Source organism: Liquorilactobacillus capillatus DSM 19910, assembly GCF_001434915.1.
Classification (GTDB): Bacteria; Bacillota; Bacilli; order Lactobacillales; family Lactobacillaceae; genus Liquorilactobacillus; species Liquorilactobacillus capillatus.
Genome location: NZ_AZEF01000061.1, coordinates 1 through 57,671, shown reverse-complemented (window position 1 = coordinate 57,671; position 57,671 = coordinate 1). Strand labels below are relative to the sequence as shown.

The window sequence follows — 57,671 nt, the reverse complement described above, 5'->3', positions numbered from 1 at the left end:
GTAAATATAGATAGCCTGCGAATAAGCGATTGATTTGATAATTCCTGGGATGAAGAAGAGTAATGACCATAGAAAAATCCAGAAGGTTTGTAAAAGCGAGATGACAATCATTGCGGCAACGTATTCACGACGGTGGAATAGTTTGAGGCAATCAACGTAAGGGTTATCCAGTGCTTGCTTATGCCGCTGAATATCAATACATGCGAACATTATGCTAATAATTAAGACTGAAAAAATGAGTGAAAAAATAATATCAGTAAGCGACCAAACATTCCAGATAATTGAATAATTCATCTGTTCTGAGGAGAGATACTGTTCTAAGTTGAAGGCATTACGGCTAGCAACAGAGTTAATGAAGTAAACGACAAAAGTCAGTAAAAATAGTTTAAAAAAATAAATGTAATTTTGGTTCAAGGTCCGTTTAGCGTTATTTTTTAATGATATTCGATTAATAATGGGAGGGCACATCCTTTCGATATATAAAAGCGTAACAAGTATTATTTTGAATGTAAAGTAGTGTTAGGAAAAATTGATCAGTTTTTACAGAGTTAATTTAAAACCGTCAGCTTATTCCGCTGTTTTACGGAAGTCTGACGGCTAACATTAAATGATTTAGCTTGAGCTTGATAAGTTAGAATAGAAGTGATGGAAGGGAGACAGTCAAGGGGGAAACGAGTTATCTATCTTGAGGTTGACTAATCTTTTTTTGTTCATGCAAAAGTTGAATTATCTTGTCATTTTGTGCGATTAAGATCCAGTTTTGTTCTACGAGTGCACGAAGATAAGAAATCTTAGAATCATCACTGCGATCTTTAATTAAGAGTCGTTTATCATTGCGTAAAAGGTTTTTCTTGTCAAGTTCGCCTAAGATCGCTTCAACTTGTTCTGATGTTGCGTTTGTTACGTCATCGAGACCACGATCGACCAAAATTCCCTTAATCTTGTCATTATTAAAGATTCCCATTGGAACTTCCCTCCTTCAGTGAATGTTCTTAATTAAACTATAACATTGGTGATGTAAATATACCTCATTAAAGCTTAAAACGTAGACTAACAAAGGAAACATTAATGAGGCAAACAGTAGTTGAGCAACGGGGCTTCTTGCTATTTAGAATGTTCTTAAGTACAATTAAGTTAGTACATAGTAGGGGAGGAAGACATATGCTAGTCGAGTTCTTAAATGATTATTATCAGGCAAATTTAAAGAGTATTCATGATGTAGCTGGTAATCAACATTTAATTGGCTACAGTAAGGTTTTCAAAAGCCCATTGTTTGTCAAGATTTTTAAAGAGCGGGATATGTTTTACGCGGAACAGCACGTTAATCAAGTTTATTACCCAGAGATTTATCTGGACAGCGTTATTTTTGAAAATCGTTATGTTGTAACACTCAAAGACCGTGAAATGAAAGATATTTCAGCTCAGAAGCTTGGCCGGAAACGAGTCTACGCTTTTGGCCGGCTATTGGGTGATTTTCATCAGAAATTAACGGGTAAGGTAACTGTGCACCAGAGTGATAAACGGCTCTCGGAACAAATTCAGTATCAGGTTGCTCAGCTACAGGATACAAAGTATCAAATGCTAGTCAACGATGTTCACCAAACCTTAGGAATAGACTTCGAACAAGCCGATATGGAGTATGCTCAGCTTCCTAAAGTTGTTTTGCATGGTGATTTCAGCATTCGTAATATTATGCATTATAAGGGACGCGACATTCTAATTGATTTTGAACGTTCACATATAGGAACACCTTATCAAGACTTTATTAAGTTCTTCTATAACGAAGTTAAGGAACCAGCACTACGTAATAGTTTCTTGCAGGGATATGAGACGATGCATCCTTTTGAGATTCCTAGTAAGAAAGTGCAACGCTGTTTGTTATTTCTGTGTGCATTAGACATCTGTGAATATAATGTTACACATCCCGAACGTAAGTATGGTAAGATGCCAAACGAGATGCTGGTAACGATTAAGGCAGACGATGCCGTCTTGGCACTTTGACAAAATAATATTAGCAGATAATACATTAGTTAAAGTAGTCTAATAGACATAAGTTACGGGTAAGCAGTTATCTTCAAGTCTTATCTGAAACAAGTAAACAGAGGATCAGTCCAAAAATAATTTAGGACTGATCCTCTATTAGGTTCGCTAACTTATTAGTTTAACTATAAAAAAGTAAGATTAGCATTTTGAATCGAGATAATCAAGCAGGGCACCTTCACGCAGACCATTATTCGAAAATAGAATATCTGTAATATGGAGTGTTCGTAAAATCAATGAAATTGGAATTAAACCGCCGACAATAACATCAGCACGTGCTTTGGCGAGACCAGGGATCTTTTCTCGTTTAGCTTGGTTTAAATCGACTAAGTTGGCAAAAATATCAAAAGCTGCATCACTAGTGAGTTTGTAACCATGAATACTGGTCAATTTATTTTGGTGCTGCTCACGACGTGCAATCTTAGCTAAAGTCCGGTTACTGCCACCGAGTACGACTAATTGTGCTTTATGAGCATTAAAGAGCCAGTTGATATCGGTGATTTTTTTCTCAACAAAAGTCATGGCTTTGAAGAGCTTGGATGCAGTGATATCATCATCTAAAGCAAATTCCTGTGAGAGTGTAACTGAGCCGAAAGGGAGACTGATAAGATCACTAATCTTGTTCTTTTCAACTAGGACCAGTTCTGTGCTGGCACCACCAGTATCCATGATAATACATTTATCTTTAATTGGAAGTGTCCGCGTAACAGCTAAAAAATCAAGGTAAGCTTCACGTTTACCTGAGATAACATTAAAATCGATGCCGATTTGTTTCTTTACTAACTTAAGAAAAGCTGTTTGATTTGCGGCTTGCCTTACAGCGGCTGTTGCTAAAGCCGTTATATGCACATTCTTAAGTTTGGTGTAAGTCTCTTTAAAAATAGCTAGGGCTTTAAGTGTCCGTTCAATCGGTTCTTTTTGCAGTATCTTTTCTGGGCCCATATTTTCTGATAAACGCACCATTTCTTTCAGTTGATGGGTAACACTAACATCATTATTATCGTCTATTTCAGAGATCGTCATCCGAAGTGAGTTTGAACCAAGGTCAATTACAACGAAGTTTTCCATGTTTATTCTCCCTCCCCATCATTAGATAAGTGAACCATACTTTCATGGCGCGTCATTGGTTGAAAAGTAGTATTTTCTTTTTTGATAGCACGTTTTTGTTTCAGTAGCAGTTTATTTTTTTTCTGTGCTTCTTGAACAAAGTGTTCTTGGATATTTAAAGGAGCCAGACCACGGCGATCGATTTTGGTAAAGCTTTCACCATGTAAGACCCGGGTTTTGATGTTGTCTTGCCACATAGTCGCAAAGATTGCAATAACTTTTTGGCGTAAGTCATCCTGTAAAACGGGGAATAAAAGTTCAACTCGGCGATTAAGATTGCGGGTCATCATATCTGCACTTGAAAGATAAACGTCTTCATTACCACTATTATAAAAGTAATAGATGCGACTGTGTTCTAAAAAGCGACCGATAATTGAATGAACTTGGATATTTTCACTAACGCCGGGAATCATAGTTTTTAAACAACAGATCCCCCGGATAATCAAATTAATTTTAACTCCAGCAGCTGAAGCCTCGTAGAGTTTCTCAATAATTTTCTGGTCTGAAAGAGAGTTCATCTTCATCTTGATTGCTGCGGGTTGACCGTTTTGAGCAGCAGTGATCTCAGCGTCAATTTTCTTATTAATAAATGAACGAATTTTTTTAGGCGAAAGATGTAATTTATGGAAATAAGGCGGCTTAGCATAGCCTGATAACATATTGAAGATATTAGAAGCATCGATCCCCATGTCAGGATTAGCAGTCAAAATACCCATATCAGTATAAAAATTAGCAGTAACATCGTTATAATTACCAGTTCCTAAATGCATATACCGTCTAATCCCATCTTCGTCACGGCGGATAACAAGGGTGAGCTTGCAGTGGGTCTTCAAACCAACTAACCCGTAAATAACGTGGCAGCCCATTTTTTCAAGCTGTTTAGCCCACCGGACGTTATTCTCCTCATCAAAGCGAGCCTTAACTTCGACAAGAGCAGTTACTTGCTTTCCGTGCTGGGCAGCCAGTCCGAGATACTTAATAATTGGTGAGTTACCCGAAACACGGTACAAGGTCATTTTGATCGCCAACGTGTTGGGATCCAACGCTGCTTGAGCGATAAACTGAACGACCGAACTGAAGGAATCATATGGATGCTGCATGAGATAATCTTGTTGTCGGATAGCGGAAAAAATATTCTTGCCCGGAGCTAATTGAGGCGCAACATAAGCAGTATACGTTGGATAGCGTAACTCTGGGTGTCCAGTGACTAAGCCGGGTAGTTTTTTCAAAAAGGAGAGGTCGATCGGACCATTGATCCGATAAACGGCTTTTTTATCAACTTCAAGTGTTTTTATCAAACGCTCACTGAGATGATGTCCCATCTTATTTTCAATTTCAAGCCGCATAATTCCGCCGTGTTCTCTTTTCTTAAGTTGCTTTTGAACTTCACGCAGTAAGTCAGAGGTGTCTTCTTCAGCAACATCGAGATCCATATCGCGAATAACTCGATAAGCAGCTGCTTCACTGATCTTATAACCTGAAAATAGATTTTCAATGAATTCCTTAATAATATCTTCAATTAAGATAAAAGTGTTTTCGCTATTAGGCATCTTGATGAGCCGCCCAAAGACTTCAGGGATACGAACTGTTGCGAACCGTTTATTAGTATGATTAGCTGTTTCACGAATCCGGATCGCTAGATTTAGTGAATTATTGCTAATGAAGGGGAACGGTCGGGATGAATCATCCGCTAAGGGTGTAAGAACAGGATACAGTTCGTCATTAAAGTAACGTTTAATAAACTTATATTGGTCTGCAGTTGTTTCTTGGGGAGTGATAATTTTAATAGCATTTTTAGCAAGTTGCGGTAAAAGTGAGCGGTTATAAGTTGTGTAGCGCTTAGCAACCATTTTCTGTTCTTGTTCATTAATTGCATCAATTTGCTGTTTAGGTGTCATTCCGGATGCATCTGTTGACTGGATATTAACCGAGTACATTTTATTTAACGATGCGACCCGAACCATGAAGAATTCGTCCACGTTACTTTGGGTAATGCCGAGAAAATTAATGCGTTCTAAAAGTGGATTGTCAATATCGCGTGCTTCTTCTAAGACTCGACCGTTAAAATCAAGCCAGCTTAATTCGCGGTTTTTAAAATATTTATGTTTACTAAAGCCTGTCTTTGTCATTTTTGCTGTCTCCTTTGCTTTAAAATAGGATTGATTCCGAAAACTTCTTTAAATAGAGAAGATTTATTGTTAAACGACCATGTTTCCAAAGCTATGTTTTGGTTAGAATAAGCATAGATAAACATTGTCGAATTCTGAAGGGAGACAGAAATTTTCTGAATCTTTTGTTCACGTGCATCATCTAAAGCGTCTGCCAAACGTAAAATAGCGGCTAACTTGGCGACTTTCATCTGAACAGTGGGTTCAAGTTTTTGAAAGTGTGGTTGATTGGTTTCTGGAGATTCACTACTATGGTAGCGGGAAACTTCAGCAATGATTTGGTTTTCGTCATTTGAAAGCCCAATTATTCTAGTTGCTTCAAGAATATAGGCTGAGTGGCGGTAATGTTTTTGCTGGTTAATATAATTACCTATATCAGCAACGGTACAGGCGATTTTAAGCAGCAGACGTTCACGTTTGCCTAGATGATGAATCCGCTTGAGCTGATCAAAAAGATGTAGAGCTAATTTGGAAACATTCTTCCTGTGGGCCCGGCTAGTTAAGTAGCGAGTCGCCAAGTTTTCAGCAGAAGTCAGAATTATCCCGTCTAAATCAGGTTTTAGCAGCCCAAGTTTAGCTGCTTGCTCAATAGCAAGACCGTCGGCAACTGCAATATTAGTAATAATAATCTTCTTAGCATTCAACATTGTAATAATCTTATCAATAAGGATAAAGTAAGGAATAATACTGCTAACATCGTTTTCATCAAGGTCAAAATAATTCATTAAGTATTGATCAGAAGATTTGATAACTGTTGCATATAATTCCTGAAAAGCAGTAATATTCATCGTATAGGAAGTTTGATCAGCGGGGATAAATTTACGTGCCAAAACAGAAGCATCCTGCAAGACAAGATTGGAACTGCGTTTGTTATCAGTAAAAATATGGTTTAGATGTTCCAGCTTGCTGCCGATATAATCCTCTACTACTTCAACTGAGTCACTGGCGCTTAGTTTCATAGCCTCTGTGATCTCACCTATATGGGCAGAGCCGAGATCAATATTCCAGGTTGAAATAAACTTCTGCTTGTCAAATTGGGACAAAGATGCACGTTCAATTCCTAGACTCAGTAAATAAGTTGAAGTTAAACTGAGTTTTTCAAAATTATCAAGGTGAACTGTAACCGCAGTTGCTTTGTAGTAGGTCAGTTGACTCGTACTAAGCCATTTTATACGTAAGCCGGTACGGATATAGATCTGTTCGCCCAGATAACGTGCTCGAATAGTATCAAGATGCTGTTGATTGCCCCAGAGCTTGACATTTTTAACACCGTAATCTTTTGCTAGTTGCAGATAACCGTTAATTGCCTGAGCTATCTCGCCAATATTTTGTTCATACTGGTAATTTTTATTTGAGAAATCATTTGAAAAGACATCCTCAACTTTTATTAACTTTTTTAAATCAATAATTGAAAGTTGAATTCGCCTTGGTGTCATGTAGATGATACCGCAAAGCTTCATTGGCACAATAATCACCCCACTCTTTCTTCTTTACTTAATTTTAACAACCATTTTAGAGTTTATAAAGAGAAGATTATCTAAAAGAGCATTCTTTTTTTAGGGGTCAAATAGCAGGTAATTAATGTTTTCTAACTGACAAGATTTAACTGACGTGTTATGATTCTAAATGGTATTAAAGAAATAAAAACAGTTATACTGTACATTAAGTTAAAAGTTATCGTATAATATGAAAAACCGTATAATAAGATTATGGAATAGGAATGAGATATATTTATGGATAAAAAGAAATTGCACGTTGCACTGTTTTTTGGAGGAAATTCATCGGAGCATGATGTTTCAAAACGTTCAGCACATAATATCTATGATGCAATGGACAAAGACAAGTATGATGTTTCAGTTTTTATGTTTACTAAAGGTGGATATCTGTTAGGAAACAAGGATTCAATGCGTATCTTTAATGGTGAAGATGAGGATAAAGTCGTTGCAGAAATTGTACCTAAAGTTGATTTTTCTAATCCGTTAGCCAATATTCAAAATATTTCTGAAGTAAAAAATATCGATGTCTTTTATCCTGTAATCCATGGAAATATGGGTGAAGACGGAACTATTCAGGGGCTGTTTCGTTTACTGGATAAACCGTGGATCGGTAGTGGGATAGCATCATCGGCTGTTTCGTTTGATAAAGACCTAACTAAACAGTTGTTGACTCTTAACGGTGTCCGCAACACCAAATATTTAGTGGTAACGCCTGAGAACCAAGAAGAATATTCATATGAAAAGTGTAGTGCCGAATTAGGTAAGACACTCTTTGTTAAACCAGCACGCCAAGGCTCATCTGTTGGTATTTTTAAGGTTTCTAATAAGGCTGAGTTTGATCGTGCAGTTCGGGATGGTTTCCATTATGATTTCAAACTTTTGATCGAAGAGTCAATTGAACACCCACGTGAAGTCGAATGTTCTGTTTTAGGTAACCGTGAGAGTAAGGCATCAAAATTAGGTGCAATCAGAATTCCTGAAACAGATACGTTTTATGATTATAACAATAAGTTTGTTGATGCTTCGGGTGTTGCTTTTGAGTTACCAGTCGATCTGCCTGAAAAGTTAGCTGCTGAAATTACACAAATGTCATTAGATGCTTTTCGTGTTCTAGGTAATCGTGGATTAGCGCGGATGGATTTCTTGGTTGATCAAAATGATGTACCGTACTTTGGGGAAGCCAATACTTTACCTGGCTTCACAAACATTTCATTATATCCGCAATTATGGCAGGTTTCAGGGATCAATTACAGTGATTTGATTGATCAATTGATTCAGTTGGCGATTGCTGAATTTAATGATAATGCCAAGTTGCATTATGATTTTGTTGAGCTCGGTGAAGAAAAACTGTCAAAATAATTTAAAAGAGTAACCATCCAGCTTATTGTCAGCTTTTAGAGTGTTGGCTAAAAAGTGATGGTAAATAAAGTAAAGGCCAGGTCAAGAAATACTTGACCTGGCCTTTTTTGTGACTTAGCTGTAAGAAGAGTAATTTGCGTATTAAGAAATAGTTGTGAATGCAAATTATGCTAAAAGGGAGTGTTGAAATGGTACAGAGATGTGCTTGGGCGAATACAGGTGGACAACTGCTGCGTGATTATCATGATCATGAATGGGGGAAAAAGGTTAAGGATGAACGATTAATTTTCGAACTATTAAGTCTTGAAATTATGCAAGCTGGCTTAAACTGGGAATTAGTTCTTAAAAAACGTGAGGCTTTCAAGGTAGCTTTTGATAATTTTGAAATTACAAAAGTAGCTGCATATGACGCAGCTAAGGTCGAAGAGTTATGTCAAAATCCGGCTATTATTCGAAATAAACGTAAAATAAGAGCTATCATTACTAATGCGCAAGCTATAACTACTTTACATTTGGCAGGAACGACCTTAAACAAACTACTCTGGCAGTTAGCTGATAATAGAACTGTCATCAATAATTGGGAACATGCTGAACAAGTTCCAGCAAAAACACTTTTTTCTAAAAGAGTCGCGTTGGAACTTCAACAAAAGGGGTTTAAATTTGTGGGGCCAACAATCGTCTATTCTTTTTTACAAGCGGTAGGGATCATTAATGATCACCTTTCTTACTGTTCATTTAAGTATTAGGCAAAGTGGTCACAAACAATCAACTGGAAATTGTTGATAAGAAATAAACAAAAGGGCTGAGTCGAAAATCATTTTTCGCTTAGCCCTCTTGTAATTAATTTATTTAATTTATAATAATTACTTATTTTTGCGTTCTTTGTCTTTTCTAAGAACAGGTTTGTTTTCCAAGTCAGTTCTAACAACCAAAACATCACACGTAGCTGTTCGTGTTACATATTCGGTTACGGAACCAATCAGCAAGCGTTCAACAGCATTTAATCCAGTAGCACCGATCATAATCAGATCGACATCTTCTTCTTCTGGAATCTCTTTAGCAATGATTACTTTGGGTGCTCCGTACTCAATTGAGTAGTCAGTATTTTCTAGACCGGCTTCTTTAGCCTCTTTAACATAGCCCTCAATTGTTTGGCGTGCAGTATCGGTAATTTGTTCAACCATCGCAGTATCAAAACTGGAAATATTTTGAAAAGCACGCGTATCAACTACGTGAACTAAATGCAGTTTTGTTTGCGGTCCATTTCTTTTTGCAACTTGAACAGCTTTTTTAAAAGCTAATTCAGCTTCCTTTGATCCATCGACAGGTACAAGAATGTTTTTGTATTGTTGTAACATTGAAATCACCCTTTCTATTTACCACACCTTTATTTTACGTTATTTTTGCTTAAAAAAAAAGTGAAAACAATTACATAATGTTACTTATTGAAGAAAGATCAGCATCATAACTGGAAGAGTAGCAATTACGATAACATCGAAGATCAAGGCGACTGCTAAGGCCCAAGTTGCGAGGAAAAGGGCAGCTACAAGCGTAATAAGTGCTAAAAGGATAAGGATCAAACCATATATTTTTACGATCCCGGCTAAAATATGGTTGTTTTCGGGATGGAACATTAAAAAAGGCTTATGCTGGTGTGTGTAGAGATAATAACCTAGGAAAAAAATGATTGCTGCTAAAAATAGTGTTAAGACTTTAATAATTGCCATATGTAAAACCCCTTATTATGAAATTAATCTGTTGCGGCAGTATTTAACGATAAATAGGGCACCCAGTCAGTGGTGGGACTGCTATCTTTACTGATGCACTAGAAAACTAAAAGACTGCAACAAAACAAATGTTTTGCCGCAGCCTCCTCACAAAGTAAAACTACTTTGAAAATCCGCCTGATGCCGTTAATCATCTCTGTAGTTGAACCCGCTCTCAAGCAGGTGGTCCTCGGTCAACCAGTTTTTAACTTCCACTTGGTACCGTGGCATGTTAGCTGCTGGCCATTCCAAAAACCGTAATTATAGGTGTTCGGTCAACCTTACATTATGAGATAACGCGTACACCTCAGATTCAACTTTATTCTAGCATAGAGGTTAGTGATTATCAATTTTTAGAATTATGATGATTACTTTTTGGCCTGTTGAGCTTTTTTAAGACGCTCATATTGATCTTTTAGGGCCTGCTCGTAACGCCCGTTTGTTTTGGGCTGATAGTAGCGTGCTTGAGCTAATTTAGTTGGTAAATATTGCTGTGGAGTCCAATCATGCGGGTAATCATGCGGATATTTATAGTCGAGTCCTCTACCTAGTTTTTTTGCACCGGCATAGTGTGCGTCTTTAAGATGAGGTGGGACTTCACCATAGCTACCCTTACGAATATCATTAAGTGCTGCATCAATAGCCGTGATAGCTGAATTTGACTTAGGCGATAAGCAAAGGTCGATAACCGCAACAGCCAGTGGAATGCGCGCTTCAGGTAAACCAACTTTTTCAGCAGCTGTAACAGCTTGAACTGTTTGAGCTGCAGCTCGCGGGTTGGCCAGACCAATGTCTTCATATGCAATTGTTAGTAGGCGGCGATTAATACTTATTAGGTCTCCAGCTTCAATGAGTCGTCCCATGTAGTGAAGCGCGGCATCAGTGTCTGAACCGCGGATCGATTTTTGGAAGGCGGAGATAACATCGTAATGAGCATCGCCGTCTTTATCCTGTACCAATGCTTTTCGCCGAAGACATTCTTCAATTACCTGTAGGTCAATAATGATAGTTCCCTTTTTATTAGGGACAGTTGATTTTGCAGCAAGTTCAAGGCCGTTTAAAGCACTACGTAGATCACCATTTGTTGCACGGCAAAGATGCTGTAGAGCTTCAGCGGTTAGTCGGATGGATATTTTGCCCAGACCATGCTTTTTATCGGCTAGTGCACGCTTAACGGCATAAGCAATATCTGCTTCAGCTAGTGGTTTAACCTCAAAGATCTGGGTACGACTTCTAATCGCTGGGTTAATTGCAATATATGGATTCTCAGTTGTTGCACCAATCAAAATAATGCGGCCACTTTCTAAATGCGGCAGTAAGAAGTCCTGTTTAGGTTTAGTTAAACGATGGATCTCATCTAACAGTAAAATGACAGTTCCACTCATTTTAGCTTCTTCCGCGACGATCTCAAGCTCTTTTTTGGAGTCTGTGGCGGCATTAAGTGTTCGGAACGCGTACTTTGTAGAACCGGCAATCGCACTTGCAATACTGGTTTTTCCAGTTCCGGGCGGGCCATAGAGAATCATGGACGATAACAGACGCGCGTCTACCATCCTACGAATAATTTTTCCTGGACCGACGAGATGCTGTTGACCAACAACATCATTTATATTTTGGGGGCGCATACGAAAGGCTAACGGTTGTATCATAGTTTCTACTCCTTTACTATTACTTTGATTATAACATCGTCTTAATTAAATTTTGTTGAATAGGTGCTGACTCAACTGAATGTTTGGGAAAGATTTGCTATAATAAGCGCTAAGAGTTAATAATGGAAAAGGTGAAGAACAATGGTTGAACTTGATGAAATTGGAAAACAAATAGCTAAGGATAATTTATTTACAGCGGTTGCGGCAATCAGATGGCAGGTTCAGCGGACCTGGAAGATACAGTCCGTAAATCCAACAATAAAAACTAACGTGCAAAGTGTGGCCGCAATTAAGCCGAGTACATATTTTAGATATAATGCTGAGCAGCAAAGTGTTAGTTTGTTGGCAGATCACTGGAGCAGTAAAAAAGATCAACAGCAAATGATGGTTCTGAATCAGCAACTGCTGCAGGAAAATCTCGGTGATAAGAGTGTCTTATGGCCTTTGAGTGTTGTCAGTGAAGATAAGAAGTCAGTTGTTGGGGGTGTTACGGTTAGGTTACAGTTGCCTGAGGAACTCTTTTTAGAGCTATATAAAAATAGATTTAAACAATTGCAGATTGATTATATTACTTTTCGTAACCAGATTTACATGAAGGTTTTACAGCAGTTTGTGAATTACCGCTGGTTATTAACATATCTTACTGGTGCGACGCCTTTTGTTGCGGGCTCAAATATCAGGCCGGTACGCTCACAAAGTGAGTGTTGCTTAGCCGCATCCGTCGATGCAGTTAAACGGGTAGATTATCGTTCTTTGCAAAGCTATTTACGTAGCAGCCAGCATCAACAAGCAGGGCTAACAGATGGGATCAAAGTAGGTTCTTCTTTTGAAAATGAACACGAAATGCTCCAAAAGGGAATTCATTATCTTGAAATTACGCATCTGGATTTGAATCCCTTTGCTGCAATGGGAGTTAGCTTTGAAATGCTAGACTTGATAGAAGCCTTGGTGGCTTTTTTTCTGGTAACTCCAGGTATTAAAAATGATGATTTACAAGCTGCTTTGCAAGAAAAACGCCAGTTGAACCAGCATGTTGCACATGAAAATCCATTTTCCGCTACGACATGTCAACTTCAGGCACGTAAGATAATTAATCAATTAAGTCGGTTTACAAAAGAAATAGGGCGGTCAGACTTAGGCCAGTCTTTAAGCCAAGTAGCAGGCGTACTTAAGCAACCAACCGAAACTCCCAGTACGAAATTACTCAGAAAACAGGATAGTCAGAAACTGACAGAAAGTACGTTAAAACTAGTGGCGGATTATGCTGTTAAGGGTCGTTTGACCCAAGCCAAAACAACGTTGGATGATAACAGCCGCTTAGTACTAAGTGCTGCTTTTAAATTGGGTGTCCCATATGCGGTTATTTCTGCGCCTGATCATTTGATCAGAGTCGGAAAGTCACTCCTTGAAAGGGGGATCCAAACGGAAAAGACAAGTGCGGTTATGCAAAAAATATGGAAAAATCGTCAACTGAGTCAAAAAATCGTTGCGGCTGCCGGATATGCTGTTCCTACCGGATGGACTATTACTCAGACAAGTGAGATCTTGAATGTCTATCGTGAAACTAAGGGTTTGGCACTTGTGATTAAAAATAATTATCGTACAGGAGCACAAGTTTTTAGGATACCACCAACCCAAGACATCTTTGTGCAAACAGTTAAACAGTATCTTAGCTCGGAACAACCCTGTTTGATTGAGCAAGTAGTACTAGGTTCCTCGTATACTGCTTTACTTGTCGGAGGGAAAGTTGTTAGCTTGATTGAACGTCTTCCACAAAATATTGTTGGTGATGGACGATCTACGATTAAACAGTTGATCCAACGTAAACAGGTTAAGCAGCAAAATAGGCAAACACAATTCGCGTTTGGCGAAGTTCAAGCACGAAGCTTGGCAGAACAAGGCCGGGTACTTGAAGATATTTTGCCTCGGGGAGTACAGTTGTATCTGCGCTATGATGCAAGTACAAATACTGGAGCTGACTACCTTGAAGTTTCTTCAGAAATAGATAGCTCATATTTGAAAAAGATAGCGGAACTCGCACGAACATTACAAATGAGTGATGGAAGTCTTGATATTATGATTACAAATATTTATCAGCCATTAACTGCTGCGAATGAAAAAAGTCAGTTGGTTTTCTTGAATGCTCATGCATTCCCAGCACTTAGAAAGCATTATTTTACACTGCTTAGACAAACACAGGCTGTGGCCGAGAGTATTGTAAAAAATGCTACTAGGGAGAAATAAAGTTATAGGTCTGACTAAAAAGCATTATTTATTAAACTACAGGCGCTTTTTGATAACTGTTATCGACAATGCCTTTTCATTATCGTCATTGTTGATAAGAGTTTTTTTGTCTTTTAAAAAAATAAAAAAAGCCAGCTCCCGCAGGAACTGACTCTTAAATAGCAACTGTTTATTACAGTTTGTTGTAGTATTCAACGATTAGAGCTTCATCAACTTCACCTTCAAGTTCTTCACGTTCTGGTAAACGAACTAATGAACCTTCTAATTTGTCTTCATCAAAGGAAACAAATTGTGGGCGACCAACGATAGCTTCTAAAGCGTCTTTTACGATTTGAAGATTTTTTGACTTTTCACGTAATGAAATAACTTGTCCGACTTTAACTTCATAAGAAGGAATATCAACACGTTTTCCATCAACAGTGATATGACCATGGTTTACCAACTGACGAGCTTGGCGACGAGTTGTTGCTAAGCCTAAACGGTAAACAACATTATCCAAACGACGTTCAAGTAAAATCATGAAGTTGTCACCATGACGTCCTTCACGAATCTTACCAGCTTTTTGGAATAAGTTTGAGAATTGACGTTCTGAAAGGCCGTAAATCATACGAAGCTTTTGCTTTTCGCGCAATTGCAAACCATATTCAGATAACTTACGACGGTTGTTTTGACCGTGTTCACCTGGTGCATATGGACGGCGAGCCAATTCTTTACCCGTACCACTGAGTGAAATACCCAAGCGACGAGAAACTTTCCAACTTGAACCTGTATAACGAGACATAAAAAATCCTCCAATAAATTTTTTTGGAGTAAAATAACCCGATGTATACTTTGTATTCGTGCATTTCATTCTACAATGTTCACTCTTGCAGCCGAAGAGGTACTGATTAACCATTAAAGGCAATGAAATGTTGACGAGCTTACCGCATACTGCTGCATTATTTTACACAAATGTGAGTATAGCTGAATTCACTTACTTAGTCAAGTACTTACAGTCTAAGCAGGCAAATGCTTAAGCAAAGTCTGCGCGAATGTTTCAACAAGCTGTTCATCATCTTTTGAAAAACGATTGAGTTTGGGAGAATCAAGGTCAAGGACACCTATTTTTCGTCTTCCGCTTATTAGGGGAACAACAAGTTCTGACATGCTTGCGGCGTCACAGGCGATGTGATCAGGAAAGGTGTGAACATTCGCGATGCGCTGTGTTTTCTGCGATGAAAAGGCAGTTCCACAAACCCCTTTTCCAACCTTGATATGCATACAAGCAACTTTACCTTGAAAGGGACCAAGGATAAGTTCATTTTGTGATTCATTATAGAGGTAGAACCCAGTCCAGTTAACATCAGGTAAAGATTCAAATAAAAGTGCCGAAGCATTGGCTAAATTAGCGATTAGATTTGTTTCACCAGTTAAAAGTGCATCAAGTTGACGGTTTAAGAGTGTTTTATTCACTAGAATTCTCCTTAGTAAATGTGATTATTGTTATATTATCATGTGTAACAATGTGATGACTATGCTATAATCAAAATTGAACTATCATAGTATAGAAACCGGATACGGGATTGAATAATAAATAATCGAAAGAATCAATGGTGATAATTAGGAGTGTGGGATCGGATGACACTAGTCTTGAGCATAATCGTTATAGTTGCAATAATAGCATATTTTTCTTTTTTTTACATACAGCGCAGAAATAGTGGAAGGATAGCTCACGTCCAACAGCAGATAAGTGAACTTGTAAATTCACCATTGCACACTGGAATTGCAAGCGTGGAGCAAATAACTCTAGCCGGTGAAAGCCTAGCAATGTTTGAAGAGACTAAGCAGGGCTATCTTTACATGGTCAACCATCAGCTGCCGGAACTCTCTGAACACTTGGATGAAATTGCTGAAGCTAATAGTCATTATCATTTTTTTCAGGTTGGCAGTGGACTTAAAAAGGTCGAATTAAAAGTCCAGGCTGCAAGTGAATTGGAAGAAAAAACTAAGAGTGAAATTAGTGACGTAAAGGAAGATAACCAAGAACATCAGCAAAAGCTGAGTGATTTAGATAAAAAATATCAAGAACTCCGTAAGACATTGTTGGCTAAAAACTTTTCATACGGACCTAGTGTTGATAAATTAGAAGAAAACTTAGCTCAAATTGAAACTGATTTTGATCATTATGCTGAGATCGCTAATCAAGGAGATTATGTCACAGCGGGCAAGTTAGTAAGTAAACTTGATGATAAAACAGCTACTTTAGAAAAAAATTTAGAGCAGATCCCACCGCTGTATAGAAATCTTAAGAATGTTTTTCCTGAACAACTGACAGAGATAGAGACAGGTTACAAACAGTTGCGTGAACAGAAGTATACTTTTAAGACTGATATTGAAAAGCAAACCGCTGAGCTACATGCACTGTTAGGTGAAAATATCATTAATTTAAAGAAATTAGCCATTTCAGAAGCTCTCAGCTGCAATGATAGACTAGATGCAGGGATAAATGCACTTTATGATGAGCTAGAACGAGAGCTGGCTGCACGTCAAAAAGTTGAGAAAAACGTTCCAATATTGACGAAGTTTATTGAACATGCTGAAAAACAACAGCGTGACCTACTTATTGAGTTGGATAGGCTTAATCAGAATTATACTTTTAACCATAATGAGCTTGAAGACGGGCACAGCTTGGGTACTCAACTTAAGGCGATCAGCACTCAGTTCAAACAGTACCAAACTGATGTGCAAAAAGGTGAAGTGATCTACTCTGAGAGCCTCTCACAGCAGGCAAAACAGTTAGCTGATTTAAAAATGATCGAAGAAAAACAAGCAGCTATCAGTGATAGTGTCCAGAATTTGTGGCGTGAAGAGCAAGAGGCTAAGGAAGCACTGTTAGAATTTGATTCTGAGATCCATCGTCTGAAGCGTGAGGTTGAAAAACTTAATTTACCAGGCCTGACAAAAGAATATCTGGATTATTTTTATCGAGTTAGTGATGAGATCGAACAACTTGATGAGGATATTAATAAGATTCAAATCAATATGGATAAGATAACAAAGGCTATGATAAATATTCAGGCAGATATGGATGTCTTAACAGAGAAAACAAACGATATCATTGCTAGTTCCTCTTTGGCGGAACTCCTGTTGCAATATGCTAATCGTTACCGTGTTCGTTACCCAGAAGTAGCACATGCCAGTGCTGAAGCATATGAGTTGTTTAATCATAAATATGACTATGCAGCTAGCTTAGAGAAGATCGCGACAGCAGTTGATAAAGTCGAGCCTGGGGCATACAAACGGATTGAAGATGAGTATTATGCAACTAGCCCTGCTAAGGACTAGTTAATTGGTAGAAGTATACTGAACGTTAATTAACATGATAATATAATAGTCTCTAACATTAGAGATTCACAACGGGGAACTGTGTCGAAAGTTACTTTCGGCTCAGTCCCCTCGTTCTTTTAAGGAAATTATTAGAATGAAAGCGACGTTAGGAAACTTAAATGACTAAAAAAAATGAAGTTTGTTTTTTACTGCTGATGTTGTAAAATAAGGAGCGTATTTATCAGATTGGAAGCTAAGTAACAAGCTTTTTAAGGAGTATGGGGATTAGAAATGATATATTTAGATAACAGTGCAACAACGAAAGTTGCGCCAGAAGTATTAGAAACATATACTAAAGTGAGCCAAAAGATTTGGGGTAATCCATCTTCGCTGCATGATTTGGGTGAAAATGCCTATAATTTGCTTGAACAATCACGTCAACAAGTTGCTAACCTTCTTGGGGTTCGTACGGAAGAGATTTTCTTCACAAGCGGGGGAACAGAAGGCGACAACTGGGTAATCAAAGGAACTGCAATTGAGAAGATGAATTATGGTAAGCATTTGATTACTTCTAGTGTTGAACATCCTGCTGTTCTAAATACAATGGCACAATTAGAAAAGTTAGGTTTTGAAGTAACCTATCTGCCAGTTGACAAACATGGGCGTGTTGCGGCAGCTGATTTGAAAAAAGCGATTCGTCCGGACACGATCTTAGTTTCAATCATGGCAGTGAATAATGAGATTGGGGCAGTTCAACCGCTTGATGAAATTGCAGCTATTTTACAGAACTATCCTAAAATTCACTTTCACGTGGATGCGGTCCAGGGAATCGGGAAGGGGATCCAGCCGTTGATTATGAACAAACGAGTCGATTTCGTTACTTTCTCGGGACATAAGTTTCACGCACCGCGCGGGATTGGTTTTATCTTCAAAAAACATGGTCGTAAACTTGCTCCATTAATGAATGGTGGGGGACAAGAAAAAAATCTGCGTAGCGGAACTGAAAATCTACCTGCTATTGCAGCAATGGCTAAGGCTTTACGCCTATTATTGGACTCAGAAGAGATTAAAGTCCAAAAGCAGCTTGAGATCAAACAGTTTATTTACCAGCATATCAGTCAATTTCCCAAGGTAACACTCTTTTCAGAAATGAATAGTCAATTTGCACCGCATATTCTCTGTTTTACAATCGATGGTGTTCGGGGTGAGACGATCGTACATGCTTTTGAAGATCAGGATATTTATCTTTCGACAACTAGTGCCTGTTCTTCAAAAAAGCATGAGGTTTCAGGAACATTAAGAGCAATGGCTATTCCAGAAAGAATTGCAACATCTGCTGTTAGAGTTAGCTTGGATGAGAATAATACATTGGTTGAAGCAGAAAAATTTATTAAGGTCTTCGACCAACTTTACAGTCGTTTTGAAAAAATTAATTCATGAGTTATTTGAAAGGAAAGAAAACGTGCAATATTCAGAAATAATGGTTCGTTATGGCGAACTCTCAACAAAAGGTAAAAATCGACGGAACTTTATTGACCGCTTAGCTTTTAATGTGCGAAAAAGTCTACATCAGTTTCCTAACTTAGTAGTCAAAGCTCACCGCGATCGCATGCATCTCCAACTCCATGGTGAAGACAGCACAGCAGTTATGACAAGTTTGAAGAAAGTGTTTGGAATTCAAAACTTTTCTCCATCTATAAGAATTGAACGTGACATTGAGGCTGTCAAGGAAGCAGCCTTAACAATGGTCAAGGAACAATTCTTTGAAGGAATGACTTTTAAGATAAACACACGCCGCTCTGACCATGAATTTATTTACGATACCAATGAAATAAATGATTTATTAGGTGGATATATATTAAAGAATGTTCCTGGAATTAAAGTTAAGATGAAGCACCCAGACTTATGTTTGCGCGTGGAAGTTCGTGTGAACGGGATCTTCCTGTCTAGTCAGACGATTAATGGTGCTGGCGGCTTACCGGTTGGAACGGCGGGTAAAGGAATGATGATGTTGTCGGGGGGGATTGATTCTCCCGTTGCAGCCTACCTAGCGATGAAACGCGGTGTTGAAATTGAGATGGTACACTTCTTCAGTCCGCCATACACAAGTGAACAAGCTTTGAATAAGGCTAAAGAATTGACGGCAAAGATTGCGCCTTATGTTGGGCATATCAAGTTTATTGAGGTGCCCTTCACGGAGATCCAAGAGACAGTCAAGCATGATGTACCGTCTGGTTATTTGATGACCGTTCAACGCCGGTTTATGCTGCGTCTGGCGGTATTACTGGCTGCCAAAAGAAATGGACTTGCTATTTTTAACGGTGAATCGCTAGGTCAAGTCGCTTCACAAACATTAGAGAGCATGGTTGCGATCAATGATGTTACGGCGCTGCCAGTCTTGCGTCCAGTCGTTTCGTTAGATAAAAACGAGATTATTAAGATTGCACAAGAAATTGGTACCTTTGATTTATCAATTAAGCCGTTTGAAGATTGCTGTACGATTTTTGCACCACCAGCGCCAAAAACAAAGCCGCGTCTGGATAAGGCGCAGGAATATGAAGCTCGACTTGATATTGACGGTCTGATTGAGCGTGCAATGGCAGGAATTAAAATTTCGGAGATTAAGAGCGGTGAAACATTCTTGAATCAACAAGAAGATGAATTTGCTGAATTACTCTGATTAAGTCTTGACTAGCTTTTTGAACAACGCTATTATAAGCTCTATAAGCAATGAACAAGAGGGCCTGGGCGGGTCAAGTTGGACAGAGAAGAGGTAGCAAGTTGAGATACCTCACAACTTAAGCTCAGGTGGTAGCTTGTGAGCTGTTGGTGTGAACTAAAAGTAGCACCAACCGGAACCTGTTCGTTAACATGGAATTAAGTGGGGTTGAAAACCCAATTTAGGTGGTACCACGGCGCAGTCGTCCTAGTTTTTTTACTAGGGCGTTTTTTATTGGTTTATTATTTTAGAAAGGATGATTTTAATGGCAAAAGAAGTTTCGATGTCGACTAAGTATGATCCAAAACAAGTTGAACCTGGCCGCTATCAAGCCTGGCTAGACCAAAAATTATTTAAACCGAATGGAGATAAGAAAGCTAAGCCATATTCAATCGTTATTCCACCACCCAATGTAACTGGTAAATTGCATCTGGGCCATGCTTGGGATACAACATTGCAAGATATGATTATTCGTCAAAAGAGAATGCAGGGATTCGATACTCTGTGGCTACCCGGCATGGATCACGCGGGAATTGCGACCCAAGCTAAAGTTGAAGCCCGACTTGCTGAACAGAATGTTTCACGTTACGATCTTGGCCGTGAGAAATTCATCGAAACAGTCTGGAAGTGGAAAGATGAATATGCGGATATTATCCATAAACAGTGGGCTAAGCTAGGTCTTTCACTTGATTATGACCGCGAGCGTTTTACGCTGGATGAAGGATTATCTAAGGCAGTGCGTAAGGTTTTTGTCAAGTTATATCGAAAGGGTTTGATCTATCGGGGCGAGTATATTATTAACTGGGACCCGAAGGCTCGGACTGCACTTTCAGATATTGAAGTTATCCATAAAGATGTCAAAGGGGCCTTTTATCATGTTAAATATCCGTTTGCAGATAAAACAACTTTTAATGGCAAAAACTATATTGAGATTGCAACTACTCGTCCTGAAACAATGATGGGAGATGTGGCAGTTGCAGTTCATCCTAGTGATAAACGCTATCAAGATCTTGTGGGTAAGACACTTGTGCTACCCTTGCAAGGACGCCATATCCCAATTATTGCCGATGAGTATGTTGATCCAGAATTCGGAACTGGGATGGTTAAAATTACCCCGGCACATGACCCTAATGATTTTGGTGTAGGCAATCGCCATAACTTGGAACGGATCAACACGATGAACGAAGACGCTAGCATGAATGCCAACGCAGGCAAGTATGAAGGCTTAGATCGTTTTGAAGCCCGTAAAGCAATCATCAAAGACTTGGAAGATCAAGGTTACATGTTACGGATTGAACCGATTGTGCATAGTGTTGGGCATTCAGAACGGACTGGGGTACAAGTTGAAGCTCGACTATCAACACAGTGGTTCGTCAAAATGGAACCTTTAGCTAAAGCTGCTTTGGCTAATCAAAAAACAGATGACGCGGTTGAATTTGTTCCAGAACGCTTTGAAAATACATTTGAGCAATGGATGAATAATATTCATGATTGGGTCATCTCACGCCAGTTATGGTGGGGGCATCAGATTCCAGCTTGGTATCATAAGAAAACCGGTGAACTTTATGTGGGAGAAGAGGAACCGGTAGATATTGAAAATTGGGAGCAAGATCCTGATGTTTTAGATACATGGTTCTCAAGTGCATTATGGCCGTTCAGTACGATGGGTTGGCCAGATGAGGATGCTGCTGATTTTAAACGTTATTTCCCGACCAATACACTGGTTACAGGCTATGATATTATCTTTTTCTGGGTTTCACGGATGATTTTTCAAAGTACAGAGTTTACCGGACACCGTCCATTTGAACATGTTTTGATCCACGGCTTGATTCGAGATGAGCAAGGTCGTAAGATGAGCAAGTCCCTAGGAAACGGGATCGATCCAATGGATGTAATTGATAAATATGGTGCTGATGCACTACGCTGGTTCCTTTCAAATGGATCTGCTCCAGGTCAAGATGTTCGTTTTAGTTATACTAAAATGGATGCTGCTTGGAACTTTATTAATAAAATTTGGAATGCAAGTCGTTTTGTTATCATGAATTTAGATGAAGGAACACGTGCTCAGCTGCCTGAAAAAGCCGCTTGGAAATTATCAGATCAGTGGATTATCAGCCGCTTGAATCATACAATCAGTGAAGTCACGCGTTTATTCGATGGCTTTGAATTCGGGGAAGCCGGTAGAGCATTGTATAACTTTATCTGGAATGACTTTTGTGATTGGTATATTGAAATGGCTAAGGAAGACTTGAATGGTGATGATCAGGAAGCTAAAAAGAATACGCAAAATATTCTTTGTTTCGTTCTTGACCAGACATTACGTTTACTACATCCGATTATGCCTTTTGTTACCGAAAAGATTTGGTTATCAATGCCGCATGAAGGCTCTTCATTGGTAACAGCCAGCTACCCAACTACAACAGCAGAATACGATGATCCAACAGCAGAGCGTGAGATGGGTAATCTTATTGAATTGATCAAGGCTGTTCGAAATAGTCGTGCAGAAGTTAACGCACCGCTTTCAAGCGCAGTTGATCTCTTGATCAAAACAAAGGATGACCAGACTAAACGCGTTTTTGAGTCAAACCAAGACTATATTGAACGCTTCTGTCACCCTAAGAAACTTGAAATTGCAACTGAGATTAAAGTTCCAGCACTGGCAGTGTCTGCTGTTATCACGGGAGCAGAAGTTTACCTGCCTCTGGCTGATTTAGTAGATCTTAATGATGAGATCAAACGTCTGCAAAAAGATACTAAGAAGTTAACGGCTGAAGTTAAGCGCGGGGAGAATAAGTTGGCAAATCAACGGTTTGTTGCTAATGCGCCAACAGAAATTGTCGCACAAGAAAAAGAAAAATTAAGTGGTTATCAAGAAAAATTAACAGCAACAAACGAACGGATCAAACAATTAAAAGCTGAGCTTTAATAAGTTGCGATTTTAGTTATTTGCTATGAAATGTTAAAGTTTAAATTATTAATTTCTGAATAACGGGGCTAGGCCAAATAATATTTGTCCTGACCTCGTTTATTTTAGAAAGAGAATATTACAAAGGGTGAATGAAGGTTAACGGCTGGTTCAGTCTTTATAGTAAGGAAAGGAAAGTTAAAATGAGTGGTATGGATTATGAAAAAGCATTGGCTTTTATTCATGGCAGAACGCAATTCAAAAAAAGGCCTTCATTAGATAGAATGCGTAAATTTACTGAGTATCTTGATCATCCTGAGAAAAAGTTTGCAGCTGTTCATGTGACGGGAACGAATGGAAAAGGGTCAACAACTGCTTTTTTGCGAAATTTATTTATGGCGCAGGGAAGACGAGTTGGAACATATACCTCGCCTTTTATTATTAAATTCAATGAACGTATTGCAATTAACGGTCAGATGATACCAGATGATGAATTAGTTAGATTAGTAAAACATATTAAGCCGGTTGTGGCGCGTTTAGATCGGGAATTAAGTGCTAAGGGAGGCGGACCCACAGAATTTGAAATCATTACGGCACTAATGTTTCTTTACTTTGTGGAACAAAAAGTAGATATAGCGGTAATAGAAGTGGGAATCGGCGGAACTTATGATTCAACTAATGTGATCATGCCGTTAGTTTCTGTAATAACAACAGTTGCATTAGATCATGCACACCTCTTAGGGAAGACACTGACTTCGATTGCTGGCCATAAAGCTGGGATCATTAAGTACCAGCGCCCGGTAGTTATTGGCCGTTTGCCTGCCGAGGCACGCAAAGTTATTACAACAGTAGCTGCTGAAAAAAAAGCTCAGTTGTATGCCCTAAATGAGAATTATACCGTAGTACCAGAGAGCGCAAATGGTCGCTGGGGTGAGAATTTTGATTATAGCGGTTTAGAAAAGAAACTGCCTAAGATTCATGAATCCTTATTGGGCAGTTATCAAGTTGACAATGCGGGGGCCGCAATTACGGCTTTCCTTTTGGCTGCTCGTATGCAAGGGTGGCCGGTTCAAGACATAGACATCTATAATGCCATGGCTCAAACTAAATGGCCGGGGAGATTTGAGCTAATTAACCATGAACCGATGATCATCCTTGATGGGGCACATAATGAGGCGGCAATTCAAGGAGTCAAAAAGACTTTAACAACACATTTTAGACAGCAAACAGTTTTTGTGATAATTGCAATACTGGCGGATAAACAACCGCGGAAAATGATAAAAACGCTAGCTGAATTGCCCAATGTCCATTTGATTGCAACGACCTTTACTGGACCGCGTCGAGTAGCACAACCAACAGAGCTAGTTAATGAACTTGACCAGCTGGAATATGTTGAAAAGTGGCAAGAAGCACTTGTTAAAACATTGCATCAGATGTCAGCAACAGATATATTATTAATTACAGGCTCACTTTATTTTGTTTCCGAAGTGCGTAGTTATTTCACAACGTAGATTAAGAAAAAACTGAGGGGAAAATAAGATGAATTTAGATTTAGTTATTTTTGATATGGATGGTTTAGTGGTTGACTCAGAAAAAGTTTATTTTAAAGCAAATATGCTCGCAGCTGAAGCTTTAAAAATGCCTTATTCTTTTGAATATTACCGTCAATATATTGGCGCGGGGACCGAAGAAATGCTTAAAAAAATGAGTCGGGACTATGGTAGTAAACAGCTTGTTGATGAGTTTATTCAACTAAGCCAGGAAAATGTTTATCATTTAGTTGAAGAAGATGGAATGCCGCTAAAAAAGGGGTTTAGAGAATTGAGCCGGTATTTAAAAGACAATAATATCAATAAGGCACTGGCTTCCAGTAACAATAAAAAAGCAATCGACTATTTCTTAGGAAAGGCAGATCTGCAAACACAATTTGATTATATTGTCTCAACTGATGATGTGGCGCATGCTAAACCGGCACCAGATATTTTCAACCAAGCATGGGCAGCAGCTGCTAAACCGGCCAAGCAAAGAACACTTGTTTTAGAAGATTCAATCAATGGAATCAATGCCGCAATTAACGCTAATATTCCGGCGATCATGGTTCCAGACTTGATTAAACCGTCTAAGCAATTTAGACACAAGCCACTGGCGATTTTAGATGATTTAGCAGCAGTGCGCTCATTTATTCGCTAAGCAATTCTTTTATCCTAACTAGCGTATTTTTACGCTAGGGGGGATTTAGATGAGTTTAACGAATAGGGTAACGATCCAAGAATTATTACAAAGGGCAAAAAAATTTGGCCCCGAATGCTTGAGTGATCATGAATTGTTAACTGTTATTTTAGGGGAAAGATTTGCTGAGAAAAAAACAAGCGCTGGGAAATGTGAATGGACTAGTTACTCAGATCTGCGACAGCTAAAATACCTTTCTGATGAAGAATGGGCGCTTCTTTTGAAAGGAAAAGGGGATATTCCTTATGCTAAGGTACTTTGTGAATTTGCTGCCCGGGTTGAGCGACGGCCCAAGCTGATTCTTGGGCGGATTTATTCGAGCCATGAAATTGGAGAACAGATGATCGATGAGGTTGGGATGTTCGAACAAGAAGTTCTAGTGGTAATTTTATTGGATACTAAAAATCAAGTTTTGGCACGTCAGATAATATTTAAAGGAACACTCAATGCAGCTACCGTTCATCCACGTGAGATTTTTAAATTTGCTTTGCGTTACTCAGCTGCACGTTTAATGATTGTTCATAACCATCCCAGTGGAATTACCACACCGTCTGAAAATGATTTAAACTTGACTAGACGTTTGTTGAAGGGCAGTGAGCTTCTTGGAATTGCATTATTAGATCATATTATCGTCGGTGCTACAAGTTATTTTAGTATGCGTGAAGAAAAAGTGCTTTCTTAAAGAATTTGTACCCCTTTTAACACCTTTCGTTACTTCAAAAATTATGATACACTCTTTCTAGTGGAAATTATAGGAGATGTACCATACAATGCTTATTGGTAGAGTTCATTTTTTTGATAGTGAAAAGGGTTACGGCTTCATTACCCCTGAGGCAGGCACAGAAGATATTTTTGTACATTACACTGCGCTTAAGATCAGTGGCTACAAAGCGTTAGAAGTTGGGCAAAAGGTCAGTTTTGTGATTGCAGAAGGAAAACGTGGGCCACAAGCAGTGAATGTTGTACCGCTCGCTTAGTTTATAATTAATAATTAATTAAGAATTATAATTATATGAGTAATTTCAAAGTATATCTTGTATCCTGAGAGATATACGGGAATTATCTAAACGGCAGTACATAATTATGATATAATACGGTTATTGCGGATTAGGGCTTTATTTTATTGAGGCAAATGTGAAGGGATGAAAAAAAGTGTTCGGAATCGGGACGAAAAATATTGGAATTGACTTAGGAACAGCAAATACGATTGTCTATGCTGATGGCAAGGGAATCGTACTACGCGAACCTTCAGTCGTTGCTAAAAACACGAAAACAGGAGAGATCGTTTCTGTTGGTTCAGAAGCACGTGCTATGATCGGGCGTACTCCTGCCAGCATTGTTGCTATTCGACCAATGAAAGATGGTGTCATTGCAGATTATGACACGACTGTTGCAATGATGAAGTACTATATTGATAAGGCTTTGGGGCATAAGACAGGTAAACCATATGTCATGGTTTGTGTTCCTAGTGGTGTTACCGAAGTTGAAAAAAGAGCTGTTATTGATGCAACACGAGTTGCTGGAGCTAAAGATGCTTATGTGATTGAAGAACCATTTGCTGCAGCTATCGGAGCAGGTTTACCCGTAATGGATCCTACAGGTAGCATGGTAGTTGATATTGGTGGCGGAACAACTGATGTAGCGACTATTTCTTTAGGTGGAATCGTTTCCAGCCGTTCTATTCGGATGGCTGGTGATAAGATTGATGAATCAATCATTTACTATGTTCGTCAGCATCATAATTTACTGATCGGTGAAAGAACTGCTGAACAGTTGAAAATCGATGTTGCGTCGGCTTCAGTTGAGCTCGCTAAGGATTTAGATGACCAGACGATTCGTGGACGTGACTTGGTAACGGGTTTACCAAAGACGATCGATATCAAGGCAACTGATGTTGCACAGGCTATTCAAGAAGTTGTTGATGAGATTATATCAGCCATCAAGGAGACCTTGGAAGAAACATCGCCAGAAATTGCTGCAGATGTTATTGACCATGGAATCGTTCTTACTGGTGGTGGGGCACAATTGCGTCACTTACCTGAAGTTATTTCAGATGCAACAAAGGTTCCTGTTTTTATTGCAGCTGAGCCTTTGGACTGTGTTGCTATTGGAACCGGTGAATCATTAAAGAGTATTGATGTAATGAAAAAAAGATAATACAGACGATTAAAGGCGTATCGTATTGAGAGGTTGGGATTTAGTCGTCCAGCCTTTTAGTTATGATACGGCTTTCGTTTTTATGGAGGAAATTATGCAAAAATTTTTCTTTAATAAAAGACTCATTATTGTATTGGTTGTGCTGATTATCAGCTTTGTTTTAATAGCCTTCTCAATTACAGTACGTAATAATAAAGCAACGCCTCCATTAGTTCAACAAGTTGGAAACGATGCAGCAGGCGTCGTTGATCGCGTGGTAGCATACCCAGCTAAAGGGCTTAAGGGAGCCTTCAGCTCTTTTTCAGATTTAATGAATACTTATAGTGAAAATCAACGCTTGAAGGGTCAAGTTGATAGTTTGGCAGTGCAAAAAGTTACTAATCAAACTTTAGAAAAAGAGAATCAGAAGTTAAAACAGCAACTTAAACTTAATAAGACATTAACTGACTATGAAACGATTTCAGCGTCAGTATTAACAAGGAGTCCTTCAGCTTGGCAAAATCAAGTTATTATCAGTAAGGGTTCTTTGTCAGGGATTAAAAAGAACGCTGCGGTCATGTCAAAAAAAGGTTTGGTTGGGCGTGTGACAGAAGTTAACAAAACAAACAGCAAGGTAGAATTACTCAGTACCACCAATGATTCTGCCAACCGTTTTGCAACACAGGTTATGACAAAGAAGAACAAAGTAGTAAATGGTCTGATCACTGGTTATAATGGTGATTCAAATTACCTTATAATGGGACAGATAACTGTTAAAACAGGTATGGAAAAAGGTGACCGGGTTATTACATCTGGTTTAGGTGGAAACTCACCTAAAGGTTTGTATGTGGGGACGGTCGCTAAGGTTGAAGAAGACGATTACGGTCTAGCTTCGAAAGTATATGTCAAACCAGCTGCTGATTTTACAGACCTAGATGTTGTTACTGTTGCCAAAAGAGTTGATTAGGGGATGGTGTAGATGCGAATCTCAAAAATGCGGTATTTTTTCCCAATAGGTCTCTTTATTGCTCTTTTTCTTGATGGTGTTCTTAGTCAGGTTTTTGCAGGAACGATGTTTACCCCTTCGTTGGCAATCGAGAGTAGAATAGTACTGCTCTGGATCGTAATGGCTGTCTGTTTTGGTAAGATCGACCATATTATATTATGGACAGTTCTTGCCGGCTTGGTCTTTGATCTTTACTATACAGGGATCATTGGTGCCTTTGTTGTTATTATGCCACTGATAGTCTATTTGACGAAACTGATGTATAGATTTTTTACACCGTCCTTTATTGTGGTACTATTAATATATCTAATAGATATAACGGTCGCAACGGTCGTGTTTTATTGGATTAATTTGCTGATAGGATTCACTAATGTTTCAATGGCTGGCTTTATTGGACTATCATTGGGCTCAACACTTGCATACAATTTAGCAGTGTTTGTGTTACTGTATTTTCCTCTACAGCGTTTTTTTGAATCCTTCTCAAGATAAGGGGAGTCTGACTAATGCAGAATGTTGTATTAAAAGGATACAAAGACGGCTACGAAATAACCTTAAATGCAGATGCTGATTTTAATGCTATTTTAGCTGAGTTGACTAAATTATTTGCAGAGTTACAGCTGGAAAAGGAAAAGAGCGAAGCTAAGTCACTCTCATTTGATATTAGTACGGGAACCCGTTTATTAAATGCGGAACAGAAGCAGCAAGTTGAAAAGATCGTGAGCCGCTACCCACTATTTTCAATACATAGATTTACATCCAGTGTGATGCAGGTTCAAGATGCATTGGAGATGATTGAAAGCCGTACTGTCCATCTCAATGCAAGTACTATTAGGAATGGTCAGACAGAAGACGTTAAGGGTGATGTGTTATTTGTAGGTGACTTGCATCAAGGTGGAATTCTACGGTCAACTGGAAATATTTTTACATTTGGGAAGAATGAAGGAATTCTTCACGCAGGCTACCCTAACGATGCTACAGCGATTATAATTGGCAATATTCATACGACGCAGCAGGTTAGGGTTGCTGATGTTGTTGATATCGTTGAGGATGACAAGGTCCAGACTAATGATGAAACAGTTGTTTTTGTCAATGATCTGCATGTTTTAGAATATACAGAGCGTGAAAAAGTAAAGATAATTAGACCAAAACTATTTACACGAATGGGGGGATATTAAGATGGGAAAAGCGATTGTTATTACTTCCGGAAAAGGTGGAGTGGGTAAAACAACGACCTCAGCTAATTTAGGAACAGCGTTAGCTTTGTCTGATAAAAAAGTCTGTTTACTGGACTTAGATATTGGTTTACGGAACCTTGATGTTATTTTAGGGCTTGATAACCGAATCATTTATGATATTGTTGATGTTGCTCAGGGACGGGCTAAATTACACCAAGCATTGATCAAAGATAAACGTTTTGATGAGAAGCTTTTCTTGCTTCCAGCAGCCCAAAATGCGGACAAGTCTGTTTTACAACCTGAAGAGGTCAAAAAAATTGTTGATGAATTAAAACCTGATTTTGATTATGTTTTGATTGATTGTCCTGCGGGGATTGAGCAAGGTTTCGTTAATGCAGTTGCTGGTGCAGATGTTGCAATCGTGGTTTCTACGCCTGAAATATCAGCTGTTCGTGATGCTGATCGGGTTATTGGATTACTCGAGAAGCAAGGGCTTGATGAACCACCGATGCTAATTATTAATCGAATCCGGACTCATATGATGAACGATGGCCAAGTTATGGATGTCGATGAGATCACGCAGCATCTTTCAATTAAACTCCTTGGGATTATCTTTGAGGACGATCAGGTGATCAGCACTTCGAATAAGGGCGAGCCGATCGTCTTAAATGAAAAAAATTTGGCGTCACAAGGGTATCGTAACATTGCGCGGCGTTTATTGGGAGAGACTGTCCCACTGATGAATCTTAATCCTGAAAAGAAAAAAGGCTTGTTTCAACGAATCAGTTCATGGTTTAAAAAAGATTAGCTGTATTGACAGAATTAGAATAGCATGTTACTTTCTTAAATAGTTAGTTATAAATCAATAACAAAGACCAGAAGAGTAATTTACAGTGTGTTCAAAGAGATTGTCTGGATAGTGTGAAGGCAAAACCGCTGTTGATGAAACACATCTGCGAGTTAGCAAGCTAAATTAAACCTATTAGGCTTGCTCGGGGAAAACCGTTATCTGCTGAGTTCTGAAAAGAACTTGCTAAGGTCAGTTTTGTGAGAGACTGATATACCTTGAGGTGGAACCGCGCAGTAAAACGCCCTCTTAGACTTTTGTCTAAGGGGCGTTCTTTTTTTACCTTATATTTTATTAAAGGAGTGGTAGTAAAATGTCTTATATTCTAGCAATACTTCCTTCACTGCTTGAAGGAGCACAGTTAACTTTGAAAATATTTTTATGGACCATTGTTGGTTCAATTCCGTTAGGTTTGATCGTTGGCTTAGGTTTAACCTCACGTTTCGTTCCTTTGAAGGCTATTCTAAAGTTTTATGTTTGGTTAATGCGAGGAACGCCTTTACTACTACAGCTGATTTTTGTGTTCTATGGTCTGCCGCTAATTGGCCATGGAGCTTTCACGCTTGAACGTTATGATGCTGCTTTATTTGCTTTTATCTTGAATTATACAGCTTATTTTGCTGAAATTTTTCGGGGTGGATTACAGTCAATTGACCGCGGACAGTATGAAAGTGCTAAAGTCTTACGTTTGTCATATTGGCAGACGATTCGCAAAGTAATAACACCGCAAGTTTTGAAAATCGTCTTACCATCGATTGGAAATGAAGTTATTAATTTGGTTAAGGATTCAAGTCTGGTTTATGTCATCGGGTTGGGTGATCTGCTGCGAGCAGGAAATGTTGCTACTAGTCGGGATGTAACCTTAGTACCGCTGATTCTAGTTGGCGTCATCTACTTATTATTAACGGCTGTGCTGACTTTCATCCTGCGTAAACTTGAACAGCATTACAGCTATTGGAAATAGGGGGGGCAAATGATGTTAGAACTAAAAAATATCTCTAAACAATATAATAAACGTGTGATTTTGGATAAAATCAATATGACCGTTGAAGACGGTGAGATTATGTGTATCGTAGGTTCATCTGGAGCGGGTAAGACCACTTTGTTGCGTTGTATTAGTGGGTTAGAGAAAATTGATGGTGGACAAATTTTGGTTGATGAGAAGGAATTTGATCCCTACAGTAATCAGAGCAATGATTCAGTTATAGGTGTCGTCTTTCAAGAATACCAATTATTTCCGCATTTAAAAGTACTGGATAATATTACATTAGCCCCGATGATGGTTTTAAAGAAAAAAGAAGTGGCAGCTAAAAAAGAGGCGTTGGAATTGTTAGAAGGACTTTCCTTAGCAGACAAAGCTGATTTATACCCCTACCAACTATCTGGTGGACAAAAACAACGTGTTGCTATCGCGCGTGCAATGGCGATGAAACCACAGATCTTATGTTACGATGAGCCAACTTCAGCTTTGGATCCGGGTTTACGGGATACAGTTAAGAATATTATTTTGGGACTTAAGAAGAGTGAGATGACACAGATCGTTGTGACACATGATATGGAATTTGCACAGCAAATTGCGGATCGAATCTTAAAAGTGGAACCTATTCGTAGCTAAAAATATATAAGAAAGAGGGGTTACTGTGAAGAAGAGGATCTTAAGGTCAACATGGATCAGTATAGTGATGTTGTTGACAACAATAACCATCTTATCGGGTTGTACGAATGTCAAAAAAAGAGCTGATACAACTGACACTTGGACGACGATCAAGCAGCGTAACAAGGTTATTGTTGGTTTAGATGATAGTTTTGTTCCCATGGGTTTTCGTGAGAAAAATGGTCAGTTGGTCGGATATGATATTGATCTTGCCCGTGCGGTTTTTCGAAAGTACGGGATCAAGGTTGATTTTCAAACGATTGATTGGTCAATGAAAGAAACAGAGTTACGTAATGGAACAATCGATTTAATCTGGAATGGTTATACAAAATCACCGGCGCGAGCTAAGACGGTTGCTTTTAGTAATACGTACCTTAAGAATGAGCAGATCTTAGTAACAAAAAAGAGTGCGGGGATTAAACAAGCTGCTGCTATGCACGGCCAGACATTGGGATTGCAAAGCGGCTCATCTGGTTATCAGTCATACACCGGTACGCCACAACTTTTAAAACAGTATGTAAAAAATACTGTCCAGTATGATACCTTTAACGATGCTTTCTTGGATCTAAATGCAGGTCGGATTCAGGGATTACTGATTGATAGTGTCTATGCTAATTATTATATTAAGCATCAACGGGATGCGAATAGTTACCGTGAATTACCGATTGGTTTCCCAAAAGAAGATTTTGCGGTTGGGATGCGTAAAGGTGATAAGACATTGCGCACTAAGATTAATCAGGCTTTGTCCGAATTGCACCGTGATCAAGAGATGAAGCAGATTAGTGAAAAATGGTTTGGTGTTGATAACTCAGTCGATGACAAATGAAAAAAGAAAGAGTAAACTTCTTGTTAAGTGTTCAATTATAGATGAACGAAATAAATTGCAGTAACTAGCAAGAAAGTGGTGTGCTTTGGAATTATTAAGTTTAATAATGCGGATAATTTGGTTAGTTAATATTTTCGCGGCTATCGTTACCGTTTTTAAAGATAAACGTGAAATTGCAGCGACATGGGCTTGGCTGTTGGTATTAAGTTTTCTACCGATTATCGGTTTTATCTTATATCTTTTTGTGGGCAAGAAGCTGTCACGTGATAAGATATATGATATTAAAACGCAGGAACGTATGGGGATTGAGCAGCTGGTTTCATTACAAAAAGAGCAGTGGCGTGAAAAGGAGCTCTTACCAGCAGACGAAATAACCGCTACTGCTCGTGAAATGGTTCATCTCTTTTTAGAGACGGATAGTGCAATTTTAACCAAACATAATCATGTTGAGATTTTCGAAGATGGACATGCTAAGTTTAAATCTCTTTTTGACGATATTAGAGCAGCTAAAAATCATGTTCATGTGGAATACTATACATTTTATAATGATCAAATCGGAAATGATCTGCGGCAATTATTAGAGGAAAAAGCCGCTGCGGGGGTTGAAGTCAGAGTGATTTATGATAGTTTCGGTTCTCGTGGGACAACACACCACTTTTTTGAGCATTTAGAAGAATTAGGTGGTCGAGCGGAGCCGTTCTTTGGTTCACGCCGTTCATTTCCTAATTTTCGGTTAAATTATCGTGATCACCGCAAGTTAGTGATTATTGATGGACAAATTGGTTATATTGGAGGCTTTAATGTTGGTGATCAGTATTTAGGACGCAGCCCTAAATTTGGTTATTGGCGAGACACGCATATTAAGATTACTGGTAACGCAGTTATTGCGATGCAGTCACGTTTTTTTATGGATTGGAATGCAACTGTTAAAGAACAGCATATTAGTTATAAAGAAGAGTATTTTCCGTTGGCATCTGAGCAAGGGAAGACTAGTATCCAAATTGTTTCAAGTGGTCCAGATAGTGAAGTTGAGAGTATTAAACTAGGCTATATTAAAATGATTAATAATGCAACAGACTATGTTTTTATTCAGACACCATACTTAATTCCTGATGATTCCTTACTTGAAGCACTCAGTATTGCCGCCTATTCTGGAATCAAAGTTAAGGTCATGATCCCAGCGATGCCAGACCATGCATTTGTGTACCGTGCGACCCAATTCTATGCTAAGTCGTTACTTGATGCTGGGGTAGAGATCTATAAGTATAATAAGGGTTTCCTTCATTCAAAGACAGTGGTCGTCGATGGTAAAATTGCGGTCGTGGGTTCTGCTAATATGGACTATCGTAGTTTTAAGCTGAACTTTGAAGCAAATGCGTTCATGTATGACGAAGTAGTTAGTCAGCAGTTAGTGGATATTTTTGTGCAGGATGAGAAAAACAGTACACGGCTCACTGCCGCATACTTTGAACAGCAATCTCTCTGGCTTAAATTCAAACAGTATTTCTCACGACTGTTATCACCGATATTGTGACGGATCATAACGGGCTTTGAACACGACACAATAGTAAATATAAGACATGGGAACAAGTCATGAGTCGAAAACGTGAGGAGTACCGTAAAATGCGATATTCGACGCAGTCCCGCCTTTTTAAATAAGGGTATAGGAGAATTGATGTTGATTAAAAGAAAGAAAAAAGTTTGGCTTTATAGTTTACTTGCGATATTTATCGTGTTGATACTAGGGATTACCGGTGCAAGTGCCTACCTGTATTATTTCGCGTTTGAACCGCAAAAACCGTTAAATAGCAAGATGGCAGTCAAAAAGAAAGTCCAGCTAGACAAAGATAAAAGATGGTTACGCCAAACTAAACAGCAGGTGTGGTCGGAGAAATCTGCTGGTCAAAATTTAAATTTAAAAGCAGTTTATCTTCCCGCAACCCGGCCAACGACTAAAACGATTATTGTAGCGCATGGCTACCAAGAAAATCATCTTCAAATGGCAAGTTATCTGCGAATGTTCCATAATATGGGGTATAACGTTTTAGCACCAGATGATCGGGGGGCAGGAACAAGTCAGGGAAAATACATTGGTTTTGGCTGGCCGGATCGTTTAGACTATGTTAAGTGGATTAAACAAGTTATCCGTAAAAAGGGTGACCATTCTGAAATAGGTTTATTCGGAGTTAGTATGGGCGGTGCGACTGTGATGATGGCTAGTGGTGAGAAACTACCTGCACAAGTAAAGGCAGTTGTTGAAGACAGCGGTTATTCCAGTATCGAAGAGGAACTGACTTATGAATTGAAACAGCGCTTTGGAGTTCCTAAACAACCGCTGATTACAACAGCGAGCTGGTTTACAGAAGCCAAAGCGGGCTTTGACTTTAAAAAAGGTAGCTCAGTTAAACAACTACACAAAAATCAGCGCCCCATCTTTTTCATTCACGGAGGTGCTGATAAATTTGTCCCAACTCGAATGGTGTACCAGAATTATCGTGCTTCAACAACAAGTAAACAAATCTGGGTTGTTCCTAAAACCGGTCATGCGATGGCGTATTATGAGTATCCTAAGCTATATCAACAACGTGTCGGCAACTTTTTTACAAAATGGGTCAGATAACTTAAGTCTTAATTAGTCAGTAGGATAGTGGTAATGTTTAACCGCTGTTTTAACATTGTGATATCTTCTGGGGCCAGTGGGGCAATAGTTGGTTTAAAATAATTGTAACCAGTACTATTTTTTTGAATACTTGGGTCGATAAAGAAGGGCATGCTGCTGTCATATAAGACGATTGTAGCGGGCTCTTTTTGTATTTTCTCTAAACTTAGATAAATTAATTGTTCAGTAACTAGTGGTTTGGTAGCTTGCTGTACGTTAGAAGAATAGTAAATAATATCTTCTGGGAAAAAAGAATGTAAAAATTGAGCCAGTGTGAGCGGTAAGACTAATTTTTTATTAAGGTCTGCGCATGTTTCGTTAAAACGATGCAGTTGCTCAGGATTCCAAGGTGAGAGCAGTACTTTGACAGGTTGCTCTGCGGCCTTTTGCAGTTGCTTAGCAAAGTATTTTTGAATACCATTCTCGCTGGTGGGTAGTTGTGCTGAATAATTGTTCTCAAGCATAGTATGACTTGTAATAAAAGCAGTCAGTTTCGATCTAGACATCTGTTTGAGCCAGTTTTTAGTTCTTTTTTTATGACCACCATAAAGTTCAAAGGCCGCAACATAACCAACGGCAGTCTGTTTATGGCGAAGGATAAGAGCTAGTGAACCGAAGAGAGAGTCGTTATTTTTATAGGCAGTAATACTAAAACTGCCTAACTGCTGCGGATAATCATAGGGGATAATTTTTCCCATTGTAGGTAGGGCTGGAATGAGGTTAAACCGCTGCATTTTTTGTAACAGTAGGAAGAGTTCTTGTGACAGATAACAAGTTAAATTCTTAGGCAAATTATATAGAAGGTGCAAATTGGTTTCAGACAGATGGGTCAGAATAACTACTTCAAAGATAAAATGTCTGTTTTTATTATTAGGGCTAAGCAGTTTTACACTTGTTGCAGGCGCAGGATCACAGATGATACGCGTTGTGTCATCTTGAGCAATGAGATCATCTGCAATAAAAAACAAGTTATTAATTTCGTGGGTATTATTCATAGTGGTATGTACTCCGTTTCTTTAAGTATCTTCAAATAGATTATAACTTAGTGGAGATAGCTTTTCTAATTTAGACGAACATATTTTTTGTGTTTTGGTATATATTGTGTACAATATAGTAAGAGATGGAGGGGTTAAAATGTATTTAACAATCACACAAGCGGCACGCAAAAAGATTATGTCTGATTTTGAAGGGTCAAAGGATGAACTGCTATTGGACTTTGATGATGGGGTAGGTGCATTCTCGCGCGTTGGTGTTTGCTCGTTAGATTCTGTCTTTCGGATCTTGATTGTCTCTAAAGAGACTGAGATTCATGATTACGACAAAGTTATTGATTCTGATCTCGGTCCTTTTAAGATCAAAGGCTATAGTGAAATGTATATGGATGATGAGATGAAACTGGACGTCAATGAAGCTAATCAGATGTTGCGTTTAACTGGAGCTAATTCGGGTGAATTAACAGCTGCTGTACGAATTGAGAGAATTGCAAAACAGCAAGTATAATAATGTAAAACAAGAAATTAAAAAAGTACCTGTTCTAACCTAGCTGCTTACTTTTGCTGCTAGGTTTGACGGGTACTTTTTATTTTTAGAATGTTAAGCTCATGCAGCTTGACTATAACTATAGGTTCTCATCTGTTTGAAAATTAAGTGGTGATAGTTCTGTGGCTGCTGTTATCAGTTGTGCAGTCAGTTTATCTACTTTATCTAAACCTAACTGTGCATTAGCCGTGCTTGCTGTGGTTAAAAAAGTAGCTAGTTTTTCTGGCGGCAGTGTCTGAGCTTGAAGGTCGTTTTGGCGAATTCGTTTTTTAAAAAGGATGCGTAGTTCTTTTTGAAGTGCAGTTAGTTCAGGACCAAAGCGCTTATAGTGTGCGTCTACTAATACCCCAAGTAGCTTATAACGCCAATAAGCTGAAGAAAAGCTGTAAGTAGCAGTTCCTTCTTTATAAGCTGGATGTGTATCAGTCATCCCAGCGTAAAAAGGGACAAAAATACTTTGCGCAGTGACTCCAAGTGCAAGCCAATGTAAGCCACTGATCTCAGGTGGAAGGTTAGGCCGAAGCTGTAGGATATGAGACTCCTGTGTTTTAGCAAGACTAATGGGTCGAAAGCGCTTTGAACTGTGAAGATCTGTACTATTCAAAGGATCGTAGGCTGTTCCTTGAAAATGTGAGCCTAGGATATATTCAAGATCATCATTGTGTAGCAGCCGTTGCGCACGCTGAATGAAGGGCAGTTCCTCACTCATCGGTTCCTGCTTAATGGTGGGTGTTAAGTATTTTTGACCATACCAGACCCGGGGGGTACTATAGATCTCATCACTTAATTCTTGAGTTCCAAAAATCTTTCTAAAGTTAAATTCATTGTGAGAAACAGAAAGATCATTTTCTTGAACAAATGCAGCAATTCCCTGAGCATACATATAGTTAGTAGAATCAGTAAAATCAATATTTTGAATAGCAAGCTGGTTAGCGACAACCGCATATGCATCATCTGGGATTCGCTGGGCGACCCAATAATGGCCAGTAGCGATTTCCATATACCAAACTTCATCTTGGTCTGAGAAGAGAACACCGTTCGTTTCACTAGCACCATATTTTTCAACGATATGGCCTAAGTAGGCTACACCTTCACGAGCAGAATGAATATAAGGCAAGGTAACAGTTACCATTGCTTCTTCGCCAATTCCCTTTTTAACTAAAGGGTCAGCCCCAAGGACTCGTTCATTAGCATATGCACTTTCAGTCGCGCTCATAGCAACGCCGTATTCATTGATACCATCTTCCTCAAAGATACCGAATTTAGAAGTCCATTCGGGTGTAGCGGTATATTTACCGCTAACTTGGGGTAAAGTAATTGTGAAGCCGTTATCAGGTGAAACAAAAGTCTGTGGTTCTTCAAACTCCTGATGGGGATGAACAACTAAATGTTTAGGCCAGGCAGACTTGGCGTCTTCATTACGGGCAATAAGAGTTGAACCGTCAGCAGTCGCTTTCTTACCCACGAGGATACTCGTGCATGCAGAAAAATCTTTTTGTTTAAAAGACACTTTAAAACCTCTTTCTTTTTTTGTTTTTGTTCGTTAAAATGATTTTAGCATATTGACCTTCTTAAGTGGGGGGAAACAGCCTATTTATTAGTACAAAACTAGTCTTGATACTAGTATAATCTATTAAATAAGGTGCTTATATTTGATGAGCAGGGAGATGAAGGGTCAAATATGGAATTAAAAATAGTGAATGAACTTAAACAAGTTATTATTGCACTCCTGGCAGGTGTTATTTTAGCGATAGGATTGAACTTTTTCTTAATACCAGGAAATATTTTTTCGGCGGGTTTTAATGGGGTCGCGCAGCTGTGCTCGTCGATCCTCAATAAATTATTCCAAATTAAGATTGATACTGGGTATTTTATCCTCTTATTGAACATCCCAGTTGGTATTTTGGGATGGATAAAGGTAGGAAAGAACTTTACATATTACAGTATCCTGACAATTATCGCGACAACTTTTTTCTCTGTTGTTATTCCGGTCCAGCGTTTGACATCTGATCCGTTGATGGGCGGTCTTTTTGGTGGCGTTCTAACTGGTGCTGGTGTTGGGCTATCCTTACGTTATGGCTTTTCAACGGGAGGAATGGATATTATTGCGGTTATTTTGAATAAAACAACTGGTAAATCAGTGGGCGTGTTGATGTTAATTATTAACATGATGATTATTTTGACTGCAGGTTTCTTCTTCGGATGGCAGAGTGCTTTGTATACGATTATTTCTAACTACGCTATGACACGAGTGGTTGATGGAATTCACACATCACACCAGAAACTGACGGCATTTGTTGTCACGACTAGAGCTGCACGGGTCATTCCGGCCCTAAATCGTTCAGTTGTCAGAGGCGTGACAGTGCTGCCTTCTAAGGGCGGATATTCAGGTAGCGAGAGTCAGACGTTGATGGTTGTTATAACGCGCTATGAACTCTATCGTTTTAAACAAATTATTAATCAGGAAGATCCGCAGGCCTTTGTGAACTTTGTAAACACGGTCGATATTGCAGGAACCTTTTTTAATGAGGAACAACAAGCTAAAATTAGTGCACGGGCAACTCAAATTCAAAGAAAATAAGTCTGATTGGGCTTGTTTATATTCTATGAATTTTAATTGCTTTCTAATTATATATCTGGTTTAATATACATAGAGTAATGATGTGTCAGTATGAAGAAAAAAGGACTGACTACTGAAGAAGAGGAGTAAGCAAATGCCAATTGTGCATATTGATTTAATTGCGGGACGCTCGCAAGAACAACTTAAACACCTAGTAGAGGATGTTACCAAGGCTGTTTCCAAAAATACAGGAGCACCAGCTGAACATATCCATGTTATTTTGAATGAAATGCAAAAGAATCGTTACAGTGTCGGCGGTGTTCTTAAGAGTGACGAACAGTAATTGAGTTCTTTTGGGATTGAAGCTGGGGCGTAAGCCCAGCTTTTTTAGTATTTTAAACATTTTGTAAAGATAAGAGAGGATGTTTGCAGTTGACAACTTTAGCAGATTCATTTGAAATTAATCGATCCGGGCACTTAGCAATCGGCGGAGTAGATGCCCTTGAATTAGCCCAAAAATATGGAACACCATTGATTGCATATGACGTTTCTAAAATAAAAGCTAAGATAAAGCATTTCAAACAGGCCTTTATAGATGCTCAGATTCCTTATCGGGTAGTTTATGCCAGTAAAGCTTTTTCAGCTATGGCGATGTACCAGCTGATCGCAGAAGAAGGGCTAGGCTGTGATGTTGTTTCTGGCGGGGAACTGTTTACTGCGTTGAAGGGTGGAATGCCGCCTGAAAGAATTGAATTTCATGGAAATAATAAATTACCGGCTGAACTTGAAATGGCTGTTGATGCTGGAATTGGCTGTATTGTAGTTGATAATTTTCAAGAAATAACTTTTCTAGATACGATTTTACGTGCCAAACAGGCTACGATGGATGTTATCTTACGTGTGGCCCCTGGGATCGAAGCTGAAACGCATAAGTATATTTCAACTGGACAGGAAAACTCTAAGTTTGGCTTTGATGTTCATAGCGGGCAAGCTGAAAAAGCGCTTAAAATACTTATTGAAAATCCACGGATGAGAGTCAAAGGCATTCATTGTCACATCGGTTCGCAGATTTTTGCTGCAAAAGGATTTGTGATGGCGGTTGCTACGATGGTTTCTTTATTGAATGAGTGGCATGAAAAATATGCTTTTGAAGCTGAAGTTCTTAACTTAGGCGGTGGTTTTGGGACTCGTTATGTTGAACAAGACGAACCGCTTGCACCTGAGACTTTTGCTGCTGAGATTATTGCGGCGGTTAAGAAAAACGTACACACTTACGGTTTGAAAATGCCAGCTATTTGGATTGAACCGGGACGGTCGTTGGTCGGTGAAGCAGCAGCTACTCTTTATACAGTTGGGTCACGCAAAGATGTTGAGGGGGTATGTCATTTTGTTTCGGTTGATGGCGGAATGGGAGATAATATTCGTCCAGCGTTATACCAAGCCAAATATGAGGCATGGTTAGCCAGTAGGCCTCATGCTTTGCAAGAACAGATTGTAACAGTTGTAGGTAAGTACTGCGAGTCGGGTGATATTCTGGTACGAGATGTTCCACTGCCGATTACACATGCGGGTGATATTTTAGCCATTCCTTCCACTGGAGCATATGGATATACGATGGCAAGTAACTATAACCGTAATCCGCGACCGGCAGTTGTTTTTTGTGAAAATGGCACAGCTAAACTGATTATTCGGCGTGAAACGTACGCGGATATGTTGGCTTGTGACCTAGGAATGTAATTCAAGTACCCTAAATATAAAAAAAGACTTTATAAAACTTAGCTAACATACGTAAGTTCTGTAAAGTCTTTTTTTATGATGTTATTTTATTTGGCTAACTTAAGGTAGTTCTCAAGATAGGTTGCGAGACCGTCATGTGTGTTATCAGCAGTCGTGATGTCATTAGCAATCCTCTTAAGCGCAGAAGTTCCATTACGCATCACAACGCCCCAACCAGCATAGTCAATCATCTCACGGTCATTATGTTCATCACCGAAGGCAACAATATTACTGCGGTCAATTTTATAATTGTCAGCAAGATACTTGATACCTTCAGCTTTATTAACACCTTTGGGCTCAAGTTCAAGAATCGGGTTAACTCCGCCCCAGACGCCAACCTCAATGTTTGCTCCATAGACCTGATTGAGATGTTTGATAATAGCAGCTTTTTTGTGTTCATCAACTAACATTGTTAACGATGTTGGATCAGTTTTTAGATTTTGTTGATTTAAGATCTGCTCAGAGTTAAGTGATGCGGGAAAAAAATCGTCTTGTACTGCATATGGGTTGTTAGCCAAGATCATGGATTTCTTTTCAGCAGCCATCAACTTAATACCTAAGTGCTTCATATTTTTTAATAAATCAAAGGCGATTTCACGCGGAAAGGTTTTTTGATATTCTTTATCCCATTTTTGATGCGGGATATGTCCCAATCCACCGTTAAAGTTGATCATAGGTGTCTTAATGTTTAAATCATCATAAATCTGTTTAGATATCCGATAAGGGCGGCCGGTAACGATCGAAACAATATGTCCGGCACGACTCGCCTTTTGCAAGACAACCTTTGTCCGGGGACTGATAACGGAATGCTCATTCAAAGTGGTCCCGTCTAAATCTAATGCGATTAGTTTTTGTTGCACGTTTATTCACCTCATAATAAAAAAGATTGATAGAATTTAAGATACCATAAAAGCAAGTTATTTACTAGAGTTTGGCTTTACTGTCGTTGTATAATGTTATCATACTACTATGGAGGCGACGGCATGATAATAATTAAGTCAAAAAAAATAGGGATGATTCCAGTGCTGGAAGTCGTTCAGTCTGTCAAGGCAGAAGAAGAGTTGCCGCTGGTCTTCTTTTACCATGGTTGGACAGGGTGTAAGGAAAAGGTTTTAACGCAAGGTTATGAGATTGCTAAAAGAGGTTTTCGGGTAGTTTTGCCAGATGCTCTTTATCATGGTGAGCGTCTTGTCGTGGGTAAAACATCTGAACATAAGCTCGAGTTCTGGCAGATAATTGTGAACTCGATTAAGGAATTTCCACAGTTACTAGCTTATTATCGTGAAACGACCGGTATCAAAGATGAAAAAATCGGTGTGAGTGGCTTGTCAATGGGCGGAATTACAACCTGTGCTTTGTTACGCACTTATCCGCAAATAACGGCAGCTGTGTGTTTAATGGGATCACCGGCTCCCTGTGATTTCGCACGGGCTCTTTTAGAAGCCATACCGGGAATGGAAGATGTTGATCCTAACTACATTGAACAGCAAATTAAAGCTTTGGAACTGATCGATCTTTCAATGAATCCGCAAAAAATCGCGGGGCGGCCACTACATTTCTGGCATGGAACAAGCGATCCGATGGTACCATATCAACCAACGAAAACTTTTTTTGATAAGATCAAGGACCATTCCTATGCAGAAAAGGTAACATTCACTACTACCCAAGACGCGGTGCATAAGGTATCATATGAAACAACAGTCGAAATGGCAGATAAATTTGCAGTTTATTTGGCATAAGTGTTAATTAAATAGCTATTTAGCTAGGAGGACTTCCTATGGAAGAAAAAAGGGACCAAGAAACAATCAAGGATGAGATACTTGAAAAGCTAGAAGACGTAATTGATCCTGAACTAGGTGTGGATATCGTTAATTTGGGCTTAGTTTATGAAGTCAATCTTGATACATCCGGTTTATGTGAGATTAGAATGACTTTAACAACGATGGGGTGTCCACTGACAGATATTCTAGCTGATATGGTTGATCGTGCGTTAGTATCCATCCCAGAAGTTAAAAAAGTTGATGTCAAGTTTGTATGGGAACCAGCATGGTCGATCGATAAAATGACAAGATACGCTAAGATGGCACTAGGCATTCATTAGCATGGTCAGTTAGGGGACGAGAATTACTGTGATAAAGAAAAACGTATGGTTGGTAGTGTATGCAGCAATACTAGCCTTTCTTAGTGTCTTATTATTTTTAAAGATCCAAGAACGCAACCTGACGATCAAGCTGAATAATCACAATCTTTCCGCAAATGCATATATAGTTACTCTCAGCAAGAAGCTGACCATTGAACAACTTAATGATAGATTACAAAAAACAGCTCAGTTAGATGATATTCAGGTGCATTATCAAGATAAACAACATAAAAATATCACCTATTTCTATGGAATAGGGAACTTTGCTGTCCCACCGTTAATAAAAGGGAGCTTTTTTGCAACGGCTGATTTTCAATCACAGGTTAATGTTGCGGTTGTTGGGCAAAGCTATCAGAAGAAGCTTTATACTCCCAAAGATCAAAGCTATTTAAAAATCAACAATAAATATATTCCTGTTCTGGGTGTTATGGGAAATCATCATGGTTCTGATTTAGACAACCAAATCTTTATCACTTTAAATAAAGACCAGCGCACAAGTATGTTGGCAAATAACTTTCGAATCGTGATTGATGGTAAAAAGGTATTGGATAAGAGGATACTTAAAAAGACAGTAGCAGCTTCATCTATTCGTTATATTAATCATAAGCATTTCTTGATTGAACAAGACTCATGGGCAGCATCTCATTGGGAAGAACTTTTGGGCTTGATTGCAGTTGCACTTGCTTTTGTAGGTGGAGCATTGGTATGTTTACTACCGGCACGCAAAGAGTATTTAGCTGCAGTTTTCTTACAGAAAGATATCAAAAAATTCATCTTTGACGAATGGCAATTCTTTGCTTTGTTTAACGCGTTAGGTGTTATCTTTGGAACAATTATCGGTTTGCTGGTCTTCAATATCACCTCATATGCAGTTATCTTTGTCTACAATGGCGCACTCTATCTCTTAGCTAATTGTTTGTATGTTATTTTATTGAAAGGGCAAACTAAAAAGTTAAATAAAGGGGATTTAAATAGATGAACTTACCAGAAGGTTTTATCTCTAAATATCAAGAAATCTTGGGTGCTGAAGCGCCCGCTTTTTTTGAAAGCCTAGCTGGAGAGGTTAATAAAGGTTTTAGACTAAATACTTTGAGAGAGAATGCTACTGAAGTTAACTTAGATTTGTCACATCCACTTGCATATGTTCCAACCGGTTACTATGGAAGTGTCTCAGGCCGCTCATTAGAACACCAGACGGGCTATGTTTACAGTCAGGAGCCAAGTGCTATGTATGTCGGTGAAGTAGCAGAAGTTGTTCCTGGAGAACGTGTTCTGGATTTATGTGCGGCACCTGGAGGAAAATCAACTCAAGTAGCAGCTAAATTAGCGGGTGAGGGATTACTGGTTGCAAATGAAATAGATCGGAAACGTGCGGGGATACTCGCGGAGAATATCGAGCGAGTCGGAGCAGCTAATGTTGTCATTTTAAATGAAGATCCGCATACACTAGCGCAAAAGCTACCCGGCTTTTTTGATAAGATTTTAGTTGATGCTCCCTGTTCAGGTGAGGGGATGTTTCGTAAGAATCCGCAGGCGATAGCATATTGGCATCCCAACTATGCAGCTGAATGTGCCCAACGACAACGTAAGATCTTAGCAGACGCGGTCAAAATGTTACGTCCAGGCGGGCAACTAATATATTCAACCTGTACTTTTGCGCCGGAAGAAGATGAACAGATCGTTGCCTGGTTATTGCAGCAGTATAATTATTTTAAAGTTGTCCCCCTAAAAAAGTGGTCAGGGATGGATTCTGGAAGGCCTGACTTGGCTAATGGCGATCCGCACTTAAGCGGGACGGTTCGTTTATTTCCACACCACTTTAAGGGAGAAGGTCATTTTATCGCTAAGCTGCAAGACCAACGTCCGCAAGAAGAGCGTAAAGAAAAGCGTAAAAAGAAAGCCAAGCAAAAAGTTTTACGCAGTTTGGTCAGCAGTGAACGTACGTTGTGGACGGCTTTTGAAGAGTCGATGTTTAACAATGAGACACAACTCTCATTAAAAAACTTAACTTGCTGGGGAGAACATCTCTATTGGTCTCCTGAAGGCAGTCCTAACCTTGATGGTTTACGCTTTCTTCGCCCAGGTTTAGAACTGGGGGTTTTTAAAAAGAAAAGGTTCGAGCCGAGCTATGCGTTGGCGTTGTACTTGGGAACAGAAAGGGCAATTTGGAAGATCTCTTTGACACATGAAGAATGGGAAAGCTATGTTCAAGGCAATACTATCCCGTATAATGATGCAGCATATGCAAATGGTTGGTATTTGCTGTGCTGTGAAAATAAGAGCTTTAGTTTTGGCAAGTTAGTCAATGGAACGATCAAGAATTTCTTTCCTAAAGGATTGCGGTTACATCCTATCTTGAAAAAATAAAATAAGATAAGCTGGCATGTTGTTGAGATAACTGCTGGCTTATCTTATTTTTTTAAAAGCTGTTTTTGAAAAGAATCTAGCTCAGGTGACAACGTGAAAAAGGTCTTACGTAATTCTGCGATGTTATGACAGCCTAATAACACCATCAAGGCTTGGACCTGGTATTTGAGCTGACTAATTAATTCAATTAAGCCAGTACTGCCCTGTTTAAGAACAGTATGCAGGAATAAACCGGAAAGACCGACATTATCAGCACCTAGGACCAAGCATTTCACGATCTCAAGAGCATTTTTGATCCCGCCAGAAGCTGTAAATGAGAATTGTGTTTGGAATGGTTGGCTGGCAATTAAAGTCTCCGCTGTCGAAAGACCAAAATCATCAAGTAATGGGAAATCTTTGCCGCGCCTACGTTGATTTTCGATTTTGGCAAAATTAGTTCCCCCACGGCCAGAGAGGTCAACATATTTGATCCCAATCTCATGCAGTTGTTGTAGAGTTTGTGGGGTAATTCCGAAACCAACTTCCTTAACTAGGATCGGGATAGTTGACTTAGCGGCAATTTCTGCAATGCTAGCACGCCACTTGAAACTACGATCACCTTCAGGCATGACGATTTCTTGGGCCGCATTCAAATGAAGTTCAAGAATATCAGCTTTGAGTAGAGCAATTGCTTTTTGCGCATCTTGAAAAGTGTGGCCCGCGCCTAAATTGCCTAAGACGATTCCTACAGGATTCTTTTCACGTACGATACTAAAACTAGCGGCAGTCTCTGGCAGCTTTAGCGCGATACTTTCAGAGCCGGTCGCCATAGGAATACTAGTGGCAGCAGCGGCAACGGCTAGCTTTTCATTTAACTTAGCTGTTGCTGGGCTACCACCAGACATAGCATTAATAAAAAAAGGAGCTGGAATTTTTTTCCCAGCTAAGGTCGTTGTGATATCAACCTCATCCCATGCGATCTCGGGAAGATTATGCGGGAAGAGCTTTACCTGTTCTAATCCATTATGGCTATCAGCCTGATAAAGTTTTTCAGCGATAAAAACATGTTCATCCTTGCGATGAGAATGTGTATCCATCCAGTCAGCTTCCTTTCACTTCTTAATCATTAACACGGTGGACATGGAGATCTAGGGGCTCGATGCCAACTTCTTTCCAGTTCGCTAAGAGTGCCTGAGTATTACTAGAATCGTTAATTAAAACGATTCCGCAATCACCACCGCCAGCGCCTGAGGTTTTGGAGGCACCACCAAATTTTTCTGCCGTCTCGCAAAGTGCATGGAGAAGGGGTGTTTCAATTTGAACATCACTTAATACTCCTAATGATTGTAGGAGTTTACGATTGCGGCGAATCTCCTCTTTAATGGTTGCCAAGCTCTTCGTCTGAAAACCTTTAATCATTCTTTTTAAACAGGCGCGGCTATCGTGTAAAAACTTTTGGTAGTTTTTGACCTGTTCAGCCTTTTTAAGGCCTACAGCATCAACAAGATGCGATGTTGATGCTGGTGAACCGGTCCAACCAATTAGTAAAGATAGTTCCTTGGGGGGAGTCAGCAATTCAACATTGAGCTGCGGCCATTTACGATCAATTAGGGCTGTCAGTGAATAACGGTGACGTGCTTTTTTCAACCAGTTACGGTCAAAAGAATTATAAGCAATCCAACCACCATAAACACTAGCAGCGATATCACCCAGTGAACCATTTCCTTGAATATCAAGATGTGCAATAGCTGCTAATTTAAAGAGCCGGCTTTTTGTCATCGGTAAATTATAGAAATGGCATAAAGCTTTGACAGTAGCCACTGTAACGGCCGCAGAACTGCCTAAACCATATTTTTTACCATCAGGACTATCTAGATCACTATCGATTCTTAGGTGGTAACATTTCATTTTTTTGCCGATTTCTTGCGCGTAGGTTTCTGTTAGCTTAATGGCAGAAAGAATATAGTGAAATGGATTATCACGGTTATCGAAAACCATATGGTTGCCTTCACGTTTCCAGAGAAGTGAGTTCTCCCGATACTGTTGTGAATAAATTGAGCCATAGTCGCCGCTTTCTTTGACGGTAACAGTTACGAACTGATTAAGTGCCACTAGAATTGCAGGGAAGCCGGTTTCAACAACTGCATATTCTCCCGCAATATAAAGTTTTCCTGGTGCTTTGACCGTAATCAAAAAATCATGCCCCTTCAACAAATTAGTTATAATCTTATTTTTTATCGATCAGCCGAACACCCGGTCCCGAGTGAGCTAACAATAGTTGATTTTTAGCGAATCTAGTTCTAAGTCTTGTTAAAATACGACTGCTGTCCTTGTCTGAGCAAAGAATTTTGACGTTAGGACCTGCATCCAATGTATAATAACAGTAAATACCCTCTGAACGCAATAATTCTACTAGCTGCATTGCTTCAATACTCGCAGGTTCAAAGTAGCTGAAGTGCGGACTAGCACTCATATTCAGTGCGTGCATTTTCATCGCATTCTCTTCAGCAATCGTTCCCATCTTTTTAAAATCGCGCTCTTTGATAGCTTTTTTGATAGCACTCAGGTCTTGTTCAGCTTGTTTGATCCAAGCGGGGTAGAAGGGTGAGGTTTCAATGACTAGTTGCATCCCAACTCGACTTGAGATTTTCTTCTTAGCCTTATCAATAACAACAACGATCATACAAAGATCCCAGTTGAGGTCCTCTTCGATGGGGATCGCATAAGAACTCTGATCATCGTGTCCTTGTTGCCACTCAACAAAGCCGCCGTAAATTGATCGGCTTGCAGAACCAGACCCCCTGCGCGCGAGTCGAGAAAGATCAGGACGAGACAGTTCTAGCCCAGCAGCTTTGCTGGCAGCTAATGCTAAAGCTGCGTACGCTGAGGCTGATGAAGCTAGTCCAGCCATTGTAGGCACATGGTTGATTGAATTGATCCGTGCAAATGAATTGAGATGTGCTTTAGCACGGACTAAATCCATAAAACGAGTAATTTTAGCAGTATCTTGTTTTTCGTGATTGAGATAAAAGCTGTCTTGTTTTAAAGTTTGGTCGAAAGATACTTCAGTATCGGTATAGAAGTGATCAAGTGTTAGTGAAAGACTATTATTCATGGGAAGGATCAGGTCCTGGTTTTTCTTGCCCCAGTATTTGATTAATGCAATATTAGTGTGAGCACGTGCCGTAAAGGTTTTTACAGGCATTAGTTATTCTCCTCCTCAGAAGCGTTTCCTAACGGTTGAATCCATGTTTTAGTAACACCATGTGTGTGTAATTGCGCTGCTATTCGTTGGGCCTCTTCTTGATCTCTGACTAGGGAAATGAAACACCCACCGCGTCCACCACCAGTTAATTTGCTACCTAATGCACCAAGATCAAGACTCGTCTTGATAAGCTCATCAAGTTGCTTGTTGCTGACACCAAGTGCAGCTAATTGAGCCTGTGCGGCGTTAAAAGTCTGTCCTAGACCAGTAGCATCATCATTAGCAATTTGTTTCCGTGCCATAAAGGCCAGCTTACCTAAGGTTTCAAGTAAAGTTTGTGTTTCATGTGGTTCAAGTTCTAAGCGTTTTTTGACACTTGCGACCGCCTCACCAGTCCGTCCTTTTATACCGCTGTCGCAGATCAACAGACAAGCATTTAAATTAATTGGTAACGGTAAAAGCTCGTGGTGCTTAACCATCCAAACAGGTTGCGAACTTGCAGATGTAGAAGCATCTAAACCACTGGGGTTACCATGTGTGATGCTTTCTGAGATATCAGCAAGTTGAAGTAATTTAGCATGGGTAAGATGCTTATTAAGATAGGAGTACAGAGCCCTAATGACAGCAATGGCAGTTGCCCCTGATGACCCCATACCTCGTTCAGCCGGAAGAGCGCTATTGATTGTCATAATGAAAGAATCTTCTGTAGCTGAAAGTTCTTCCAAGATGTGTTTAATCAGCTGCTTTATTCCATCTAAGGAAGCAGGTGCTCTCCGCAATTCTCCGTCAAAATAACGACTATGCAAAATTTGCGTACCACTGTCTGTTTCTTCAATATGTACATTAGTTTTTACTTTAGAGAGCGGCAGCGCGATAGCAGGCCGCCCGTAAACGACAGAATGTTCTCCAATTAGGATAATTTTAGCGTGGCTTTCTCCACTTCCGGAACGCATAATTTTAACCAAATCGATGCTTCCTTTCTATCATAAATAGTTACTATTATTATAATATCATACTACAAAGACGATTAAATTATTCTAAATATAATCTTGTTACAAACAAATAAGATTATACATATTAATCAACCTGCTGACAATATAACAACCCTTAAAATCTTTAAATATTGAATAAGATTATCTTTGAGGCCTAGGAACTAGTGCTTGATTAACGGATTTTAATTTAGAACGCTTAAACAGACAAATATGTGCTAAAATGGCGAGTAGATTATGCGAAGAAAGTCGGTGGAACAATGAGCTTGGCAAGCACGTACGCGGTAGTTGATATTGAGACGACTGGTACTAGTATTGATGGGACAAATCGAATAATTCAATTCAGTTGTGCATTTGTTAAGGGTGGGAAAATAATTAATCGCTTTAACACAATGATTAATCCACTAATACCGATTCCAAAAGAAATTCAGCATTTAACAGGTATTACAAATAAAGATGTGCAAAAGGCACCATTATTTGAGGATGTCGCAGCAACGATTTTTGCTTTGCTACAGGAAACGACTTTTGTAGCACATAATATCAATTTTGATTATCGCTTTTTAAATGCGGAATTTGAACGAATAGGTTATCCAGCATGTGAGTTGCAGGGAATAGACACAGTTCAGCTTAGTCAAATCCTGTTGCCAACATTGTCTAGTTTTAAATTGAGTTATTTAAGTGAATATCTTAATCTAAGCCACCAACATCCGCACCATGCGGATAGTGATGCTGAAGCAACAGCACAATTACTGATCTTTTTATTGAAAACTATTGCTAATTTGCCAATACGAGTGCTTGAAGTGATTGCATCATATCAGAATAGTCTGCTGATGCAAACCGGGGTATGTTTTAAGGAAGCACTTAAGAAGAAACAGCGTCAAGCTAATGTACTTCCTCCCTATCTGCAAGAAGTAAGCGGCCTTGTTTTACGCCGCTTTGAGTCTGATGTCAGAACACGGCAAGAGGGACGATATCCTGTAAGCGAGGATGCCAAAAGAAGGCTCTTTGCTAAGATGCTTGAGTGGCGCCCAGCACAAATAAAAATGATGGATCATATCCATCGTTTGTTTGAAGAAAAGAGACATTCATATCTGGTTCTTGAGGCACCGACCGGTCTAGGTAAAACACTAGGTTATCTGATACCTGCCGCATATGCCGCCAGTACTGGTCAAAAAATTGTGATCAGTACAGCAACAACAGCTTTACAAACGCAGATGAAGGAACAGGTACTACCATTGCTACAGCAGATTCTACCTTTTGAAGTAACCGCTGCTGTCTTAAAGGGGAGTCAGCATTACCTTGATTTAGAGAAATTCAACTGGTCATTACATCAACCGCAAGGAAAACAGACACGGTTATTGCAGCTACGGTTACTGGTGTGGCTGACAGTTACTAAAACTGGTGATTTAGCTGAATTACACTTAACTAAGTATCAAGATCCATTATTTGATGAGATCAGACACCATGGACTTGAGAATCTTGAAGAGGGAAGTAAATTTGCAAAGTTTGATTTTGTTCGGCGGCAGCATACTTATCAGGCAACTGCTGACCTTTTGATAACAAACCATGCTTACTTATTGAACCATGCTGACTCATTGGGCAATACGCGTACAAACCTGATTATTGACGAGGCACAACATCTTTCCAGCATGGCACTGACTAGCAATCGTAATGAAATTGATTTTGATGAGCTTAAGATTCTCTGTGATTCACTTTTAGTTAAGGCAGAATCTAAAGTTTCTTTTGCTTTTAACCAATTAGAAGCACAACAATTCTTAACTAGTGCCGAAAGAGAGGCCATTTTAGCGCAGATACGTGTGCTTGACCAACGTTTCCCACTTCTTAGGAGTAAGTTAGTTCACTATTTTATTCCACGGGGAAATAAGAAACAAACCTTTTTTGAAAGTATTGTTCCAATGAAACGATTACGCGGTTTTATCAAAGAAAACTATGCCAGTGTCCGTTACATTACTAAGGCTTTTGCAGAGCTTGATCATGAAACGCTGCAATTACGGCAGCGCTTCGAGCAATTTAAGGGGGCAGATCGTTTAGACAAAGAAGCAGTCCATTTCTTAAATGGTTTTTTTGAACTTCTAGATAAACTGAATACTTACCAGCAATACTGGTTGCGTTTAGACTTGAATAAGCTTGAAAAGCAGGTAGATGAAACGGTTGTTTGGCTCACCCTGCCATTAGATCATCCTAATGCACATTTGCGGCTTCAATTTGGTCTATTACGGGCAACTAATTTTTTACGTCCGTATATCTATCACAATTTCGACCATGTTCTTTTTGTTGGCGCGAGTCTGCTTTTGCCGAATGGAACGGAGTATACGCTTGACCAGTTGGATTTACCACGGGAGACACCACTGATTCAATTACCAGGTGTCTTTAATTACCATAAGCAGGCTCTGGCTTTGATAGCAGCCGATGCACCGGATGTTACACATGATTTAAATGAGTATGTCGCCTACTTGGCAGAAACCTTGACGGTGATTATCCAATCTAATAAGCGCCAAACACTGATTTTATTTAATTCATTAGCAATGATTGAAAAAGTTTACCACGCCCTCAGTGCAAAAGGCGTTACTTTACAGCGGGACCTTTTGGCCCAAGGAATTACAGGGAGCAATGCCAAGCTGATAAAAAGTTTTAGATTGTCTAAGGACGCGGTTTTATTGGGAGCAGGGACTTTTTGGGAAGGTGTTGATCTGCCTAAAAAGCGTTTAGAAGTATTGATTATCACACGTTTACCTTTCCAAGCGCCGAATACACTGCTTAATCGGGTTAAATATCATCAATTAGCACTCACAGGGCAGGATCCCTTTCAGAATATTGCTCTGCCTGAAGCGATGCTGCGTCTCAAGCAAGGTTTGGGGCGTTTGATTAGGACCCCAGCTGATCGTGGAGTCGTCATCGTACTTGACAGCCGAATTATTACTAAGAATTATGGCGATCAGATGCGGAGAGTCTTTCCAGTTACAATGCCGCTAAAAGTTATTAAAACGGACGAATTGAAAAAATATTTAGTGAATTTTTGGGAAAAACCGTCACCTTGACTTCAAAAAAAATTTGATTATTGCTATAATAAAGCGAACATAATAGTTTTATTACAGCTATAGAAGAGATGAGAGGGGTCTATGAAAAGAAAAAATTATGGTCGAAGCAGACTGAGAAAAATAATGGTTTTTGCAATGGCAGTGATCATTATTTTTGGGACCTTTATTATTTACACGCAGTTAACAGCACCTAAGAAGGAAGCTCGTTCAGAAGCAACTACACTGGCACGTAAGTATGCTAAGTTGAAGACGGTGAAGAATTTTTACTGGTATAATAGACAGCGGACATACTTTACTGTTACAGGTCAGAATACAAGTGGACAGGATGTCTACGTCGTTATTGCCCAAAAGGGTGGGCAGATAAATATCTACTCGCATGATAAGGGGATTGATGAGCAAAAGGCTCGGACGATCGTCCAGCGTGATCAGCAGCCGCGGAAGATAACTAAAGTTGCAATGGGGATGTGGCAAAAAAAGCCGGTCTGGGAAGTAACATATCTAAATAAATATAATAATTTATGCTATGATTTGATTTCATTTAAAGATGGTTCATTAGTTAAAACAATTCAAAATATTTAGAATAATGAAGGTGTAAAAGATGAAAATAGCAAGCAGAGTTATGCAGGTTCAACCCTCGGCAACACTGGCGCTTTCAGCTCAAGCTAAGAAAATGATTGCAGCAGGAATTGATGTCATCAATCTTGGTGTTGGGGAACCAGATTTTAATACACCGTCCCGGATTAAAGAGGCTGCGATCGAAGCGATTAAAGCAGGAAAGTCGGACTTTTATACGCCTGCAACGGGTATCACAGCTTTAAAACAAGCTGTTTGCGATCGCTTACAGTCGGACTTTGGAGTTGCATACGTGCCCGAACAGGTTGCAGTTACTGTTGGTGGTAAGTTCTCATTGTATGTCCTTGCACAGACTTTGCTTGACGAGCAAGATGAAGTATTGATCCCATTGCCCTATTGGGTTAGTTACGGTGAGCAAGTGAAACTTGCGGGCGGAAAACCTGTTTTTGTAATGCCAGCAAATAAGGCTAAGGTTACTGTAACAGAGCTTGAAAAGGCGCGTACTGCTAAAACCCGTGCGGTCATTATTAATTCACCGCAAAATCCGTCAGGCCTAATCTATACTCGAGATGAGTTGTTGCAGATTGGTGAATGGGCGGTTAAAAATGATGTTGTGCTCATTGCAGATGATATGTATGGCAAGTTGGTTTATAATGACCATCAGTTCGTTTCGTTGATTGAACTTGGTCAAGCTATCAGAGACCAGACGATTTTAGTGAGTGGCTTATCTAAGGCCTATGCTATGACGGGTTGGCGTGTAGGTTACACTGTTGCGCCACGTGAAGTTATTCAGAAGATGAACGTTGTTATCAGCCATGCAACGAGCAATTTAGCAGCTGTAAGCCAATATGCTGCGCTGGAAGCTTTGACAGGTGACCAAAGTGTTGTTGAAAAGATGCGGGTCCAGTTTGAAAAAAGATTGAATATAGTTTATCCGCAGTTAACAGCGTTACCTGGTGTCAAATTACCAGATAAGCCAGAAGGCGCTTTTTACCTTTTCCCTAATGTTGCGGAAACAGTTAAACTGACGGGTTTCTCAACTACTGAGGATTTTGCTGCTGCCTTACTTGAGGAAGCACATGTGGCTGTTGTAGCTGGAGCTGCCTTTGGAATGCCAGAACATATTAGATTGAGCTATGCTACTGACTTAGATAGCTTAAATAAAGCTTTAAAACGAATTAAATTATTTATTGAAAAACATATGTAGGGGGCCGCGTTGTTGGAGACGATTAGTATTATTGATGCAAAGAAACATGTTAATGAAAAAGTTAAGATAGGTGTTTGGTTAACGAATAAACGTTCAAGCGGGAAGATCGCTTTTTTGCAATTACGTGATGGGACAGCTTTTTTTCAAGGCGTTGTTGTTAAGAGCAATGTTAGTGCAGAGACTTTTGCATTGGCAAAGGAAGCTAGACAAGAAGAGAGTATGTATGTAACTGGTGAGATTCATGAAGATACGCGGTCACACTTTGGTTATGAGATTGAGATTGAAAGTATTGAACCAGTTGGTGCAAGCCAAGATTATCCGATCTCACCCAAAGAACATGGGGTCGATTTTTTAATGGATCACCGTCATCTTTGGTTGCGGTCCAAGAAGCAATTCGCAATTATGAAGATTCGGAGCGAAGTAATTAGAGCTACCTATGAATTTTTCCACCAAGAGGGTTTTGTTAAGTTTGATGCACCGATCCTGACTGGTTCAGCGCCAGAAGGGACTACTGAGCTTTTTCATACGGAATATTTTGATAAGGATGCGTATTTGTCACAATCTGGTCAGTTGTATGAAGAAGCAGGGGCAATGGCTTTTGGTAAGGTCTTCTCGTTTGGACCAACTTTCAGAGCTGAAAAATCAAAGACCAGAAGACATTTGATTGAGTTCTGGATGATTGAACCTGAGATGGCATTTATGCATCAAGAACAAAGTTTAGAGATCCAAGAACGCTACATTGCTTTTCTTGTTCAAAAGGTTTTGGATAATTGTCAGTATGATTTAAAACTTCTCGGGCGTGATCCTAAAGTTTTGCAGCGTTATACAGAGCTGCCATACCCACGTATTTCTTATGATGAAGCGATTGAACTGCTGCAAAAAGCTGGGGATTTTCCGGATGTTAAGTGGGGTGAAGACTTTGGTTCACCTGAAGAAACATATCTGGCAGAACATTTCAGTAAGCCAGTTTTTGTTTTGAACTATCCTAAAGCGATCAAGCCATTTTATATGAAGCCACACCCAACACGTGAAGATGTTGTCATTTGTGCTGATCTCTTGGCGCCAGAAGGATATGGCGAGATTATCGGTGGTTCTGAAAGAGCAACGGACCCAGCTTATCTTGAAGCACAGATCGAAAAAGCTGGACTTGATAAGGCTGATTACCAATGGTACCTTGATTTACGCCGTTATGGCAGTGTACCGCATTCTGGTTTTGGCCTAGGCTTAGAACGGGCAGTGACATGGATTACAGGTGAAGATCATATTCGTGAGGCAATTCCGTTCCCACGTTTGTTGAACCGTATTTATCCTTGATAAGAGACTAAAAGCAGTTAGGGTAGAGTTGTTTATCTTGGCTGTTTTTTTATAGTTATTTAGCTATTAAAAAAGGATGGGAATAGTAATGGATAAAGTACTACGAGCATATTTACACGAAGGTCAGATGACGGTCGCAAATCTTGTACTGCATAATTATCATTCTTTGGGAATGGATGACGGTGAGTTTGTTTTATATTTACAAATAGACAGCTTTATTCAAAAAGGCGAACCGTTTCCCGCAATTGAAAAACTAGCTGAGAAAATGGGTAAAAGTACAGCTGAAGTTTATCAGATGCTACATAGCTTGATCGAAAAGAAGTTAATGGAGATCAAAACAATCGCGGATGATAATGGTAGAAAACATGATATTTATCAATTTGACTTATTATTTGAAAAACTAGCACTTAAGCATCAGCAAAATGAAAAAGTTAAAATTGATGCTGAAAATAAAGTTAGTCGTGATCAGGTTTTTGGTAGTATTGAAGTTGAATTTGGGCGGTCACTATCGCCTATCGAATTAGAAACAATTAATTTATGGCTTGGCGAAGATCATTATGATCCGGCACTGATCTTATTGGCCTTACGTGAGGCTGTTTTGAATCAAGCTTATAGTTTAAAATACATTGATCGGGTATTATTGAGCTGGGAGCGGCAACATATTAGAACAGCGCAGGATGTGCAGCGTGAAAAGCAGAAAGTTCGTCAGCGTAGGCAAAATGAGAGTACAGACAAAAGAGCGTCTAAACGCAATTATGATAAACCAGATATTCCACTTTACCATTGGTCGGATTCCTCTGAGAAGAGAGATGAGCATTAATGTTAAGTGGTAAAGATACGGTCAAGGCTATCACGATTATGAGTGAAAAGTTTCCAGAAGCACGGACATCACTTGAAGCTGACACAGACTTCCATTTTCTTTTAGCGGTTATCTTGAGTGCACAAACAACAGATAAGGCTGTTAACTTGTTAACACCGCGATTGTTTGATACATACCCGACTCCAGCCACATTGGCAGTTGCAGAGATAGAAGATGTTATTCCATTGGTACATTCAATTGGGCTGTATCGTAATAAGGGGAAATATATTATTGCTTGCGCAAAGGATATTGTACACAAGTTTGGTGGTCAGGTTCCACGGACTCGGCAGGAATTGATGCAGTTGGCTGGTGTTGGTCGTAAGACAGCTGATGTAGTTTTAGCTGAGCGCTTTAATATTCCAGCTATTGCAGTTGATACACATGTAACCCGTGTTTCAAAAAGATTACGTATTGTTCCGCAAAAAGCAGATGTACTAACGATTGAAAAGACCTTGATGAAGAAATTACCGAAAGACTTATGGATAAAGGCACATCATTGCATGATTTTCTGGGGGAGATATCAATGTACAGCGCGTAATCCGCATTGTGCTGATTGCCCTTTATTGTCAATGTGTGCTGAGGGTCAAAAGAGAGTAAAATAAAAAAGGAGAGTGTGACATAAGCCGGGAAAATTTGAGTAATAACTCGAAATTACGAACATAGCGAGTACTTTGCTATGAGTAATTCGAAGTTAGACGGAGAATTTTGACTTATGGAACACGTTTATACGCAATAAAAAAGGGAGCTGTGCCAAAATTGGTTCTACAATATCTGTTGTTGGTAATAGATTTCTCTATTACTAATGACAGATTT

53 protein-coding genes, 1 other RNA gene and 2 other annotated features (1 of these 56 running past the window's edge) are annotated in these 57,671 nt (G+C 39.4%); of the genes, 36 read left to right on the top strand and 18 right to left on the bottom strand.

The features are described 5' to 3' along the window. Together FC81_RS10420 and FC81_RS10415 are read right to left on the bottom strand one after the other, a co-directional pair. On the bottom strand, positions 1-468 hold the 5' portion of the coding sequence (locus tag FC81_RS10420) for a DUF975 family protein (RefSeq protein ID WP_057746684.1). Its footprint begins 225 nt before the window's first position; 468 of the gene's 693 nt are visible here — the first part of the coding sequence; its start codon is at positions 466-468; the stop codon falls past the left edge of the window. 208 nt (positions 469-676) lie between these two features. Then, on the bottom strand, positions 677-964 hold the full coding sequence (locus FC81_RS10415) for a hypothetical protein (protein ID WP_057746681.1): 288 nt from the start codon (positions 962-964) through the stop codon (positions 677-679). Positions 965-1,161: 197 nt separating this feature from the next. Between FC81_RS10415 and FC81_RS10410 the strand changes: the two genes are divergently transcribed. Beyond that, the gene (locus FC81_RS10410) at positions 1,162-2,001 is read left to right on the top strand and encodes an aminoglycoside phosphotransferase family protein (protein WP_057746678.1); all 840 of its coding nucleotides are present in this window, start codon (positions 1,162-1,164) and stop codon (positions 1,999-2,001) included. Between the two features lie 180 nt (positions 2,002-2,181). On the opposite strand, the gene FC81_RS10405 is transcribed toward FC81_RS10410, so the two are convergent. Genes FC81_RS10405 through FC81_RS10395 form a run of 3 tightly spaced genes read right to left on the bottom strand, consistent with a single transcriptional unit; the run spans position 2,182 to position 6,775 of the window. Further along, on the bottom strand, positions 2,182-3,108 hold the full coding sequence (locus FC81_RS10405) for a Ppx/GppA family phosphatase (protein WP_057746675.1): 927 nt from the start codon (positions 3,106-3,108) through the stop codon (positions 2,182-2,184). Positions 3,109-3,110: 2 nt separating this feature from the next. Next, positions 3,111-5,276: an RNA degradosome polyphosphate kinase gene (locus FC81_RS10400; RefSeq protein WP_057746672.1), complete on the bottom strand. Its 2,166-nt coding sequence runs from the start codon at positions 5,274-5,276 to the stop codon at positions 3,111-3,113. Beyond that, a complete protein-coding gene (locus tag FC81_RS10395; protein ID WP_057746847.1) occupies positions 5,273-6,775 on the bottom strand; it encodes a hypothetical protein in 1,503 nt (500 codons plus the stop codon). Before FC81_RS10395 ends, FC81_RS10400 begins: the two co-directional genes overlap by 4 nt. A 273-nt stretch (positions 6,776-7,048) precedes the next feature. Here FC81_RS10395 and FC81_RS10390 point away from each other — a divergent pair, with 273 nt between their 5' ends. Continuing rightward, positions 7,049-8,170 carry a D-alanine--D-alanine ligase family protein gene (locus FC81_RS10390; protein WP_057746670.1) on the top strand — a complete coding sequence of 374 codons (1,122 nt, stop codon included), beginning with the start codon at positions 7,049-7,051 and terminating at the stop codon, positions 8,168-8,170. A 188-nt stretch (positions 8,171-8,358) separates the two neighbouring features. After that, on the top strand, positions 8,359-8,916 hold the full coding sequence (locus FC81_RS10385; protein WP_057746844.1) for a DNA-3-methyladenine glycosylase I: 558 nt from the start codon (positions 8,359-8,361) through the stop codon (positions 8,914-8,916). Positions 8,917-9,033: 117 nt separating this feature from the next. On the opposite strand, the gene FC81_RS10380 is transcribed toward FC81_RS10385, so the two are convergent. The 4 genes from FC81_RS10380 to FC81_RS10370 form a co-directional block, all read right to left on the bottom strand. Beyond that, positions 9,034-9,528, bottom strand: coding sequence for a universal stress protein (locus tag FC81_RS10380; RefSeq protein WP_057746666.1), 495 nt, complete (start codon positions 9,526-9,528; stop codon positions 9,034-9,036). Between the two features lie 84 nt (positions 9,529-9,612). Continuing rightward, positions 9,613-9,897, bottom strand: coding sequence for a hypothetical protein (locus tag FC81_RS10375; RefSeq protein ID WP_057746664.1), 285 nt, complete (start codon positions 9,895-9,897; stop codon positions 9,613-9,615). Between the two features lie 166 nt (positions 9,898-10,063). Then, positions 10,064-10,253: non-coding RNA, 6S RNA (gene ssrS / locus FC81_RS10825), on the bottom strand. 51 nt (positions 10,254-10,304) lie between these two features. Continuing rightward, on the bottom strand, positions 10,305-11,582 hold the full coding sequence (locus tag FC81_RS10370) for a replication-associated recombination protein A (protein WP_187327422.1): 1,278 nt from the start codon (positions 11,580-11,582) through the stop codon (positions 10,305-10,307). A gap of 144 nt (positions 11,583-11,726) precedes the next feature. Between FC81_RS10370 and FC81_RS10365 the strand changes: the two genes are divergently transcribed. Continuing rightward, positions 11,727-13,829, top strand: coding sequence for a hypothetical protein (locus tag FC81_RS10365; protein ID WP_057746658.1), 2,103 nt, complete (start codon positions 11,727-11,729; stop codon positions 13,827-13,829). Positions 13,830-14,001: 172 nt separating this feature from the next. Here FC81_RS10365 and rpsD read toward each other — a convergent pair whose 3' ends face one another. Further along, positions 14,002-14,610: a 30S ribosomal protein S4 gene (gene rpsD / locus FC81_RS10360; RefSeq protein WP_057746655.1), complete on the bottom strand. Its 609-nt coding sequence runs from the start codon at positions 14,608-14,610 to the stop codon at positions 14,002-14,004. Between the two features lie 215 nt (positions 14,611-14,825). Continuing rightward, positions 14,826-15,281 carry a GAF domain-containing protein gene (locus tag FC81_RS10355; protein ID WP_057746652.1) on the bottom strand — a complete coding sequence of 152 codons (456 nt, stop codon included), beginning with the start codon at positions 15,279-15,281 and terminating at the stop codon, positions 14,826-14,828. Between the two features lie 165 nt (positions 15,282-15,446). Here FC81_RS10355 and ezrA point away from each other — a divergent pair, with 165 nt between their 5' ends. From ezrA to FC81_RS10265, 18 genes are all read left to right on the top strand, one after another. Next, positions 15,447-17,153 (top strand): septation ring formation regulator EzrA, encoded by a 1,707-nt coding sequence (ezrA, locus tag FC81_RS10350; RefSeq protein ID WP_057746649.1) that lies wholly within the window; start codon positions 15,447-15,449, stop codon positions 17,151-17,153. A gap of 273 nt (positions 17,154-17,426) precedes the next feature. Next, the gene (locus tag FC81_RS10345; protein ID WP_057746647.1) at positions 17,427-18,575 is read left to right on the top strand and encodes a cysteine desulfurase family protein; all 1,149 of its coding nucleotides are present in this window, start codon (positions 17,427-17,429) and stop codon (positions 18,573-18,575) included. Between the two features lie 22 nt (positions 18,576-18,597). Next, positions 18,598-19,815, top strand: coding sequence for a tRNA uracil 4-sulfurtransferase ThiI (thiI, locus tag FC81_RS10340; RefSeq protein ID WP_057746644.1), 1,218 nt, complete (start codon positions 18,598-18,600; stop codon positions 19,813-19,815). 41 nt (positions 19,816-19,856) lie between these two features. After that, positions 19,857-20,067 (top strand) — a binding site (T-box leader). 52 nt (positions 20,068-20,119) lie between these two features. Beyond that, the gene (locus tag FC81_RS10335; RefSeq protein WP_057746641.1) at positions 20,120-22,780 is read left to right on the top strand and encodes a valine--tRNA ligase; all 2,661 of its coding nucleotides are present in this window, start codon (positions 20,120-20,122) and stop codon (positions 22,778-22,780) included. 182 nt (positions 22,781-22,962) lie between these two features. After that, the gene (locus tag FC81_RS10330; RefSeq protein WP_057746841.1) at positions 22,963-24,270 is read left to right on the top strand and encodes a bifunctional folylpolyglutamate synthase/dihydrofolate synthase; all 1,308 of its coding nucleotides are present in this window, start codon (positions 22,963-22,965) and stop codon (positions 24,268-24,270) included. A 28-nt stretch (positions 24,271-24,298) separates the two neighbouring features. Next, positions 24,299-24,949, top strand: a complete 651-nt coding sequence (locus FC81_RS10325) for an HAD family hydrolase (RefSeq protein ID WP_057746636.1) — start codon at positions 24,299-24,301, stop codon at positions 24,947-24,949. 49 nt (positions 24,950-24,998) lie between these two features. Beyond that, the gene (radC, locus tag FC81_RS10320) at positions 24,999-25,670 is read left to right on the top strand and encodes a RadC family protein (protein WP_057746633.1); all 672 of its coding nucleotides are present in this window, start codon (positions 24,999-25,001) and stop codon (positions 25,668-25,670) included. Positions 25,671-25,758: 88 nt separating this feature from the next. Then, on the top strand, positions 25,759-25,965 hold the full coding sequence (locus tag FC81_RS10315; protein ID WP_057746630.1) for a cold-shock protein: 207 nt from the start codon (positions 25,759-25,761) through the stop codon (positions 25,963-25,965). A gap of 175 nt (positions 25,966-26,140) precedes the next feature. Further along, entirely contained in the window at positions 26,141-27,145 is a 1,005-nt protein-coding gene (locus FC81_RS10310) for a rod shape-determining protein (protein WP_057746627.1), read from the top strand. Between the two features lie 94 nt (positions 27,146-27,239). After that, on the top strand, positions 27,240-28,091 hold the full coding sequence (gene mreC / locus FC81_RS10305; protein WP_057746624.1) for a rod shape-determining protein MreC: 852 nt from the start codon (positions 27,240-27,242) through the stop codon (positions 28,089-28,091). Positions 28,092-28,103: 12 nt separating this feature from the next. Next, complete coding sequence (mreD, locus tag FC81_RS10300; RefSeq protein WP_057746621.1) at positions 28,104-28,619, top strand: rod shape-determining protein MreD; 516 nt, start codon at positions 28,104-28,106, stop codon at positions 28,617-28,619. Between the two features lie 14 nt (positions 28,620-28,633). After that, positions 28,634-29,305: a septum site-determining protein MinC gene (locus tag FC81_RS10295; protein ID WP_057746619.1), complete on the top strand. Its 672-nt coding sequence runs from the start codon at positions 28,634-28,636 to the stop codon at positions 29,303-29,305. Position 29,306: 1 nt separating this feature from the next. Beyond that, positions 29,307-30,113 carry a septum site-determining protein MinD gene (gene minD / locus FC81_RS10290; protein WP_057746617.1) on the top strand — a complete coding sequence of 269 codons (807 nt, stop codon included), beginning with the start codon at positions 29,307-29,309 and terminating at the stop codon, positions 30,111-30,113. 54 nt (positions 30,114-30,167) lie between these two features. Continuing rightward, positions 30,168-30,404: a binding site (T-box leader), on the top strand. Between the two features lie 61 nt (positions 30,405-30,465). Then, entirely contained in the window at positions 30,466-31,116 is a 651-nt protein-coding gene (locus FC81_RS10285; protein ID WP_057746613.1) for an amino acid ABC transporter permease, read from the top strand. A gap of 12 nt (positions 31,117-31,128) precedes the next feature. Then, the gene (locus tag FC81_RS10280; RefSeq protein WP_057746610.1) at positions 31,129-31,767 is read left to right on the top strand and encodes an amino acid ABC transporter ATP-binding protein; all 639 of its coding nucleotides are present in this window, start codon (positions 31,129-31,131) and stop codon (positions 31,765-31,767) included. 25 nt (positions 31,768-31,792) lie between these two features. Further along, positions 31,793-32,632 carry an amino acid ABC transporter substrate-binding protein gene (locus tag FC81_RS10275; protein WP_057746607.1) on the top strand — a complete coding sequence of 280 codons (840 nt, stop codon included), beginning with the start codon at positions 31,793-31,795 and terminating at the stop codon, positions 32,630-32,632. An 85-nt stretch (positions 32,633-32,717) separates the two neighbouring features. Beyond that, complete coding sequence (cls, locus tag FC81_RS10270; protein ID WP_057746604.1) at positions 32,718-34,166, top strand: cardiolipin synthase; 1,449 nt, start codon at positions 32,718-32,720, stop codon at positions 34,164-34,166. Between the two features lie 147 nt (positions 34,167-34,313). Further along, positions 34,314-35,252: an alpha/beta hydrolase gene (locus tag FC81_RS10265; RefSeq protein ID WP_338041720.1), complete on the top strand. Its 939-nt coding sequence runs from the start codon at positions 34,314-34,316 to the stop codon at positions 35,250-35,252. An 8-nt stretch (positions 35,253-35,260) separates the two neighbouring features. Here FC81_RS10265 and FC81_RS10260 read toward each other — a convergent pair whose 3' ends face one another. Continuing rightward, positions 35,261-36,286, bottom strand: a complete 1,026-nt coding sequence (locus FC81_RS10260; RefSeq protein ID WP_057746599.1) for a hypothetical protein — start codon at positions 36,284-36,286, stop codon at positions 35,261-35,263. A 139-nt stretch (positions 36,287-36,425) separates the two neighbouring features. On the opposite strand from FC81_RS10260, the gene FC81_RS10255 reads away from it, so the two are divergent. Next, a complete protein-coding gene (locus tag FC81_RS10255; RefSeq protein ID WP_057746596.1) occupies positions 36,426-36,791 on the top strand; it encodes an iron-sulfur cluster biosynthesis family protein in 366 nt (121 codons plus the stop codon). A gap of 118 nt (positions 36,792-36,909) precedes the next feature. On the opposite strand, the gene FC81_RS10250 is transcribed toward FC81_RS10255, so the two are convergent. Continuing rightward, on the bottom strand, positions 36,910-38,340 hold the full coding sequence (locus FC81_RS10250; RefSeq protein ID WP_057746593.1) for a C69 family dipeptidase: 1,431 nt from the start codon (positions 38,338-38,340) through the stop codon (positions 36,910-36,912). A 171-nt stretch (positions 38,341-38,511) separates the two neighbouring features. Here FC81_RS10250 and FC81_RS10245 point away from each other — a divergent pair, with 171 nt between their 5' ends. The 3 genes from FC81_RS10245 to lysA all read left to right on the top strand — a co-directional run bounded on the left by FC81_RS10245 (position 38,512) and on the right by lysA (position 41,127). Continuing rightward, positions 38,512-39,411 carry a YitT family protein gene (locus tag FC81_RS10245; protein ID WP_057746590.1) on the top strand — a complete coding sequence of 300 codons (900 nt, stop codon included), beginning with the start codon at positions 38,512-38,514 and terminating at the stop codon, positions 39,409-39,411. Between the two features lie 112 nt (positions 39,412-39,523). After that, the gene (locus tag FC81_RS10240) at positions 39,524-39,733 is read left to right on the top strand and encodes a 2-hydroxymuconate tautomerase (RefSeq protein ID WP_268871918.1); all 210 of its coding nucleotides are present in this window, start codon (positions 39,524-39,526) and stop codon (positions 39,731-39,733) included. Positions 39,734-39,822: 89 nt separating this feature from the next. Continuing rightward, entirely contained in the window at positions 39,823-41,127 is a 1,305-nt protein-coding gene (lysA, locus tag FC81_RS10235; RefSeq protein WP_057746584.1) for a diaminopimelate decarboxylase, read from the top strand. 86 nt (positions 41,128-41,213) lie between these two features. On the opposite strand, the gene FC81_RS10230 is transcribed toward lysA, so the two are convergent. After that, positions 41,214-42,026, bottom strand: a complete 813-nt coding sequence (locus FC81_RS10230) for a Cof-type HAD-IIB family hydrolase (RefSeq protein ID WP_057746580.1) — start codon at positions 42,024-42,026, stop codon at positions 41,214-41,216. Positions 42,027-42,149: 123 nt separating this feature from the next. Between FC81_RS10230 and FC81_RS10225 the strand changes: the two genes are divergently transcribed. The 4 genes from FC81_RS10225 to FC81_RS10210 are packed head-to-tail and all read left to right on the top strand — an operon-like array spanning position 42,150 to position 45,673. Continuing rightward, entirely contained in the window at positions 42,150-42,905 is a 756-nt protein-coding gene (locus FC81_RS10225; protein ID WP_057746577.1) for an alpha/beta fold hydrolase, read from the top strand. A gap of 38 nt (positions 42,906-42,943) precedes the next feature. Further along, the gene (locus FC81_RS10220; RefSeq protein ID WP_057746574.1) at positions 42,944-43,267 is read left to right on the top strand and encodes a metal-sulfur cluster assembly factor; all 324 of its coding nucleotides are present in this window, start codon (positions 42,944-42,946) and stop codon (positions 43,265-43,267) included. Between the two features lie 28 nt (positions 43,268-43,295). Then, positions 43,296-44,285, top strand: a complete 990-nt coding sequence (locus FC81_RS10215) for an ABC transporter permease (protein WP_057746571.1) — start codon at positions 43,296-43,298, stop codon at positions 44,283-44,285. Further along, positions 44,282-45,673, top strand: a complete 1,392-nt coding sequence (locus FC81_RS10210; RefSeq protein WP_057746568.1) for an RsmB/NOP family class I SAM-dependent RNA methyltransferase — start codon at positions 44,282-44,284, stop codon at positions 45,671-45,673. Before FC81_RS10215 ends, FC81_RS10210 begins: the two co-directional genes overlap by 4 nt. A gap of 44 nt (positions 45,674-45,717) precedes the next feature. Here the strand turns inward: FC81_RS10210 and fni are convergent, their stop codons facing one another. The 4 genes from fni to mvk are packed head-to-tail and all read right to left on the bottom strand — an operon-like array spanning position 45,718 to position 49,810. After that, complete coding sequence (gene fni, locus FC81_RS10205) at positions 45,718-46,749, bottom strand: type 2 isopentenyl-diphosphate Delta-isomerase (protein ID WP_057746565.1); 1,032 nt, start codon at positions 46,747-46,749, stop codon at positions 45,718-45,720. Positions 46,750-46,771: 22 nt separating this feature from the next. Continuing rightward, entirely contained in the window at positions 46,772-47,845 is a 1,074-nt protein-coding gene (locus tag FC81_RS10200) for a phosphomevalonate kinase (protein WP_057746561.1), read from the bottom strand. 34 nt (positions 47,846-47,879) lie between these two features. Further along, positions 47,880-48,857, bottom strand: a complete 978-nt coding sequence (gene mvaD / locus FC81_RS10195; RefSeq protein ID WP_057746557.1) for a diphosphomevalonate decarboxylase — start codon at positions 48,855-48,857, stop codon at positions 47,880-47,882. Then, positions 48,857-49,810 carry a mevalonate kinase gene (gene mvk / locus FC81_RS10190; protein WP_057746839.1) on the bottom strand — a complete coding sequence of 318 codons (954 nt, stop codon included), beginning with the start codon at positions 49,808-49,810 and terminating at the stop codon, positions 48,857-48,859. The genes mvaD and mvk overlap by 1 nt, the downstream gene beginning before the upstream one ends. 251 nt (positions 49,811-50,061) lie before the next feature. Here mvk and FC81_RS10185 point away from each other — a divergent pair, with 251 nt between their 5' ends. The 6 genes from FC81_RS10185 to nth all read left to right on the top strand — a co-directional run bounded on the left by FC81_RS10185 (position 50,062) and on the right by nth (position 57,460). Then, positions 50,062-52,905: a helicase C-terminal domain-containing protein gene (locus FC81_RS10185; protein ID WP_235804683.1), complete on the top strand. Its 2,844-nt coding sequence runs from the start codon at positions 50,062-50,064 to the stop codon at positions 52,903-52,905. Positions 52,906-52,986: 81 nt separating this feature from the next. Next, positions 52,987-53,484, top strand: a complete 498-nt coding sequence (locus FC81_RS10180) for a cell wall elongation regulator TseB-like domain-containing protein (RefSeq protein ID WP_057746552.1) — start codon at positions 52,987-52,989, stop codon at positions 53,482-53,484. Between the two features lie 19 nt (positions 53,485-53,503). Beyond that, positions 53,504-54,685: a pyridoxal phosphate-dependent aminotransferase gene (locus tag FC81_RS10175; protein WP_057746549.1), complete on the top strand. Its 1,182-nt coding sequence runs from the start codon at positions 53,504-53,506 to the stop codon at positions 54,683-54,685. Between the two features lie 12 nt (positions 54,686-54,697). Further along, positions 54,698-55,999, top strand: a complete 1,302-nt coding sequence (asnS, locus tag FC81_RS10170) for an asparagine--tRNA ligase (RefSeq protein ID WP_057746546.1) — start codon at positions 54,698-54,700, stop codon at positions 55,997-55,999. Between the two features lie 88 nt (positions 56,000-56,087). Further along, positions 56,088-56,819, top strand: a complete 732-nt coding sequence (locus tag FC81_RS10165) for a DnaD domain-containing protein (RefSeq protein WP_057746543.1) — start codon at positions 56,088-56,090, stop codon at positions 56,817-56,819. Further along, entirely contained in the window at positions 56,819-57,460 is a 642-nt protein-coding gene (gene nth / locus FC81_RS10160; RefSeq protein WP_057746540.1) for an endonuclease III, read from the top strand. Before FC81_RS10165 ends, nth begins: the two co-directional genes overlap by 1 nt. Positions 57,461-57,671 lie beyond the last annotated feature (211 nt).

Bases quoted from the DNA above. Each gene is read 5' to 3' on its own strand.
- FC81_RS10220 (WP_057746574.1), top strand. From the start codon at position 42,944: ATGGAAGAAAAAAGGGACCAAGAAACAATCAAGGATGAGATACTTGAA.
- FC81_RS10335 (WP_057746641.1), top strand. From the start codon at position 20,120: ATGGCAAAAGAAGTTTCGATGTCGACTAAGTATGATCCAAAACAAGTT.
- FC81_RS10400 (WP_057746672.1), bottom strand. From the start codon at position 5,276: ATGACAAAGACAGGCTTTAGTAAACATAAATATTTTAAAAACCGCGAA.
- FC81_RS10330 (WP_057746841.1), top strand. From the start codon at position 22,963: ATGAGTGGTATGGATTATGAAAAAGCATTGGCTTTTATTCATGGCAGA.
- mvk (WP_057746839.1), bottom strand. From the start codon at position 49,810: ATGCGTTCCGGAAGTGGAGAAAGCCACGCTAAAATTATCCTAATTGGA.
- ezrA (WP_057746649.1), top strand. From the start codon at position 15,447: ATGACACTAGTCTTGAGCATAATCGTTATAGTTGCAATAATAGCATAT.
- FC81_RS10395 (WP_057746847.1), bottom strand. From the start codon at position 6,775: ATGAAGCTTTGCGGTATCATCTACATGACACCAAGGCGAATTCAACTT.
- FC81_RS10210 (WP_057746568.1), top strand. From the start codon at position 44,282: ATGAACTTACCAGAAGGTTTTATCTCTAAATATCAAGAAATCTTGGGT.
- FC81_RS10260 (WP_057746599.1), bottom strand. From the start codon at position 36,286: ATGAATAATACCCACGAAATTAATAACTTGTTTTTTATTGCAGATGAT.
- FC81_RS10280 (WP_057746610.1), top strand. From the start codon at position 31,129: ATGTTAGAACTAAAAAATATCTCTAAACAATATAATAAACGTGTGATT.
- FC81_RS10295 (WP_057746619.1), top strand. From the start codon at position 28,634: ATGCAGAATGTTGTATTAAAAGGATACAAAGACGGCTACGAAATAACC.
- mvaD (WP_057746557.1), bottom strand. From the start codon at position 48,857: ATGCCTGTAAAAACCTTTACGGCACGTGCTCACACTAATATTGCATTA.
- fni (WP_057746565.1), bottom strand. From the start codon at position 46,749: ATGGATACACATTCTCATCGCAAGGATGAACATGTTTTTATCGCTGAA.
- FC81_RS10385 (WP_057746844.1), top strand. From the start codon at position 8,359: ATGGTACAGAGATGTGCTTGGGCGAATACAGGTGGACAACTGCTGCGT.
- FC81_RS10375 (WP_057746664.1), bottom strand. From the start codon at position 9,897: ATGGCAATTATTAAAGTCTTAACACTATTTTTAGCAGCAATCATTTTT.
- FC81_RS10165 (WP_057746543.1), top strand. From the start codon at position 56,088: ATGGATAAAGTACTACGAGCATATTTACACGAAGGTCAGATGACGGTC.
- FC81_RS10390 (WP_057746670.1), top strand. From the start codon at position 7,049: ATGGATAAAAAGAAATTGCACGTTGCACTGTTTTTTGGAGGAAATTCA.
- mreC (WP_057746624.1), top strand. From the start codon at position 27,240: ATGCAAAAATTTTTCTTTAATAAAAGACTCATTATTGTATTGGTTGTG.
- nth (WP_057746540.1), top strand. From the start codon at position 56,819: ATGTTAAGTGGTAAAGATACGGTCAAGGCTATCACGATTATGAGTGAA.
- mreD (WP_057746621.1), top strand. From the start codon at position 28,104: ATGCGAATCTCAAAAATGCGGTATTTTTTCCCAATAGGTCTCTTTATT.
- FC81_RS10415 (WP_057746681.1), bottom strand. From the start codon at position 964: ATGGGAATCTTTAATAATGACAAGATTAAGGGAATTTTGGTCGATCGT.
- FC81_RS10315 (WP_057746630.1), top strand. From the start codon at position 25,759: ATGCTTATTGGTAGAGTTCATTTTTTTGATAGTGAAAAGGGTTACGGC.
- FC81_RS10245 (WP_057746590.1), top strand. From the start codon at position 38,512: ATGGAATTAAAAATAGTGAATGAACTTAAACAAGTTATTATTGCACTC.
- FC81_RS10255 (WP_057746596.1), top strand. From the start codon at position 36,426: ATGTATTTAACAATCACACAAGCGGCACGCAAAAAGATTATGTCTGAT.
- FC81_RS10180 (WP_057746552.1), top strand. From the start codon at position 52,987: ATGAAAAGAAAAAATTATGGTCGAAGCAGACTGAGAAAAATAATGGTT.
- FC81_RS10405 (WP_057746675.1), bottom strand. From the start codon at position 3,108: ATGGAAAACTTCGTTGTAATTGACCTTGGTTCAAACTCACTTCGGATG.
- FC81_RS10225 (WP_057746577.1), top strand. From the start codon at position 42,150: ATGATAATAATTAAGTCAAAAAAAATAGGGATGATTCCAGTGCTGGAA.
- FC81_RS10410 (WP_057746678.1), top strand. From the start codon at position 1,162: ATGCTAGTCGAGTTCTTAAATGATTATTATCAGGCAAATTTAAAGAGT.
- rpsD (WP_057746655.1), bottom strand. From the start codon at position 14,610: ATGTCTCGTTATACAGGTTCAAGTTGGAAAGTTTCTCGTCGCTTGGGT.
- FC81_RS10380 (WP_057746666.1), bottom strand. From the start codon at position 9,528: ATGTTACAACAATACAAAAACATTCTTGTACCTGTCGATGGATCAAAG.
- FC81_RS10325 (WP_057746636.1), top strand. From the start codon at position 24,299: ATGAATTTAGATTTAGTTATTTTTGATATGGATGGTTTAGTGGTTGAC.
- FC81_RS10175 (WP_057746549.1), top strand. From the start codon at position 53,504: ATGAAAATAGCAAGCAGAGTTATGCAGGTTCAACCCTCGGCAACACTG.
- radC (WP_057746633.1), top strand. From the start codon at position 24,999: ATGAGTTTAACGAATAGGGTAACGATCCAAGAATTATTACAAAGGGCA.
- FC81_RS10285 (WP_057746613.1), top strand. From the start codon at position 30,466: ATGTCTTATATTCTAGCAATACTTCCTTCACTGCTTGAAGGAGCACAG.
- FC81_RS10345 (WP_057746647.1), top strand. From the start codon at position 17,427: ATGATATATTTAGATAACAGTGCAACAACGAAAGTTGCGCCAGAAGTA.
- minD (WP_057746617.1), top strand. From the start codon at position 29,307: ATGGGAAAAGCGATTGTTATTACTTCCGGAAAAGGTGGAGTGGGTAAA.
- FC81_RS10365 (WP_057746658.1), top strand. From the start codon at position 11,727: ATGGTTGAACTTGATGAAATTGGAAAACAAATAGCTAAGGATAATTTA.